50 protein-coding genes and 9 pseudogenes (2 of these 59 cut by a window edge) are annotated in these 57,671 nt (G+C 39.5%); 15 read left to right on the top strand and 44 right to left on the bottom strand.

The genetic code is table 11. The annotated features are described in order from the left end of the window. Positions 1–658, top strand: partial view of a TonB-dependent receptor plug domain-containing protein gene (locus P4S65_RS12035; RefSeq protein ID WP_337120243.1) — the 3' portion only. 1,913 nt of this gene lie to the left of the window's left edge; 658 of the gene's 2,571 nt are visible here — the last part of the coding sequence; the start codon falls outside the window, past its left edge; its stop codon occupies positions 656–658. A gap of 81 nt (positions 659–739) precedes the next feature. On the opposite strand, the gene P4S65_RS12030 is transcribed toward P4S65_RS12035, so the two are convergent. The 3 genes and pseudogenes from P4S65_RS12030 to P4S65_RS12020 form a co-directional block, all read right to left on the bottom strand. Continuing rightward, positions 740–1,798: a branched-chain amino acid aminotransferase gene (locus tag P4S65_RS12030; protein WP_337120242.1), complete on the bottom strand. Its 1,059-nt coding sequence runs from the start codon at positions 1,796–1,798 to the stop codon at positions 740–742. A gap of 149 nt (positions 1,799–1,947) precedes the next feature. Next, positions 1,948–3,000 (bottom strand): fatty acid desaturase family protein, encoded by a 1,053-nt coding sequence (locus P4S65_RS12025; RefSeq protein ID WP_337120241.1) that lies wholly within the window; start codon positions 2,998–3,000, stop codon positions 1,948–1,950. Beyond that, positions 2,997–4,039 (bottom strand): annotated as a pseudogene (locus tag P4S65_RS12020) (flavin reductase family protein). Before P4S65_RS12020 ends, P4S65_RS12025 begins: the two are co-directional and overlap by 4 nt. A gap of 268 nt (positions 4,040–4,307) precedes the next feature. Here P4S65_RS12020 and P4S65_RS12015 point away from each other — a divergent pair. The 3 genes from P4S65_RS12015 (at position 4,308) to P4S65_RS12005 (ending at position 7,214) form a co-directional block, all read left to right on the top strand. Further along, the gene (locus P4S65_RS12015) at positions 4,308–5,483 is read left to right on the top strand and encodes a PQQ-dependent sugar dehydrogenase (RefSeq protein ID WP_337120240.1); all 1,176 of its coding nucleotides are present in this window, start codon (positions 4,308–4,310) and stop codon (positions 5,481–5,483) included. A gap of 164 nt (positions 5,484–5,647) precedes the next feature. Continuing rightward, a complete protein-coding gene (locus tag P4S65_RS12010; protein WP_007375469.1) occupies positions 5,648–5,827 on the top strand; it encodes a DUF6435 family protein in 180 nt (59 codons plus the stop codon). 604 nt (positions 5,828–6,431) lie between these two features. Then, positions 6,432–7,214, top strand: coding sequence for a DUF2971 domain-containing protein (locus P4S65_RS12005; protein WP_337120239.1), 783 nt, complete (start codon positions 6,432–6,434; stop codon positions 7,212–7,214). A gap of 68 nt (positions 7,215–7,282) precedes the next feature. On the opposite strand, the gene P4S65_RS21925 is transcribed toward P4S65_RS12005, so the two are convergent. Together P4S65_RS21925 and P4S65_RS21920 are read right to left on the bottom strand one after the other, a co-directional pair. After that, complete coding sequence (locus tag P4S65_RS21925; RefSeq protein ID WP_442961880.1) at positions 7,283–7,705, bottom strand: group II intron maturase-specific domain-containing protein; 423 nt, start codon at positions 7,703–7,705, stop codon at positions 7,283–7,285. Between the two features lie 24 nt (positions 7,706–7,729). Continuing rightward, positions 7,730–8,152 (bottom strand): annotated as a pseudogene (locus tag P4S65_RS21920) (reverse transcriptase domain-containing protein); the annotation flags it as partial. 170 nt (positions 8,153–8,322) lie between these two features. Between P4S65_RS21920 and P4S65_RS11995 the strand changes: the two are divergent. Continuing rightward, positions 8,323–9,297 (top strand): transposase, encoded by a 975-nt coding sequence (locus P4S65_RS11995; protein ID WP_337120238.1) that lies wholly within the window; start codon positions 8,323–8,325, stop codon positions 9,295–9,297. A gap of 214 nt (positions 9,298–9,511) precedes the next feature. Here the strand turns inward: P4S65_RS11995 and P4S65_RS11990 are convergent. Continuing rightward, positions 9,512–9,718 (bottom strand): annotated as a pseudogene (locus P4S65_RS11990) (IS110 family transposase); the annotation flags it as partial. 345 nt (positions 9,719–10,063) lie between these two features. On the opposite strand from P4S65_RS11990, the gene P4S65_RS11985 reads away from it, so the two are divergent. After that, the gene (locus P4S65_RS11985) at positions 10,064–10,447 is read left to right on the top strand and encodes a DUF6678 family protein (RefSeq protein ID WP_337120237.1); all 384 of its coding nucleotides are present in this window, start codon (positions 10,064–10,066) and stop codon (positions 10,445–10,447) included. Positions 10,448–10,482: 35 nt separating this feature from the next. Here the strand turns inward: P4S65_RS11985 and P4S65_RS11980 are convergent, their stop codons facing one another. The 7 genes and pseudogenes from P4S65_RS11980 to P4S65_RS11950 form a co-directional block, all read right to left on the bottom strand. Then, positions 10,483–10,938, bottom strand: a complete 456-nt coding sequence (locus P4S65_RS11980; protein ID WP_337120236.1) for a GNAT family N-acetyltransferase — start codon at positions 10,936–10,938, stop codon at positions 10,483–10,485. Positions 10,939–11,006: 68 nt separating this feature from the next. After that, positions 11,007–11,599 (bottom strand): annotated as a pseudogene (locus tag P4S65_RS11975) (DUF2238 domain-containing protein). Between the two features lie 61 nt (positions 11,600–11,660). Beyond that, positions 11,661–12,452, bottom strand: a complete 792-nt coding sequence (locus P4S65_RS11970; RefSeq protein ID WP_337120235.1) for an SDR family oxidoreductase — start codon at positions 12,450–12,452, stop codon at positions 11,661–11,663. A gap of 59 nt (positions 12,453–12,511) precedes the next feature. Continuing rightward, positions 12,512–13,014: pseudogene (locus P4S65_RS11965) on the bottom strand (Mpo1 family 2-hydroxy fatty acid dioxygenase). Positions 13,015–13,098: 84 nt separating this feature from the next. Next, positions 13,099–13,506, bottom strand: a complete 408-nt coding sequence (locus tag P4S65_RS11960; RefSeq protein ID WP_337120234.1) for a hypothetical protein — start codon at positions 13,504–13,506, stop codon at positions 13,099–13,101. A gap of 70 nt (positions 13,507–13,576) precedes the next feature. After that, positions 13,577–14,250, bottom strand: a pseudogene (locus tag P4S65_RS11955) (Crp/Fnr family transcriptional regulator). 3 nt (positions 14,251–14,253) lie between these two features. Further along, complete coding sequence (locus P4S65_RS11950) at positions 14,254–14,907, bottom strand: hypothetical protein (RefSeq protein ID WP_096792898.1); 654 nt, start codon at positions 14,905–14,907, stop codon at positions 14,254–14,256. 689 nt (positions 14,908–15,596) lie between these two features. On the opposite strand from P4S65_RS11950, the gene P4S65_RS11945 reads away from it, so the two are divergent. The 3 genes from P4S65_RS11945 to P4S65_RS11935 all read left to right on the top strand — a co-directional run bounded on the left by P4S65_RS11945 (position 15,597) and on the right by P4S65_RS11935 (position 21,696). Continuing rightward, entirely contained in the window at positions 15,597–18,563 is a 2,967-nt protein-coding gene (locus P4S65_RS11945; RefSeq protein ID WP_337120233.1) for a TonB-dependent receptor, read from the top strand. Between the two features lie 102 nt (positions 18,564–18,665). Continuing rightward, positions 18,666–20,216, top strand: coding sequence for a tryptophan halogenase family protein (locus P4S65_RS11940; protein WP_337120232.1), 1,551 nt, complete (start codon positions 18,666–18,668; stop codon positions 20,214–20,216). Next, entirely contained in the window at positions 20,209–21,696 is a 1,488-nt protein-coding gene (locus P4S65_RS11935; protein WP_337120231.1) for a tryptophan halogenase family protein, read from the top strand. Before P4S65_RS11940 ends, P4S65_RS11935 begins: the two co-directional genes overlap by 8 nt. 66 nt (positions 21,697–21,762) lie before the next feature. On the opposite strand, the gene P4S65_RS11930 is transcribed toward P4S65_RS11935, so the two are convergent. Beyond that, the gene (locus tag P4S65_RS11930) at positions 21,763–24,342 is read right to left on the bottom strand and encodes a glycoside hydrolase family 3 protein (RefSeq protein WP_337120230.1); all 2,580 of its coding nucleotides are present in this window, start codon (positions 24,340–24,342) and stop codon (positions 21,763–21,765) included. Positions 24,343–24,581: 239 nt separating this feature from the next. Here P4S65_RS11930 and P4S65_RS11925 point away from each other — a divergent pair, with 239 nt between their 5' ends. The 3 genes and pseudogenes from P4S65_RS11925 to P4S65_RS11915 all read left to right on the top strand — a co-directional run bounded on the left by P4S65_RS11925 (position 24,582) and on the right by P4S65_RS11915 (position 28,544). Continuing rightward, positions 24,582–25,910 carry a GH1 family beta-glucosidase gene (locus P4S65_RS11925; protein ID WP_337120229.1) on the top strand — a complete coding sequence of 443 codons (1,329 nt, stop codon included), beginning with the start codon at positions 24,582–24,584 and terminating at the stop codon, positions 25,908–25,910. A gap of 32 nt (positions 25,911–25,942) precedes the next feature. Next, on the top strand, positions 25,943–27,469 hold the full coding sequence (locus P4S65_RS11920) for an MFS transporter (RefSeq protein WP_033038334.1): 1,527 nt from the start codon (positions 25,943–25,945) through the stop codon (positions 27,467–27,469). A gap of 74 nt (positions 27,470–27,543) precedes the next feature. Beyond that, positions 27,544–28,544, top strand: a pseudogene (locus P4S65_RS11915) (LacI family DNA-binding transcriptional regulator). Positions 28,545–28,563: 19 nt separating this feature from the next. On the opposite strand, the gene P4S65_RS11910 reads toward P4S65_RS11915, so the two are convergent. Continuing rightward, positions 28,564–29,508 carry a LysR family transcriptional regulator gene (locus tag P4S65_RS11910; protein ID WP_337120228.1) on the bottom strand — a complete coding sequence of 315 codons (945 nt, stop codon included), beginning with the start codon at positions 29,506–29,508 and terminating at the stop codon, positions 28,564–28,566. Between the two features lie 149 nt (positions 29,509–29,657). Here P4S65_RS11910 and P4S65_RS11905 point away from each other — a divergent pair, with 149 nt between their 5' ends. Continuing rightward, a complete protein-coding gene (locus P4S65_RS11905) occupies positions 29,658–30,605 on the top strand; it encodes a sodium-dependent bicarbonate transport family permease (RefSeq protein WP_337120227.1) in 948 nt (315 codons plus the stop codon). Between the two features lie 110 nt (positions 30,606–30,715). Here P4S65_RS11905 and P4S65_RS11900 read toward each other — a convergent pair whose 3' ends face one another. The 11 genes and pseudogenes from P4S65_RS11900 to P4S65_RS11850 all read right to left on the bottom strand — a co-directional run. Continuing rightward, on the bottom strand, positions 30,716–31,231 hold the full coding sequence (locus P4S65_RS11900; RefSeq protein ID WP_306725272.1) for a M23 family metallopeptidase: 516 nt from the start codon (positions 31,229–31,231) through the stop codon (positions 30,716–30,718). 77 nt (positions 31,232–31,308) lie between these two features. Further along, positions 31,309–31,575 carry a YrhK family protein gene (locus P4S65_RS11895; protein ID WP_007375491.1) on the bottom strand — a complete coding sequence of 89 codons (267 nt, stop codon included), beginning with the start codon at positions 31,573–31,575 and terminating at the stop codon, positions 31,309–31,311. A 152-nt stretch (positions 31,576–31,727) separates the two neighbouring features. Continuing rightward, positions 31,728–33,068: an SPFH domain-containing protein gene (locus tag P4S65_RS11890; RefSeq protein ID WP_182755567.1), complete on the bottom strand. Its 1,341-nt coding sequence runs from the start codon at positions 33,066–33,068 to the stop codon at positions 31,728–31,730. Beyond that, entirely contained in the window at positions 33,061–33,399 is a 339-nt protein-coding gene (locus P4S65_RS11885) for a hypothetical protein (RefSeq protein ID WP_007375493.1), read from the bottom strand. Before P4S65_RS11885 ends, P4S65_RS11890 begins: the two co-directional genes overlap by 8 nt. Before the next feature lie 185 nt (positions 33,400–33,584). Beyond that, the gene (locus P4S65_RS11880; RefSeq protein WP_337120226.1) at positions 33,585–33,824 is read right to left on the bottom strand and encodes a hypothetical protein; all 240 of its coding nucleotides are present in this window, start codon (positions 33,822–33,824) and stop codon (positions 33,585–33,587) included. Between the two features lie 162 nt (positions 33,825–33,986). Then, entirely contained in the window at positions 33,987–34,433 is a 447-nt protein-coding gene (locus tag P4S65_RS11875) for an HvfC/BufC N-terminal domain-containing protein (protein ID WP_337120225.1), read from the bottom strand. Between the two features lie 23 nt (positions 34,434–34,456). Next, complete coding sequence (bufB, locus tag P4S65_RS11870) at positions 34,457–35,350, bottom strand: MNIO family bufferin maturase (protein WP_337120753.1); 894 nt, start codon at positions 35,348–35,350, stop codon at positions 34,457–34,459. Positions 35,351–35,472: 122 nt separating this feature from the next. Then, the gene (locus P4S65_RS11865; RefSeq protein WP_337120224.1) at positions 35,473–37,602 is read right to left on the bottom strand and encodes a ferritin-like domain-containing protein; all 2,130 of its coding nucleotides are present in this window, start codon (positions 37,600–37,602) and stop codon (positions 35,473–35,475) included. Positions 37,603–37,956: 354 nt separating this feature from the next. Next, on the bottom strand, positions 37,957–39,468 hold the full coding sequence (locus P4S65_RS11860; protein ID WP_337120223.1) for a hypothetical protein: 1,512 nt from the start codon (positions 39,466–39,468) through the stop codon (positions 37,957–37,959). 736 nt (positions 39,469–40,204) lie between these two features. Then, complete coding sequence (locus P4S65_RS11855; protein WP_096792885.1) at positions 40,205–40,612, bottom strand: hypothetical protein; 408 nt, start codon at positions 40,610–40,612, stop codon at positions 40,205–40,207. A gap of 348 nt (positions 40,613–40,960) precedes the next feature. After that, a pseudogene (locus P4S65_RS11850) lies at positions 40,961–41,341 on the bottom strand (alpha/beta fold hydrolase); the annotation flags it as partial. Between the two features lie 146 nt (positions 41,342–41,487). On the opposite strand from P4S65_RS11850, the gene P4S65_RS11845 reads away from it, so the two are divergent. Further along, positions 41,488–42,087 (top strand): hypothetical protein, encoded by a 600-nt coding sequence (locus tag P4S65_RS11845; protein ID WP_149604853.1) that lies wholly within the window; start codon positions 41,488–41,490, stop codon positions 42,085–42,087. A gap of 382 nt (positions 42,088–42,469) precedes the next feature. Here the strand turns inward: P4S65_RS11845 and P4S65_RS11840 are convergent, their stop codons facing one another. From P4S65_RS11840 to P4S65_RS11820, 5 genes are all read right to left on the bottom strand, one after another. Further along, positions 42,470–42,877, bottom strand: a complete 408-nt coding sequence (locus tag P4S65_RS11840) for a hypothetical protein (protein ID WP_306725264.1) — start codon at positions 42,875–42,877, stop codon at positions 42,470–42,472. 468 nt (positions 42,878–43,345) lie between these two features. Next, a complete protein-coding gene (locus tag P4S65_RS11835; protein WP_337120222.1) occupies positions 43,346–44,596 on the bottom strand; it encodes a cation:proton antiporter in 1,251 nt (416 codons plus the stop codon). Positions 44,597–44,755: 159 nt separating this feature from the next. Further along, positions 44,756–45,163 carry a hypothetical protein gene (locus P4S65_RS11830; RefSeq protein ID WP_096792882.1) on the bottom strand — a complete coding sequence of 136 codons (408 nt, stop codon included), beginning with the start codon at positions 45,161–45,163 and terminating at the stop codon, positions 44,756–44,758. Between the two features lie 188 nt (positions 45,164–45,351). After that, positions 45,352–46,164 carry an alpha/beta fold hydrolase gene (locus P4S65_RS11825; protein WP_096792881.1) on the bottom strand — a complete coding sequence of 271 codons (813 nt, stop codon included), beginning with the start codon at positions 46,162–46,164 and terminating at the stop codon, positions 45,352–45,354. A 71-nt stretch (positions 46,165–46,235) separates the two neighbouring features. Next, on the bottom strand, positions 46,236–48,080 hold the full coding sequence (locus P4S65_RS11820) for a hypothetical protein (protein WP_007378126.1): 1,845 nt from the start codon (positions 48,078–48,080) through the stop codon (positions 46,236–46,238). 450 nt (positions 48,081–48,530) lie between these two features. On the opposite strand from P4S65_RS11820, the gene P4S65_RS11815 reads away from it, so the two are divergent. Then, positions 48,531–49,292: a hypothetical protein gene (locus P4S65_RS11815; protein ID WP_337120221.1), complete on the top strand. Its 762-nt coding sequence runs from the start codon at positions 48,531–48,533 to the stop codon at positions 49,290–49,292. 63 nt (positions 49,293–49,355) lie between these two features. On the opposite strand, the gene P4S65_RS11810 is transcribed toward P4S65_RS11815, so the two are convergent. From P4S65_RS11810 to P4S65_RS11750, 13 genes and pseudogenes are all read right to left on the bottom strand, one after another. Then, positions 49,356–50,309, bottom strand: coding sequence for a hypothetical protein (locus P4S65_RS11810; protein ID WP_337120220.1), 954 nt, complete (start codon positions 50,307–50,309; stop codon positions 49,356–49,358). Continuing rightward, positions 50,282–50,985: pseudogene (locus P4S65_RS11805) on the bottom strand (hypothetical protein). Before P4S65_RS11805 ends, P4S65_RS11810 begins: the two are co-directional and overlap by 28 nt. Beyond that, on the bottom strand, positions 50,982–51,467 hold the full coding sequence (locus tag P4S65_RS11800; protein WP_008135615.1) for a baseplate complex protein: 486 nt from the start codon (positions 51,465–51,467) through the stop codon (positions 50,982–50,984). The pseudogene P4S65_RS11805 and the gene P4S65_RS11800 overlap by 4 nt, the downstream one beginning before the upstream one ends. Further along, complete coding sequence (locus tag P4S65_RS11795; RefSeq protein ID WP_337120219.1) at positions 51,464–51,784, bottom strand: hypothetical protein; 321 nt, start codon at positions 51,782–51,784, stop codon at positions 51,464–51,466. The genes P4S65_RS11800 and P4S65_RS11795 overlap by 4 nt, the downstream gene beginning before the upstream one ends. A gap of 38 nt (positions 51,785–51,822) precedes the next feature. Then, positions 51,823–52,008, bottom strand: coding sequence for a hypothetical protein (locus P4S65_RS11790; protein WP_337120218.1), 186 nt, complete (start codon positions 52,006–52,008; stop codon positions 51,823–51,825). Continuing rightward, a complete protein-coding gene (locus tag P4S65_RS11785) occupies positions 52,001–52,276 on the bottom strand; it encodes a hypothetical protein (RefSeq protein WP_033040804.1) in 276 nt (91 codons plus the stop codon). The genes P4S65_RS11790 and P4S65_RS11785 overlap by 8 nt, the downstream gene beginning before the upstream one ends. Positions 52,277–52,348: 72 nt before the next feature. Then, entirely contained in the window at positions 52,349–53,335 is a 987-nt protein-coding gene (locus tag P4S65_RS11780; RefSeq protein ID WP_337120217.1) for an SUMF1/EgtB/PvdO family nonheme iron enzyme, read from the bottom strand. Positions 53,336–53,463: 128 nt separating this feature from the next. Next, entirely contained in the window at positions 53,464–53,601 is a 138-nt protein-coding gene (locus P4S65_RS11775; protein WP_337120216.1) for a hypothetical protein, read from the bottom strand. Then, a complete protein-coding gene (locus P4S65_RS11770; RefSeq protein ID WP_337120215.1) occupies positions 53,598–54,173 on the bottom strand; it encodes a phage tail-collar fiber domain-containing protein in 576 nt (191 codons plus the stop codon). The genes P4S65_RS11775 and P4S65_RS11770 overlap by 4 nt, the downstream gene beginning before the upstream one ends. Further along, positions 54,170–54,973 (bottom strand): hypothetical protein, encoded by an 804-nt coding sequence (locus P4S65_RS11765; RefSeq protein WP_337120214.1) that lies wholly within the window; start codon positions 54,971–54,973, stop codon positions 54,170–54,172. The genes P4S65_RS11770 and P4S65_RS11765 overlap by 4 nt, the downstream gene beginning before the upstream one ends. Then, a complete protein-coding gene (locus tag P4S65_RS11760) occupies positions 54,966–56,114 on the bottom strand; it encodes a baseplate J/gp47 family protein (RefSeq protein WP_337120213.1) in 1,149 nt (382 codons plus the stop codon). The genes P4S65_RS11765 and P4S65_RS11760 overlap by 8 nt, the downstream gene beginning before the upstream one ends. After that, entirely contained in the window at positions 56,104–56,433 is a 330-nt protein-coding gene (locus tag P4S65_RS11755; protein ID WP_007378137.1) for a DUF2590 family protein, read from the bottom strand. The genes P4S65_RS11760 and P4S65_RS11755 overlap by 11 nt, the downstream gene beginning before the upstream one ends. Continuing rightward, on the bottom strand, positions 56,433–57,671 hold the 3' portion of the coding sequence (locus P4S65_RS11750) for a phage tail tape measure protein (RefSeq protein WP_337120212.1). It continues 1,443 nt past the right edge of the window; 1,239 of the gene's 2,682 nt are visible here — the last part of the coding sequence; its start codon lies beyond the right edge, outside the window; the stop codon is at positions 56,433–56,435. The genes P4S65_RS11755 and P4S65_RS11750 overlap by 1 nt, the downstream gene beginning before the upstream one ends.

Here is a 57,671-nt window from a genome sequence, read left to right as displayed (position 1 = left end):
ATTAATTGATGACCGCATTGTGCTATCAAACAACTTATCGGGCGCTGCTATTGAGCAACTTCTTGAAGGCACAGGCGCTAACCAAGGTCGTTTTTTCTTAAACGCAATTGACAGTAAAACGCGCGGTGTTGATGTTGTAGCTTCTTATAATGTACCAACCGATGGTTACGGCGATTTAGCCTTTAACCTAGGTTATAACTACGGCAAAAATGAAGTAACAAATATTATTGACCCACCAGCAGCTCTGCAAGGTGCTGGGTTCGATCAAGACAACTTATTCTCTGGTAACGAACTACGTCGTTTTGAAGTAAGTACACCGCGTAATAAATACAATTTAAGTGCAACATGGAATATGGATCAATGGCGCACCACGCTTAGAACAACGCGTTACGGTGAAACACAAGACCCTTCAGATAACCCAGAACGTAACGAAGTGCTTAAACCTAAATGGATAACTGACTTAGATGTGGCCTACTCGCTTACTAGCAACGTATCGCTGAGCTTAGGGGCTAATAACATTTTTGATATTTACCCAGACGCAACCCGTGAAAATGTTGACGATTTAACAACCTTCTCGCGTTTATTTGCTTACTCTAGCTTCTCAGCGTATGGATTTAACGGACGCTACGTGTACGGTAAAATAGAAATGAAGTTTTAATAAGCACAGCTTAAAGTAACCAAACACACAAAAGCCACCGATTAGGTGGCTTTTTAATGCGAGTTGCTATTAAATCTATAATTAAATTTTAGTTAACCAGCCGTGTTTGTCTTCACTTTTACCCCATTGAATATCGTTCAATGCTTGGCGAAGTCGCGCAGTCGTTGGGCCTGGCTCGCCAGTACCTACTTTGTATTCTTTATCTTTATGAATAAACGTACCCACGGCAGTTAGTACAGCGGCAGTGCCCGAAAGCGCCGCTTCAGTACCTGGTTTAGCAGCACGCTCTAGTAGCTCAGTAACGCTAAAGTTACGCTCGCTTACCGTCATACCTAAATCTTTGGCTATGGTTAAAATACTATTACGCGTTACACCATGTAAAAACGTGCTATCAAGCGCTTTAGTAATAATTTCGTTGCCATCAATTAAAATAAAGTTAGCAGCACCGGTTTCTTGAACGTCGCCACCTGGGCAAAATAAAATTTGATCTGCTTGGTACTTAGTTCGTGCAGCACTAATAGGTGCTAGAGCACTGGCGTAGTTACCACCACTTTTTACCATACCCATGTGCGGCGCGCAGCGCATGCCATCTTCTTCAAGCAGTACACGCAGTGCAGTTGCACCACCGGCAAAGTAATCACCTACTGGCGATAGTAACGTATATAAAAGCGAGCTCATTGATGGCGCAGCTGCTTTACCAATTGCCGCCTCAGTACCAATATGAGTTGGGCGAATATACATAGAGCCCGGTGGTAATGGCGTTTCATCTGCGTATTCGCGCATAATATCGATAATCATCGTTTTCAGCATATCACTGTCAAAACTCGGTAAGCTTAATAGCGCTGAGCTTTGTTGCATGCGTGCAATGTTTGCATCCATTCTAAAAAGATAAACAGAACCATCTTCATGGCGAAAGGCTTTTAAGCCTTCAAAACATGTACTTGAATAATGAAGAACGTGCGCACCAGCATGAAGTTCAAGTTTATCGGAAGGGACAATTGAGCTTTCGCTCCATTTATTATCAGAAAAACGAGCTTGAATCATCTGCGGCATAAACACGGTACCAAATGCGGCCATTTTAATCTCTCTTGTGTGGTCTATTTTCCTCCATTGTATGACAATCACCCGCCATTTAACCATAGCTAAAGTAAGGCTTTTTTAATTAACTATAAGAAATTTTTGCAAGTGCTGTTTACTAATCAACCGCATTGGGTGCTATAAACAAAAAAATCGGCTAATGCAGTTGCAGCTAATGCAGTTGCACTAGCCGATTCTTAAAGGTAAATAATTTACTTGAACGAATACCTAATAATACGTTTTAACACCGAGGTATACTGTTTAAAAAAGCTACCTGTATGGTAATCAATGCCGTGTTTTTTCAAAACGGCTTGTACTTGAGGTGCAACTTCTTGATAGCGCGAAGACGGCATATCAGGAAATAAGTGATGCTCTATTTGGCAGCTCAAATGCCCCGTTAAAACATGAAACCAATGCGACCCTTTAATATTAGACGAGCCCAGTACTTGGCGATAATACCACTGCCCTTGCGTTTCGTTTACGCAGTCTTCTTGTTTAAAAGTTTGCGTTTCTTCAGTAAAGTGTCCACAAAATATTATGGTCGACGTCCATAAATTACGGATTAAGTTTGCTACTAAATTACCCGCCAATACCCATAAAAATAAAGGCCCTGCAAGTAACGGAAATATCGCATAATCTTTAATTAACTGGCGAGCGCCTTTACTAAAAAAGCGATGCTTTAATGTAGAGTGTGAAACAAGCCCTTCGCGGTTTTCTTTCTTTTTACCAATAAAAACACGCTCTGCAGCCAACTCGTGATATGACACGCCCCACTGAAATAACACACTTAAATTAATATACGTAATAAACTGCCATACATTTTTTAAACGCCAATTAAAATCGTCGCTCAGGCGTAATAATCCATAGCCAAAGTCTCTGTCTTTACCAATAATATTAGTATAAGTATGGTGCTCAAAATTATGAATACGGTGCCAACTTTGCCCATCGCACGCTATGTCCCATTCATAATGTTGTGAGTTAAGTTGCTTGTCGTTCATCCAATCGTATTGACCATGCATTACATTGTGGCCAATTTCCATATTGTCTAAAATTTTAGCAAGCGCTAATAGCAACACACCTGCAACCCACAATAATGGTTGAATAAAACCAAGCATTAGCAAAATTCGCCCGCCCCATTCACACACTCGCTGTTTGCGCACAACAGAGCGAATATAGTCAGCATCTTGTTGGCCAACTTTGCCAAGGGTGTCCATTTTAATGGCATCTAGCTCGCTTGCGAGCATGTCATAGTTAATGTTTTTCATAATTGTAACTCCAAATCACTAACAGGTTGGCTTACGCAAAGTTGTATTAATTGCTCGCCGTTGTCACTCAATTCACCTGTTTTTAAATTACGTACCACGCCTGACTTTTTAATACATTGGCATTGATGGCAAATACCAATACCGCAACCGCGTTTAACGGGTAGCTTTTTTCTTCAAACTGAGTCAGTAAAACATCGTTGCCCGATACAATATAGGCACTGGCGTTAATTTTTACATTAAATTGGCTATCGTCGTTTAAGCTTGGTAGCGCTAAACCAAATGCTTCTTGGTAATAATTTAGCTTATGTGTTTTAGCAAAATCGCTCACCGTTTGCATAAATGCTGCAGGGCCACAGCAGTAAATGTCTGGGTTTTCCCACGGCTTAATATTGCTGGTTATATCGCTTGATTGCTCACGCGTTAATAATAAAAACGAAAAATGCTCAAATTGCGTTGCCAACTCACTTAGCTCATCAACACATTGATGCTCAGTGGCTTTTGCGTAATACACCAACGATACTTTTTGCGTAGTTTGGCTTAAGTAATCATCAAGCATAGCCAGCATAGGTGTTATACCCGAGCCGCCGGCAATAAAAGTGGCTGGCGTGTGTGTGTTTTTAAATACAAAGTCGCCGCTTGGCGCAGAAATATTGCACCACAACCCCGCTTTTAATGCACTGCTGAGTAAGCCTGTAAAGCGCCCTTGCGTATTTGTTTTGATTAGTAAACGCACCAAACCTGTATTTTTAAATTGCTTAGCGCTTGAAGCCACGGTAAAAACGCGTGTTAATAATCGCCCATTAATTTCAAGCGTTAAACTTATATGCTGCCCTGACGTATGCGCCTGCCATTGTTTGCTTGGCTTAAGTTGCACACTTAAAAAACCGCCATCAAGCACAGCGGTACTAACTACTTGCGCTCTAAACTGCCCTGCACGCCACGCAGGTTTAAACACCTGCATTACGGGCTCTATGTAGCCTGCAAAACTTTGATGGTGTAAAAACCACTTTGAAAATTGGTTTAATACTTGAGTCATCATGGTTAAATCTCTATCAAATATTAATTACTTTGAACTTACACGTGTACGCTCAAACTTCAGCGCACAAGTGTACGCTCAAATTTTAAGTTTTCAACCCCAATAGAGTAATTATTCAATTTTTTATTAGCACTAATTGCTAAAACAATTTCCTGAGAAGAGGTAATTTTATAAAAATAGAAGTGTGTGTTTTTCATTCAACTCAACGCTTAACAAATTCATTTATGCCATATTAAGGTTATGTAAGATTGGATTAATTTTGGAAGCCATAATGATAAATTTAAGGTCACATAACATTCACCCTAAACTAATAAGTGCAGGCTTAACCGTTGCTATGTTTGCTATTAATGCACCCGCAAATGCAAAAAGCGATTACGTAAAAAACTATAAACAGCTCAATACTTTATCGCTTAGCGTTAACGCAGTAACAGCGGCAGAAGGTGTGGTTATACCTTGGGCTATTGAGCCTTTAGCTAATGGTGATTTACTAATATCTGAGCGCAGCGGAGCGTTATTTTTATTACCTAAAAATACCACTACGTTAACTAAGGTTTCAGGGCTGCCCGACATTGACGCTAATGGCCAAGGTGGGTTGCTTGATTTATCACTACACACCGATAGTAAGCAAAACCAATGGCTGTACTTTAGTTACTCAAGTAGTGAGGGCAAAGAAAGCGGAAGTAACACCGCCTTAATGCGCGCCGAGCTAAGTAGCGATCATACGCAGTTGTCTGATCAGCAATTGCTATACAAAGGTGAGCATAATAGTACCAAAGGCCAGCACTACGGCAGCCGTATTGTGTTTGATAATGAAGGTTATGTTTATTTTTCAATTGGCGATCGCGGCTCGCGCGACATAAACCCGCAAGATCTCACCCGGGACGGCGGTAAAATTTATCGCTTACACGAAGATGGTAATATCCCAAGCGACAATCCGTTTGTTAAACAAAAAGATGCAAAACATGCAGCATGGTCTTATGGGCACCGTAATCCACAGGGCATGTGGTTTGATAATCAAAATAATATTTTATGGTCTCACGAACACGGACCACGCGGTGGCGATGAACTTAATATAATAAAAAAAGGCGCTAACTACGGATGGCCTTTAGTAAGCTATGGCGTTAACTACAGCGGTACCAAGTTTACCGACCTTAAAGAAAAAGACGGCATGCAATCGCCCGTATTACATTGGACCCCTTCAATTGCCCCTTCCGATATGTTGTATGTAACGAGTGATAAATACCCAAAGCTTAAAGGTAAGCTATTACTTGCCTCAATGAAATTTGCATTTATTAGCGCACTGGAGCTCTCAAAAGGTAAGGTTATTAAGCAATATAAAATACTCGATGGAATTGGCAGAGTACGCAGCTTAGCCCAAGGCAGCGATGGTTTTATTTATCTAGGTATTGATGGTCAAGGTATTAAACGCCTGGAGCCAGAAACGTAAACATTAGCACTAGAACCAGAACTAGCACACAGTACGTTAATAATTACACCGTGTTTACTTTGCGCTTTAAAAGCGCAAGTAAACATTTTCACCAAACAAAGAACTATTAAGCCCATTAATGCGTACACTAATTACATATAATTTAATAAAGTAAGAGAATACTAATGTTTTCATTTTTAAAGCCTGACCCCGTAAAAAAACTGCGTAAAGAATACGACGTAAAACTAGAGCAAGGCATGCAGGCACAAAGAAAAGGCGACATTAAAAGCTTCGCCATGTTAAGTGCAGAAGCCGAAAAAATCTGGAGTGAAATAGAAACTCTAGAGGCTAAAAAAGCCAAATAATACCAATCGTATTAAGTTATTAGACATATATAGCGACGGATAAATAGAGTGATAACAAGGCATAAATTTCGACATGTAGTTGTTCTACATGAGAAATTTATAACGCCGTTAACGCTTTATTTAGCACGCTAGAAAGGCTAAATATTTAAGTCGATTGGTATAAACATCGTGTCTGCCCTGTTTTAAAAGAAGGAAGACGCGTTTAGTAAATAATTTATGACCTCGTTTTTTACAGCTTCCACCATCCACAAATCACCTTTTATAATATGCTTACACAAACAAGTGCACTTAAAGCGGTTACTTACGTTATCGCTGGCGTTTTTTAGTGAATATTAAATGATTTACAATCGGATTTGGTTTTCATTTTAAATACTTAATTGCTGCATTTATATACCGCGCTGGAGCTTTTCCTCATAAGTCTAAAAATGAGGACGTTTTCCTCTTTTTTGCATATTATTAAAAGAACAGCCCGACTTAAAGTTTAATACTCGCAATGTGTTACAGGATTTGTTATTAATATTAAAAATAATTAAGAGGACATACATTGCTCATAAAAAGAGGAAAGTGTCCTCTGATAAAGCTGTTATATCAATAGGCCAATATCATGGATGTGTTGTATAAATACTCTCCGATTTACAACCCTGAAAAATTAAACGAAGAGTACTCAATAATTAATTTATTGAGTAATCAAGCAACATTTTCCACTAGAAAGAATTTCAATGATCCGTTTGATTCTAAAATTGATTTTATCAAGCCAAGCAGAACTGAACTCAAAAACATTCATTCGCAGCTTAAAGGAAAACTTAAGCATGAGTTCAAACAATTTTTTATTGGAATTGATGGCAAAGATAATATTGAACGTTTTTATGAAATAGCCAATAAAAAATTCGATGAGTACTTATTCTTCTGCCTGACTTCTAAGCCTGATAGTAATTTGATGTGGTCTCATTACGCTAACTCCCATAAGGGATTTTGTCTAGAGTGGGATGCTAGTAAGTTAAATGCTGAGAAAGCTATATATCAGAATAACATAGCTAGTTTCGAGTTATTGGATGTAATAAAAAACAACTTTGGTTTAAGTTTGCATACAGAGAAACAATCAGCTTTAAATATATGGAAAGCTCTTAAAGTGAAACTCAATGAGTGGAAATATGAGGACGAATATCGAATTCAATGTGGGAAGGGAATGGAACACTTAATCATTGAGCGTAATTCAAAGTTTGCGTTGGTTTCATATGAGCCAGAGATTATTAAATCAATAATATTTGGCTGTAGAATGGATCCTAAAACGATTCAATATATTGATGAGCGTTTACCCGAACGTATTGTAAGGAAATATGCTGTAGCTGGAAAAAGCAAAATCGTGATTAAGCAAAAATTGATATAATCGGGTAGCCGGAGGTCTCTAACCTCCAGCCCCCACACCACCCATCATGCGGGTCCGCAATGGGCGGTTCATCTCCCGTAATGAATATTGATCCAAATATCTCTCAATGACACTAAACCTTGTGACGCTAAGTAATCATTGCCTAGCGCAATGTTAATTCCTTTTGTTTTTGAGCTTCGACAAGGGCCTTTACTGGTGATACCACAGGCTATGGCGAGTCGTTCGCTAACACCCAGTTTTATTAAACTGCGTACTTTGGTGCGTGGTTTACGCCATTGCCGCCAGTAGCACATTTTTATCCTACGGCGGATCCAATGATCTAAATCCATCGTTAGCTGATAAGCGTTGGCTATTAGGTAATAGTGTCCCCAGCCACGTAAATACTGCGTGAGTTTATGAATTTGTAGGGTCATTGAGATCCCCCAGTTGCGGTTAGTGAGTTCTCTTACATTTGCTTTAAATTTCTTTAGCGCCTGTTCGTGGATCTGCACTTGAGCGTAACGGAAGGTAAACCCAAGAAATTTCGAGCCTGATACGGGACCGACTCGACTTTTCGATTCATTCACTTTGAGTTTTAATCGGTTAGTGATAAACGCAGTAATGTCCCGTTGGATTATGAGCCCTTCACTTTTCGTTTTTACTAAAATGATTATGTCATCAGCATAACGTGCAAACTTAAGGTGTTTGTAGGTTAGCTTCTTATCTAATTCATCGAGTAAAATGTTGGAAAGCAAAGGGGATAATGGCCCACCTTGAGGGACTCCTTTGGTTGACTCAAACCACAGACCTGTTTCGCGTTCTGCTACCCCTGCTCGGAGGTATTTACCGAGTAGGCGCATGAGTGCTTTGTCTTTGATTTTACGAGCAACACGATTCATCAGCATGTCATGGTTTACTTCATCAAAGAACTTAGACAAGTCAATATCAACTGCTGTTTTATAACCTTGTTTAAGGAATTATAGTGACACCCATCCTAAATTTTGCACTTTTCGAAGTTAGAGGCTAGCCTTTATTTAGGACGGGAATTATAGTGACACCCATCCTAAATTTTGCACTTTTCGAAGTTAGAGGCTAGCCTTTATTTAGTGCAAAAAAAGCAGGGTGTCACATGGCAATTGCAAGAAAGCGTCAAGTAAGTTTGGTTGATACAAAATATTATCACTGTATTTCGCGTTGCGTGCGCCGTGCATTTTTATGTGGTGAAGACCACTTTACAGGTCAATCTTACGAGCACCGCAGAGGCTGGGTTGAAGATAAACTGCTTGAGCTAGCTAAGGTATTTTGTATTGATGTATGTGCTTATGCCGTTATGAGTAACCACACTCATTTAGTGCTGTATGTTGATGATAAAAAAGTGAATCGATTAAATGATAAAGCGATTATTATCCGCTGGCATAAACTCTGTAAAGGCACTGTACTTACGCAAAAATACATACAGAGTGAAAAGCTAAGTAAAGCTGAGCTTATCTTTTTCAATCAAACGGTAAAGGAATATCGAGAACGCCTATCAAGTATTAGCTGGTTTATGCGGTTGTTAAATGAAGATATTGCGCGCAGAGCAAATAAAGAAGATAACTGCACAGGACGGTTCTGGGAAGGCAGATTTACATCACAAGCATTACTAGATGAAGCAGCACTTGCCGCTTGTATGGCGTATGTCGATTTAAACCCAATTAGAGCTAAAATGGCTAACACGCCTGAGGAATCAGACCACACCAGCGTTAAACAGCGACTAACATATGCAAAAGAAGGTAAACAACCAAAACAACTCCTTCGCTTTGCAGGCATGCCACGTCAGATAATGCCAAAAGGACTCCCGTTTGAGCTTAAATCGTACCTTGAACTTGTTGAATTAACAGGGCGTTGTATACGAGAGGATAAACGCGGTTATATTAAAAGTACACACTTACCCTTACTCGAAAGAGTTAATATTTCCCCCGAAAACTGGTTAAAGCTTACAACCCAATTTACGCGCGTATTTCATGGCGCAGTTGGCAGGCCAGCCTCACAAACAAGTTATTGTGAAAACTTAAAGCGAAAGCGGCGAGCGAATATCAGTAACTGCGAAAAGCTACTGGCATAAAATTTAAACTACTCAGTAAAACTATTCAGTAATAAATCACAACTGCATCATGCAGTTATTACGATGCCTGTAATTTAGGTTTAAGTGTGATAATGAGTTATTTTATGGATAAAAAGTAAGTAACCGAGTAATAAAAGATAAATTCTTAACCTAAAAAGTGAGCCTAGCCTAGATTGACTTTATTTTTTCGGAGTGGCTGTCTAGTTTAATCTGTGTGACCGTAAGACGAAAATACTCTTCCCCAGTAGTGGGAAGAATAACAGGCTTCCATAACGACGCGGCACGGTGGGGTATTTGCCAAGAATGCGTTGAGTTTAGCTCTGTTTAAGCGTTTATTGCATTCTCTTTTATGGTTAGAATTGAAGCCAGCGACTTGGAATACATTTTTTGCCAAATCAATTGATAATGTGCTAATTTTCATGGTGGACGTTCCCTTTAACTGAATGTGAGTTATAACCAGTTTGGCGCATTGACGCCGTTTTGGGGAGCGTCCATCTCATCACCCATCCTAAATTTTATTGTTCATAATATAGAAAAGCTGCAAAACACGATGCATTGATGAGGGAAGGCCTTTTAACCTCAATAAAGCCACTCACCCCCCGTAATCTCTTCAATAACGTCAATTAAAACAATACCAAACCAGCTATTTATATTCTGCGTAAAAACACGGTAATTAATTGAACCAAAATAGGAACTCAGCTATGGTCTATTTATCAATAAAAATAAATAAAAAACGAGTTAATCTACAGACTCGTTAGGTATACACATGAGTCTTCTGCCAATGGCTGATGCAGTGTCCGATGAAAAGGACGTGAAGCAAGCTAAAAGGATTATTGCTGAAAAGCAATTAGTTGGTGCTGCCAACAACACAAAATGGAATAAACTCATCTCGGAAATGCGAGAACTACCCAATCCACCTTGCTACCGAACTAAGGTAGTTAATGGTTACATATCAGGTTGGGATAGCGAATGGTATTATCACTTACCGTTCCCACTACTTTGTGTTGAGTGGATTGATATTGAATTAACAGATAATGCCTTATCTCTAGTGAGTAGTATTGGATTCGAGTTCGAAAAAACTGAATCAACAATCAGGATTTGGGGTTACTTTCCAAAGTGTTACGAGAGCTTTGGTGAAAAGTATACCTAACAAGCAATAAACAGGAACATTGCTCTTCCCCTCGCTTAATAGACCTCACTATTATTTACCTCATACACATTTTCAGAATTTATTTGCATTAGCAGTGCTGGCTTATCTATTGGCTTAAACCCATATTGCGCGTACAGACTATGCGCATCAGAAGTTGCTAATAAAAAGCGCCTGAGCCCTTGCAGCTCAGGGTGCTCCACTATCGTTTTAATAAGTAACTTACTCAGCCCATTACCTTGCAAGTGCGGGGCAATAAATACATCTGCTAAATAGGCAAAGGTTGCTTTATCGGTCACTACTCGGGCAAATCCAACTTGTTCGTTATGAGCGCTGTAAACACCAAAGCACATTGAGTTATCAATAGCCGATTGCATCACGCTTTTAGGAATGCCTTTGGCCCAATAGCTATTAGCAATAAAGTTATAAATAACGTTAAAGTTAAGTTTGCTTTTGTCTGTGCTAATTGAGTAGTTACTAATTTTTTCGGTCATACGTTAGTAGTCTTTTTTACCAATTTTTTATAAACATTCTTATAGAAAGTCTTTAACGTTCCTATAGCCTATAAATAATCTTTAACGTTTTTAAGCTGTTTGTCGTGTACTCTTGAAAGCACTAACAATGAGCAAATAGCCCCAAATAACGCCAGTCCCATATCTGATTGGGTATCCCACACGTAACCTTGCGTGCCTAAAAATGCTTCTGCGTTTTCGCCGCTTAACACTGCAACCCACCACTCGATTAATTCGTAAAAGGCGCTAAATGCTAAACATACCGAAATAACAAAAGTGATTAACCAGCCTCGACCATTTACTACTTTTTTGCGCAGTAAAATTTCGCGCGCTAGTAGTGCAGGTACAAAGCCTTGAAAAAAGTGCCCTACTTTGTCGTAGTTATTACGCTCGCTACCAAATAGGTTATCGAAAAAGGGACTTCGGCGTAGGTGTAATGCCCGCCAATCATCAGCACTATGCAATGCGCTAAAATAAATGTATATAAAATAGGGGTAAGTTTAAAGTGGCTATAGGTACTTGCTAGCAGCACTAAACCAATAATTGCGGGGATAACTTCAAGCAGCCATGTAAATTGATCTTTTGGATTAATACCAGACCAAATTAATACAATAAAAAACAGGCTCAGCCATAAATACTTCATTTAGAATCCTTTTCTAAATTGATCAAATTTACGGCATTTTACGCCTTTGAAATAAACGACGCTACCTATAGTTTGTTTTTGCTGTAATGCGATTAAACAAAGTAGGAAAAAAGCGCTTAATTGTAGGCGCCCAACCACTTAAACCTTTGCCAATAATCACTTCGTCTTTTTTATTACTAATGGCACGAATCATTTTTGTAGCAGCTACGCTTACATCCATCCCATTTTCTATCGATTCTTCTGGTTTATTTTGAGCTATTCCCTGCTCGTTTAATGAGTTATGCGCAATTGCTGTTTTAATAGAGCCTGGGCAAATTGTTAAGCAATGAATGTTATGTTGTGCTACTTCTGCACGTAGGCAATCCATAAAACCAACCACTGCATATTTAGAACCCGAATAACCCGTTCTAAATTTTGAACCTACTTTACCCGCCACACTACTAATAGACACAATTGAGCCACTGCGCCTTGCCACCATAGTAGGTAGTACGGCTTTAGTCAGTGCAATTAAGCCAAAGTAATTAACCTCCATTAATTGGCGGTACACGTTAAAGTCGTTTTCTAAAAATAAGCTACGCTGCGATACGCCGCCGTTATTAATTAAAATATCTATTACAGGAAGCTCGCTCATGTTTGCTGTTATTGTACTCAGTACATGCTCTGGCTGGGCTAAGTCCAGCGGCACAACTAAGTGCCCTTCGCCTTTAAGCGTTGCTTTTAAATCGTTTAGTTTATCTACATTGCGCGCCGATAAAATAACGCGCGCGCCAAGCTCGGCAAATTGTATAGCAAGCTCTTTACCAATACCTGATGATGCGCCGGTGATCCACACGGTTTTATTATTATATTGCATGCGTTATCTGCCTTTTATTATTATTTATTAAGTTTTATTAAGGTACTTAGAAAAGTATTTTACGCCTTTGTAGGACCAGCTATCGCGTTTACTTCATCTTCTAATGTTTTGTAAAAACCCATTAAAAATAGTAGTTCAACAGTTACGTACAAAGGGCCAATAATTAAACCCATTAGGTCATCTACAAACGCTGGTTTTTTACCTTCGTAATAGTGCCCAATAAACTGCAGTACCCAACCAAATACAAACACACTTAGGCCAATACTCAACCAAGGCCAAAACGACATTGCCGCAATGGGCTGAGCAGCAACAAGGAGTAAAGTGAATATCACGGCCATAATAAAGCCAAGCGAAAAGCTCAGCATAAAATAATAAACAACCGACGCTAATACAAAAAGTTGTGCGCCATCAATTACTACACTACCAAGGGGATTTGAATACGCGCTAGTAAACACAACGCTGCAAATACAATGAGCGGAATACCAATAAAGTGCGTTAGTACATTACGTTTAGAACGATGATACAAACCATATTTACCAAGTTGCTGTTGAAGTGTTTTCATTGTTTTGCCTTTATTTTTATATTTAAAACTTACTTTAGCAAAAGTAGACACAACAACAATGTCAGGTATCCGACACTTTGTAAATTAAACAAATGCAGAAATTATTTTACCCGGCTCATGCTCACCTTGCATATCAATTCGCTCGCGCCCTTGTTGATACTCTTGATCGATCATTTTTTGAAGTTCCTCAATTTTATCAGCAATTGCGTCAGGGTCTGCGCCCTCACCTTGTAGCTCTTTAGTGAGTTCTTCTATTGCCGCTTTTAGCTCGTCTATCTTGTCTTTATTTACACCTAAGCGCTGATAAACCAGCGCTTCTTGCGCGCTTTCTAAAAATGTTTGCTCTTGAGGGCCTGAGCTTATGCCTTTAACTTCACTTGTTTTTTCATTAGGGAGGACATTAGTTGCCGTAACTTCGCTCGGGCTTGCCGCTTTAGTTATACTCGATGAGTTATAGTTACTATATTGATTTTTAAAGGTTATTGTTGTCATTAGCTCAAATCCATTGTTGTATTACATTATCTTTAGCAATTTTGGTTCCAACTAAAAATACCCAGCCTATTTAAGCTTGTGCAGCACAGGCCTGTAACTTTTGTTTATCTATAATAGTAATACGTTGATACCCCAAGCTAATAGCTTGTAGGCTAACAAGTTGTTGCAGTATTTGATTAATAGTTTGGCGCGTTAGGTAGGTCATATCAGCAAGTTGCTGCTGAGATAAAACAAGCGGTGTTAAATGCTCTGTGTGTTCACTCAACATTAAAAGCCGATTACATACTTTTTGCTCAGCGCTTAATAACGCTTGATCTTCCATTGAGGTAAACATTAGGCGTAATTTTTGCGCCAGTAATAAACCAAACTCTTGCCAATATTGTGGTTGTTCATTTAAAAGCTGTTCAAGCGCGCGTTGGGGTACGTAAAAAGCACAACATCGGTTTGTGCGTACACATCGTGAGTGCGCAGGCCGCCATCAAACAAGGTGACTTCGCCAAACCAAAGTGACGTATCTACAAAACTCAATACGGCTTCTTTGCCTTCGTTACTTACGCCACTAATACGTACCACGCCGCTAAGTACGGCATAAATTCCATCGTGCTTATCACCTCGCAAAAATAATGATTGCTGGGCTTTTAGCGTGAGCGTTTTGCCTTGCGTTAATAAAAAGCTTTTTAAATAAGGGCTGCGGTTTTTAAACCAGTGTCCTTGTTCAATCACCTTTTGCTGTTGTGGAGTCATTATTTACTGCATTTTCTTATTAAAAGGTCGCCTTTCACTGACCAGCTTTTTTGGTAAATTTAAATCAGTTGCTATAACAAAGTCATCATAAGGATCGTTACCTGAAAAAAGCTCAGTTATTAGCGTTTTATTTTTATAAACATTAACGGTTACACCACTGCCCATGCCGCCTGAGTTAATAATATAATAATGATACTCGCCATTACTAAAAAATAAAATACTCTCGCCAATACGCCCTACTTGCCTGTAGTAACTACCAAATGGTGCACTTGGTGTAGCTTCTTTTTCAAGCCCTATGTCATTAATTCGACCAAATCGATAGCTCAATGATGAGTCGTCTTTAGCAACACAAATAGAAAGTACGTTATCAGTAGGCTCAAGTTTATAAGCAATATCTTCACTTGGATTACGCAGCACTTTTTGCATCTTAGCGTTTATATAAGCGGTTTCATTCATTTTACAATGTGTTGCAACTAGCCCTAGTACTAACACTGGATCCTCAACGTTAGTAAATTGTTCTTGTTGTTTTGAATCTGAAGATGGTTTTACTAAATCCTCTAAGTGGGCTTTTTTCTGCGAAGACGAAATGTGATCATCACACCCAAATAGTACTAATAAGAAAAAAGAATAAAAGCTCGCTAAAAATTTATTGCGCATAAAAAATCCATCTATGAGAGAACCTTTAAAATAGCGATAAAACTAGCGACTCGCAACTCCCTTATGCGTAATACTTTATAAGTTTATGCTTAAACCATATTCTGCAAAAACTACATTACTTTTTAGTGATTTATTTAACGATTTTTTAAACAATTGTTGGTTTTTTAATAACCTATTCATAAAGTGAAATAGAACCGCCGCTTGATGCCTTTTCATCAATTGCGTTTTACATAATCACTACATCGGCATTTTCGCTAAGTTAGCAAATGTACCTATTTTTTGTTGAGTGACCAACGGCCAATTTATTAATTTTAGCTAGTATTAAAAGCTGATTTAAACACCTTATAAAAGTGTGTAAATAACTAAATTAATCAATAATTAGTTTTCTTATAATAAAATGTTGTTACACCACCATTTCAAATGGTTTTTTATAACCACCTGTAATTTATAATTTAAATAATATCAAATCCAATAAACATACATTTTAAAAACAATTTAGTCTCATTTTATTAAAACAATAGTTGACCCTATACAAAATTTAAACTAGCATTTCTGGAAGCGCTTCCACAAAGCCTAGTTAAACAGACCTTTCTGGAAGCGCTTCCATACATTTGACAATGTTTATAACTACACAATAACAGCCCCATACAAGCTGTTAATAATAATGATAAAAGCGCGAGGGAAACCGAATGTCCAACCATATTGTAAGAAAAACAAAGATAGCCACTAGCCTATCTCTGATTTTAGGCGCATCAATCTCTTTACCTGTATATGCACAAGAAGCAAATACAGATGTTGAAGTAATTCAAGTTACTGGTTTTAAAAGCAGTATTAAAGAGTCGACTCGTTTAAAACGCGACGCCGCTGGTGTTGTAGATGCTATATCAGCTGAAGATATTGGTAAATTCCCCGATACCAACTTAGCCGAGTCGCTACAGCGTATTACAGGTGTGTCGATTGATCGTTCAAATGGTGAAGGTTCTAAAGTAACGGTTCGTGGTTTTGGCCCCGACTACAATATGGTAACCCTAAACGGGCGTACAATGCCGGCAGCATCTTTACCTGCAGGCGGCGGTACACCCAGCTCTCGTGCATTTGACTTTGCAAACTTAGCGTCTGATAGCGTTAAATCGGTTGAAGTATATAAAACTGGTAAAGCAAGTATTGCATCAGGTGGTATTGGCGCAACAATTAATATTAATACCGCTCGCCCACTCGACAATCCAGGCTTTGTTTCAAGCATTGGCGTAAAGGCATTACACGACTCAACAAACCGCGTTGGTGATGACATAACACCAGAGCTTTCGGGCTTAATTAGCTGGACCGACAGTGAAGCTAAATTTGGTGCCTCGTTAACTGCAAGTATGCAACAGCGCGATAGCTCATCAACAGGTGCATTTGTAAATCAATGGAATACATCAGCTTTTGACGGCACAATCCCACAAGCTGCAGACGATATTGTTTTAACTAATACACCCGCCGTTGGCCAGCTTTATTCAATGCCATCAGATTTGCGCTACACCATTGCCGACAGAGAACGTACTCGTACAAACGCGCAATTAACGCTGCAGTACAGCCCTATGGACGATTTAACAGCCACGCTGGATTACACATATTCTAAGCAAGATTTATTCGAAGCCCGTGCTGAACAATCAATTTGGATGGATAACTACAAAAGCGCGCTAACATTTGACGATAACACGGTAAAAACTCCTATTTATTACCGAGAAGAACGTCGCGATCAGCAAACACGCGACTTAGGTTTAGCGTTTCAAGAGTTAAACCAAGTTAACCAAAACGACTCTATTGGTTTAAACATTGAGTACTACTTCAATTCAGAATTGAGCTTTATGTTTGATGCGCACAATTCAAAAGCCACTAGCAAACCAGATACACCTTACGGCAGCTGGGTAAACGCAGGCTTGGGTGCAAACGTAGTTAACGCACAAGAAGTTGATTTTAGCCGCGAACTTCCATCAATGAGTATCGATTTTGATGATTGCCGCCGAAACAACCTAAATTGTAATAACACATTAGATGCCTCTGATGTGGGTACGTCTATTTTAGATTCTAACTTTGCTCGCCAAGAGTCTGAAATTACAGAATTTAGGATCCATGGTAAATACGAAATTGAAAACGGTGCAATTGACTTTGGTATAGAGTCTCGCTCTATGGAAAGCCATTCACTGCAATCACTTACACGTAATACAATGGGTAACTGGGGTATAGAAAACCCAGGCGAACTACCTGATGGCTACCTAAACCCAACAAATTTTTTAGCTGAGTTTGACGACTACGATACATCGGGCTCGTTCAACCAAGGTTATACCGGCAGCGCATCGCAAATTGGTTACTGGGCGGGTGAAGAATATGGCTTTAACTTTGCAGCCGATGGCGCATTTGCAACAAACCGCACCATTGAAGAAGACATAACCGCTGCGTTTGTGCAATTTACTTACAACGGCTACATTGGCGATATGCCATACAACATTGTAATTGGCGCGCGCCAAGAGTCTACCGACATTACTTCAACGGCTAATATCGATTTACCTAACGCAGTAGCGTGGGAAGGTAATAACGACTTTAATGTTCGTTTTGGCTCAGCTAAAGAAGATTTCACGCTTAAATCTAGCTACGATCACTTTTTACCAAGCTTTGACTTTGACATAGAAGTAATTGAAAACGTAAAAGCGCGTTTTTCTTATAGCACAACAATTGCTCGCCCAACTTACGACAACTTAAGTTCAGCAGCGACTGTTGGTGTACCAGGTGCCCCTACTCTTTTAGCGGGTTCTTCACCAGCTACTGCGTCAACGGGTAATCCTGGTTTAGTGCCGCTTGAATCAGATAATATTGATGTATCGGCTGAGTGGTACTTTGCAGAAACAAGTTATGTGTCGGTAGGTTATTACACTAAAGATATCGAAAACTTTATTGGTTTAACACCCATGACGCAAAACTACTACGGATTACGCGATGCAACAGCGGGTCCTCGCGCTCAAGCTGCCATTGCTGAGCTAGAATCTCGCGGACTTGCTCTAACCGATTCAAACTTATTTCAAATGGTTGCCGCAACAGAAAATGGCGTTGATTTTGACTCTATGACTTACGAAGAGTTTGAAGCCGCTTACGATGTAATTGCTAACAGCGATGACCCATTACTAGAATTTACAGCGCAAGTACCTACCAACAATAAAAATGCCACTATTGATGGTTTCGAAATTGCCTTTCAGCACTTTTTTGGTGAAAGCGGCTTTGGTGTGCAAGCAAACTACACCACAGTTAATGGCGACATAGACTTTGATGTAAACGCTGACCCTACTACAACACAATTTGCATTAGTGGGTTTAAGCGATACAGCTAACTTTATAGCAATGTACGAAAACGATGATTTTCAGGCACGTATTGCTTACAACTGGCGTGATAAGTTTTTAAATAGCGCAGCTCGATACGTAAACGAGCCAGGCTTTACTGAAGAATATTATCAAATCGACTTTAATGTTGCGTACAACTACAGCGAACAACTATCGTTTTTTGTTGAAGGCCTTAATATTACTGAACAAAACAGCCGCGAACATGGCCGTACTTCAGTTCAATTGTGGAACCTACAACAGCTAGGTGCACGTTACAATATTGGTATGCGTTACAACTTCTAAAGGTAATACAAAGTAAAGCCGTTAGTTTTTACTAGCGGCTTTTTTGTATTTAAAACAGTATTAATGCTAGTTTAATTGTTATCAACTTTAGGGTGTTAACTCATGACCAAACCAATAACAAAAATAGTCGTTTTAGGTGGTGGTACTGCCGGCTGGCTAAGCGCAGGCTTATTAGCCGCCGAACACCCGCACCTTAATGTAACGTTAGTGGAGTCGGCAAATGTGCCTATATTGGGTGTGGGCGAAGGTACATGGCCGTCAATGCGTAATACGCTACAGCGCATTGGCATTAAAGAAAGTGATTTTATAACCCAGTGCGACGCATCATTTAAGCAAGGTTCTAAATTTATAAATTGGCGCAACCTCAGCGAGGGAGAAAACTACTACCACCCTTTTATGAATCCACAAGGCTACGAGCACACTAATTTACACGCCAGCTGGCAACGTATTGCGCCTGATCAAAAATTTGCCGACGTTGTTAATATGCAAAGCTTTGTATGCCAAGCAGCACTTGCACCAAAGCAATTACAAACACCCGAATATGCAGCGGTCACCAACTATGGTTATCATTTAGATGCGGGTAAATTTGCTGAGTTTTTAAAAAATCACTGTGTTAAAAATCTAAACGTTACACATATTATTGACGATGTAACCGAGGTTATTAACGACGAACATGGCTATATTGCTTCATTAAAAACAAATAATAATGGCGATATAACAGGTGATTTATTTATAGATTGCTCAGGCTCTTGCGCTCGTTTAATTGGTGAGCATTTTAATAGTGAGTTTATAGCGCAAGATCATATTTTATTTAATAACAGCGCTGTTGCGGCGCAAATACCTAATGCACACATCAATCAACCAATTGCCTCTGCTACGCTATCTACAGCGCAAAGTAACGGCTGGATTTGGGATATAGCCCTGCCAACACGCCGTGGTACAGGTTATGTATTTAGTAGTAAATATCAAAGCGATGAAAGCGCAACAAATACACTAAAAAGCTACATAGCCAAAAGCAGCAGTGAGCAACAAGCTGAGCAACTTACCTACCGTGTATTAAAATTCAGCCCTGGTTACAGGCAAAAATTTTGGATTAAAAACTGTGTTGCCGTAGGTATGTCAGCTGGCTTTTTAGAGCCTCTTGAAGCGTCAGCACTTGCCATGGTTGAGCTTTCAATTAGCATGATAAGCGAGCAACTCCCGCAAAACCGCCCCCACATGAGCCAGCTTGAAACGCGTTTTAATGAGCGTTTTAGCACTCGTTGGCAGCGCGTTATTGAGTTTTTAAAACTTCATTATGTGCTAAGCGAGCGCGACGACACTCCTTATTGGCAAGATATTAGTAATTTAAATACCGCGCCCGAGCGCCTGCAAAACTTACTTAAACTTTGGCAATTTCAGCCCCCTAGCCGCTTTGATTTTATTGAAAACGAAGAAGTGTTTTCATCAAGCAGTTATCAATACGTTTTATATGGCATGGGCTTTAATACACAAACAGTATCTGCACAAAATACATTTAACGACCCACGTGCTGGGGATTACTATTATCAGCAAAATCGCGATAAAATAGCGCAGTGCTTAAATGGACTGCCAAGTAATCGCGCGCTTTTAAATCATCTTTTATCAAATAATGGGCAGCCACATAATGACTAAAACAAATGCTGTTAAAAACGTAGTAATTGCTGGAGGCGGCACCGCTGGTTGGATGGCCGCAGCAGCACTTGCTAAACTAGTTGGTAACAATATAAACATAACCCTTGTTGAATCTGACGATATTGGCACTGTAGGTGTTGGCGAAGCAACAATTCCGCCTATTCGTACATTTCATAAATTGCTGGGTATAAACGAGCAAGCATTTATGAAAGCCACTCAAGCAAGTTTTAAATTAGGTATTAGCTTTGAAAACTGGGGTGATGAAAACACGCATTATATTCACTCATTTGGCGCAACGGGCAAAGAATGTTGGGCGGGTGAATTTCATCACTTTTGGCTGCAAGGTAAAGCACTTGGAATAAACAACCCATTTGGCGATTACTGCTACGAGCTGCAAGCGGCTAAAGCCGGTAAATTTGCGTTTAATCAGCAAAACCCCATTAACTATGCTTACCATATGGATGCCACCCGTTACGCGCAGTTTTTGCGTGAATTTTCAGAGCCATTAGGTGTAACCCGCATTGAAGGTAAAATACAAAAAGTAGTAAAAAACACTAAAACGGGCCATATAGAATCACTTACTTTAAATAATGGCGAGCACATCAACGGCGACTTTTTTATTGATTGCACCGGCTTTAGAGGCTTATTAATAGAGCAAGCATTGCATACTGGCTACGAAGACTGGTCGCATTTACTACCGTGTAACAGCGCCATTGCCGTGCAAACAAAATCAACCAGCGATACCGTATTGCCACTTACCCGCTCTATTGCCCATAAAAGCGGCTGGCAATGGCGTATACCGCTGCAAAACCGTGTCGGCAACGGATTAGTTTATTGCAGCCAATATATGGATGACGAACAAGCCAAAGCGCTATTATTAAATAACATTGAGGGCGAGGCGCTTACAGAGCCACGTATTATTAAATTTAAAACAGGGCGTCGCTTAAAAGGCTGGAACAAAAACTGCTTAGCGCTTGGCCTTGCTAGCGGTTTTGTTGAACCACTTGAGTCCACCAGCATTCACTTAATTATGTCGGGTATTATTCGCTTTATGCGTTTATTTCCGTTTAATGGCATTACCAATCACGCAATTGACGAATACAACAAACAACTTAAAAGCGAAATTGAAAATATTCGCGACTTTATTGTGCTGCACTACAAAGTAACTAATCGCGATGACAGTGAGTTTTGGCAGCATTGTAGTGCCATGGAAGTGCCAAAAACACTTCAGCATAAAATTGATTTGTTTAAACAAACCGGCCGTGTATTTTTAGACGATGGCGACATTTTTAGAGTCGATTCGTGGGTGCAAGTTATGCTTGGCCAAGGTATTGAGCCTAATCAACATCACTTAATAGCCAGCATGATGAGCGACGAAGAACTCACCCGTTTTTTACACGGTATTAAGCAACAAATAGAGCAACGCGTCAGCCAATTACCGCCTCATCATGAATTTTTAAAACAGTATTGCCCAGCATAAATATCCTCTTTAAAAAAAGCCCTTATTACTAAGGGCTTTGAGACAACACACAACAACTTTTACGTTTTACTCTTCACACTTAACCACGGCGCTTTTAGCGCCTTGTGGTTCAAAGCTAATATCTGCAACTGAAACGCTAAGCTCTCCTGCCGTTTTAATAATAAAAGGGCTGGTTACTCTGGCAAAATCAACGCCCTTTTTAGCAAAACACGTTAAATCTATACTCATGGTTTGCCATGTATTTAAAGTAGCATTTTCAAGCTCACGGGTAATATTAAGCTCGCCGCCACAGCCTTGTTCGCACTTCATTGCAAGGTATGTTTCTGAGCTAGGTATTTGGTTTACTTTATAGCTAAAGCTAAGGGCTGAATTTGCTTCACTGTAGGCCACTTTGTCTTCAGTAAAGTTACTATTAATTTCGATATAGCTGGCTGCAGTGCCATCAAAATTAAATTGCATCGCATCTTCTTGAATCGCTTTGTCTTCAGTGCGATAAGTAATGCTGCCAAGCTTTACACTGTTACTTGCTACTTGGTGCTGCTCGCTGTTTGAATTTAAAAACAAACGCCACGGTGTTCTAAAGCTGCCATTAAATATAGATAACGGCGCAAGGTTACTAATATCAACACCTGAGTCTTCATTTAGATTATTGCCAAGCGTACTTTCATCTTTATACGTTAAGCCAAAGCCATAGGGTAATAATGGCGAGTAATCAGCATCGCCCTTATTTACTGCGGTTTGAAGTGGCGATTTAGGCCACGAGAAAGACAATTTACCTTTAAAGTCATACTGTACCTTCCCATTTTCATCCGCTAATAAAACATCAGCAATGCCTTGTCCTTCAGTGCCAGGAAGCCATGCTGCTACAAATGCATCTGACGCGTTTAGCTCGCTGTTAACCCACATTGGTCTGCCTGATATAAACACCGACACCACCGCAATACCTTGCTGCTTTAATGTTTTTAATATTTTAAGAGAGCGTTTATTGTTACGTTCAAACTCAAGGTTGTCCTTATCGCCATGTCCTTCTGCGTACGGTTCTTCACCAAATACAACAATGGCTACATCGGGTTTGGTATTAAATTCACCCGTTGGGCTTAAAATAGCGTTACCGCCAGCAGCCTCTATTTGTGTTTTTAGCCCCGCATAAACAGACGTTGCCCCAGGGAAATCTGCATTTTGATTATTAGTTCCCTGCCACGTAATGCTCCAACCGCCCGATTGCTTGCCTATGTTGTCGGCCGCATCGCCCGCAATAAGTATGTTGCTTGATGGGTTAAGCGGTAATAAATGGTTGTTGTTTTTAAGCAGTACTAACGACTCTTGTACCGCTTGGCGGGCAATATCGCGATGTACTGGCGCACCTATTAGCTCTAATTTACCTGAATATTTTCGATTTGCAGGGCTTGGTTTATCAAATAAACCTGCACGTAATTTAACGCGTAAAATACGCGCTACGGCGTCATCTATTCGCGCCATTGTTATTGTGCCCGCTTTTACTTGTTTAATTGTATTTTCATAAAGTGGTTTCCATGCACCCGTTGGCACCATAAAAATATCAAGCCCCGCATTAACAGCCTGCGGACAACTTTCATTTGTACAGCCTGCAACTTGTCCGTGTCCGTTCCAATCTCCTACAACAAAGCCATCAAAACCCATTTTTGTTTTTAATACATCGGTAAGTAGGTATTTATTGCCGTGATTTTTTTTACCATTCCAGCTATTAAACGATGCCATAACCGACTGACTACCTGCGGTTAGGCCGCCAATATAACCTTGCGCATGAATGTTATATAACACCTCTTCGCTATCAATGTTATCGCCTTGATCGTCACCATCTACAGTGCCGCCATCGCCTAAAAAATGCTTAACAGTACTAATTACGCGTTTATCACTTAAAAAGTCCTCATCGGCTCTACCTTGCAATCCGTTTACAATTGCGGCTGAATACTCACGTACAATTGCAGGGTCTTCTGAGTAGCCTTCGTACGTTCTGCCCCATCGGTCGTCGCGCACAACCGCAACTGTTGGTGCAAATACCCAATCTATCCCTGTTGCCATTACTTCTATTGCCGTAGCTGCTGCAATTTGCTCAATTAATGCAGGATTATTTGCTGCACCTAAACCAATATTGTGCGGAAATAACGTCGCGCCAATCACATTATTATGGCCATGTACGGCATCGGTGCCCCACATAGTTGGAATTTTACTGCCATCAATTGAGTCATCAACCGATGCCTGATACATACTCTCAGCAAGTGTTATCCAATCGGCAGGCGTTGCATGCTTATTAGCATTCGGGAACGAGCCACCGCCATTTAAATACGAACCAAAGCCATATTTGCGCATATCTTCAACACTAATATCGCGGATTTCAGGTTGGATCATCTGCGCTACTTTTTGCTCAAGCGTCATTGTTTTTAAATATTGTTCAATCGTATTTTCAATTTCAGGCGTTTTCATTACTTTGCTTTTAAGCGTTGGCCAAAGTGATAAATCACCTTGTTCATGCTCAGCCTTTTTGGCTACGGCGCCTTGGCTATTATTTGCGTTAATCTCTTGTTTATTACACCCACTTAAAACGCACAATCCTCCTATTAAAATAGGGAGCATGTGTAACCTGTTAGTGTTTAAGCTTTTTTTCATTTTTATAGCCCTGTGTTGTGTCAGTGTGATTTTGTGAGCGCCTATTTGTTATTTAAATTTAACTATTGACCTGTTTAACAATAGCCACTAACCTAAATATGGAAGCGCTTCCTTAAAGTTATTAAATACCATACTTAGTGATTAATCAAATTAAATATGGAAGCGCTTCCAATAATGAATTTAATATACGCTCTATACAAAGCAAACTTTACCAAAAAAGAAGCAGAGGTTTTCTCTTAATGAAACAATTATCTTTACCTAGTGGCTCACCACTTTTAGCCAAAAATTTTACTTATGGTGTAGCTACGGCCTCATTTCAAATTGAAGGCGGCGCAGCTGATCGCTTGCCATGTATTTGGGATACCTTTTGCAGTAAAGAAGGCAAAATAGTCGATAATTCAAATGGCAATGTAGCCTGCGAGCACTACACTCGCTGGAAAGACGATATAAACTTAATTGAATCATTAGGTGTAGACGCTTATAGACTTTCGATTTCGTGGCCGCGCGTAATGACTAAAAGCGGTCACTTAAACCCGACAGGCGTTAAGTTTTATACCGACATTTTAGATGAATTAAAACGCCGTAACATTAAAGCTTTTGTAACGCTATACCACTGGGATTTACCACAACATATTGAAGATGAAGGCGGTTGGCTAAACCGTAACACCGCTTACGAATTTGCACATTACACAGATTTAATTACCAAAGCATTTGGGGAACGTGTGCACTCTTACGCCACCTTAAACGAGCCTTTTTGCAGCTCTTACTTAGGTTACGAAATAGGCGTACATGCGCCTGGCATAGTAGGTTGCGAATTTGGTCGCAAAGCCGCGCACCACTTATTACTGGGTCACGGTTTGGCTATGCAAGTACTTGCTAAAAATAGCCCAAATACACTAAACGGTATTGTACTTAACTTTACGCCTTGTTACTCAGTTACCCATAGTGAAGACGATTTAAAAGCCACTGCATTTGCTGATGACTATATAAACCAATGGTACATGCAGCCTGTAATGCAAGGTAAATACCCTGATATTATTAAGCAATTACCTAACGCCCACCGCCCAGATATTTTAGATGGCGACATGGAAATAATTGCTCAACCGCTGGATTATTTAGGGGTTAACTTTTATACCCGCATGCATTATCAAGCAAGCGAAACCGACTTTTACCATGAGCTGCCACATAAAGCGCCAATGACCGATATAGGCTGGGAAATTTATCCTAAAGCGCTGACAGAATTACTTGTATCGTTAAACGAAAAATACACCCTACCGCCTATTTATATTACCGAAAACGGCGCAGCCATGGCTGACGAATTTAAAGACGGTGAAGTAGAAGACAACGACCGTATTGAATATTACCACGAACATTTAAATGCCCTACATAACGCAACCAAGCAAGGCGTAAAAGTAGATGGTTACTTTGCGTGGAGCCTAATGGATAACTTTGAATGGGCAGAAGGATATTTAAAGCGTTTTGGAATAGTACACGTAGACTACAACACACAAAAACGAACTGTTAAAGCCAGCGGTAAAGCGTACAGTAACCTAATAACTAGCCGATAATTTATCGGCTTATAACAATAAGAACACACACTGTGAACAAACTCCCTTTATACGAAAAAGTCGGTTACGCCATGGGCGATGCCGGCGCTAACTTAGTATGGCGCGGCGCGCTTGCTTATTTAGCGGTGTTTTACACCGATACATTTGGCATATCGGCAGCCGCCGCTGCCATGTTGTTTTTGGTGGTAAGGCTGTCTGATGGCGTAACCGATATTATTATGGGTATGATTGCCGACAGAACGCAGTCGCGCTTTGGTAAATTTCGCCCGTGGATACTCTACTCCGCACCATTTTTGGGCTTGTTTATGGTGTTGTGTTTTACTACACCCGACTTTAGCACCACCAATAAACTTATTTATGCCTACGTAACTTACATAGGTTTAACGCTTGCTTACACAGTAAGTAACGTGCCCTACTCGGCACTTATGGGCGTTATGACACCAGACGATACAGAACGCACAAAGCTCTCTGGTTTTAGGTTTGCAGGTGCGTTTACTGGTGGCTTATTGGTTATGGGTTTTTTACCTGAGCTAGTGGCATTTTTTGGTGGCGGCGACAACGCCAAAGGCTATCAGCTTACTATGTACTTATTTGCCAGCTTACTTATTATTTTAATGATTATAACGTTTGCTACCACCAAAGAGCGTGTAACACCGCACGCCTCAAATGAAGGGAATTTAAAATCAGAGTTGTTTGATTTAACCAAAAGCCTGCCATTTATAATCCTACCTTTGCTTGCTACCACCCTGTTTTTTTATTACCGCGATTTATACAGCGGCGTATTTTTTGCCCTTGTTATGGCTGCAATGACATTCGTTATTAAAAAACTACTCAATAAAGATAAGCAAAGTTTAACGGGATCACAGCGCGATATGGTTGATCTTCTGACCAATAAACCTTGGTTGGTGTTACTCGGCATTGGTTTTTTAACCATGATGTTTAATGGCATAAAATACGGTGTAATTGCGTACTACTTTAAGTACCACGTAGCCAATGAACTTATGGCTGGGCAATACTTTATTGCCTTGTTGGTTGTATCTATATTAGGCGCACTTGCCACGGGTAAACTGGCCGAAATTATGGGTAAACGAAACCTATTTATAGCATCATTAATGCTAAGCGGCATACTCACTACTGCATTTTACTGGGTGCCTAGCGATAACCTGGTCGCTGTATTTACCTTTGGTTGCGCTGCTGAATTTTTTGCCGCGATGATGCCAACATTATTTTTTAGTATGCTTGGCGATTCAGCCGATTATTCAGAGTGGAAAAACAAACGCCGCGCTACTGGCCTTATTTATTCTGCGGGTACATTTGTGCAAAAAACCGGTGGTGGTTTTGCAGGTGCTTTAGTATTAGTGGTACTTGCAGGCTACGGCTATAACGGCATGGATGAGCTAACAATTACGCAAGCCCTACCTGGTATGCAGCTACTTATGAGCTGGATACCTGCCGCATTTGCTTTTTTAGGCGCCGCATTGATGCTTATTTATCCACTAACTTCAGCGATGACGCAAAAAATAACAGAAGACTTAGCAATTAGACGCAGTAATGTGTAAATTAACTTTTAATGACCCTTCGCACTTTATATTTTATAAAGCGCGATTAAAAACACATATAAGCTAGGACATCAATGGCGACAATTTATCAAGTATCAGAAATGGCAGGTGTGTCTTTATCAACTGTTTCAAGGGTACTTAACGACAACGACTACGTAAGCAAAAAAACTAAAAAAAGGTATTAGAAGCAATGAAAGAGCTAGGCTATCAGCCAAGTTCTATTGCTCGCTCTTTGGCGTCTAGCACTACAAACAGCGTCGGTATTTTAGTTTCTGAGTTGGATGGTCCGTTTTTTGGTCAAATGATGTCAGCCATTGAAGAGCACCTTCGTATTGCGGGTAAACACGTTATTATTACGCCTGGGCACAGTGACGAGAAAAAAGAAAAAAGCGGTTTTGAATTTTTAATAGGCCGTAATTGCGACGCTATTATTGCCCACGTAGAAGCGGTATCAAACGAGTATCTAATTGAGTTAAGTAAAGGCAAAACCCCTATTTACTTAATGAGCCGCTACGTTAAAGAAATTGAAGAAAACTGCATTAGCCTCGACAACGTAATGGGCGGCTACTTAGCCACTAAAGCCATGATCAACAAAGGTCATAAAAACATTGCGTACATAGCAGGCCCACAGTTTAAAGAAGATGCGTCAAATCGTTTAAAAGGTCACAAACAGGCATTAGCAGAATACAACCTAACCTTTGACGAAAAGCTATTTTACATAGGCGACTTTAAAGAAACCGGCGGCAGCGACGGCTTAAGGCATTTTATTCAAAACAAAGCGCAAATAACCGCCCTTGTATGTGCCAATGACGAAATGGCATCGGGTGCCATGAAATACGCCCGCGAACACGGTTTTAACCTACCAAAAGATTTAGCCATTATTGGGTTCGATAACGTAATTTTTACCAATTACCTCTACCCAACACTGACTACAATAGATAACCCAGTTCCCGAAATGGGCCGAGCTGCGGCTAACTTAGTACTTAAAGATATTTATAAAAAGAGCGGCATAACAGTAAAGCACGTGTTTCAGCCAAAGCTTATTTTAAGAGACTCAACACCGGATATTAATTAACTTTAAACCTAATTTAAATCTAGTTTAAATCTAAGTTATGTAACTCATTGCGCACCCACTGCGTATCTAAATATTGCTCTACGTGCTGCTGCGCAAACTTTAAAAAGTTACGTGCAGCATGCGATATGTGCCTATCTGTTCGCATTACAAAATACCAATGACTCGCCAGATGTGCATTGGTTACGTTTAAAATTTTAAAACTAGTATCGTCTGTTGCAAGTACATGGCGTGATAAAACCGCAATGCCCATCCCCGATGCAACCGCGACGCGTATTGCTTCATTACTCGCCATTTGCACGCTATCGCTCAGCACTAACCCTCGGCTTTGTAACTCGCTTTCAAATAACATACGTGTTGCTGAGCCATTTTCTCGTAGTAAAAAACGATACTGCATTAAATCAGTTAATTTAACGGCTTTTACATGAGCTAACGGGTGGTTTAGCGGCACTATAAATTCCAGTGGATTATGCAAAAAACGCGCAGCTTGTGCGTGTTCAAGCGACGGCGGGTGGCTAAATACATAAATGTCGTCCTCTCCTCGCTCAAACCTATCAAGTACCTCAGCCCTGTTACCTATTTCAAGCGGGAGCTCAACATGGGGATGTAAATTACTATAAGGTCCAAGTAGTTTTGGTAAAATATATTGCGCCGTATTAACCATTGCAATTTTACAACGGCCGCGCGATCCACCATTAAGCTCGGTTAAAAAATCTTGATAGTCTTCAAAATGTCCAAACACCTGTTGGCATATTTTAAACAGTTCAAGTCCTGCATCGGTCACATGTAGCTTTTGCTGTTGTATAAGAAGTAGTGGCTCGCCTACCGCTTCTTGCAGTCGCTTTATTTGTAGCGATACCGTTGGCTGTGTTAGATGTAAACGCCTTGCGGTTTCGCTTATTGAACCCGTTTTAACCACGCTCATAAATACTTCAAGCAACCTAAACGATATATGCCGTAAATCCATACCTACCTCATAATGTACCTAATAATAGTTATCTAATAAGCAACCCATAGATAAACACCTATAACTAACTCGTATTTATTTTATTATTTACTATACAAAGTTTTATCTACAATAGCGCTACTTAATTTACCAACTAGTAAGGAAAGCCAGTGCCAGATATTGTTGTTATGTTTTTTATTTTAGGATTAGTAGCGGGTATTTTACGCTCTGATTTGGCCATTCCAAAAGCCACCTACGACACATTAAGCTTATTGCTTATGTTAACTATCGGCTTAAAAGGCGGTATGGTGCTGCACGGTAACTTAAGCTGGCAACTACTGCCCGAAATGGGATCGGTTATGCTCCTTGGTGCACTTATACCCCTTATGCTTTACCTTATTTTAAAATACGTGATTAAACTCTCTGTTGCTAATAGCGCCAGCATTGCCGCACATTACGGCTCAGTGAGTGCTGGTACATTTGCTGTTGCGCTCGCCTATGCCGAGTCGGCTAAATTAGTAGTAGGTGCAGAAGTAACATTGTATTTAGTGATGCTAGAACTCCCTGCAATTATTGTTGGTTTATTGCTTTACCGAAAGCTTGATAAAGAAAACGGCCAAAATAATGAGCTGTCGTTAAAAGCCCTTTGGCACGAAACTCTCACGAACAAAAGTGTGATTTTACTCGTTGGCGGTGTAGTAATAGGTATGATGTACGGCACGGTGCAAGGCAGCCAGGTAACTAGTCTTTTAACCAGTAGCTTTAAAGTTGTACTTGCATTATTTTTACTAGAAATGGGTTTAGTCGCCGCGCAAACTCTACGCCCTATCCCTTGGAAGCATTGGAAACTAGCGGTATTTGCTATCGTCACCCCGCTATTTTTAGGCACGATTGGCACAGCAGTAGGCACACTTTTAAATTTAGAATTAGGCTCGGTAGTTATTTTAGGCAGCTTAGTAGCCAGCGCCTCATACATAGCCGCACCCGCTGCAATAAAGGCGGCAATCCCTAAAGCCGATATTGGTCTTGCTATGCTGAGTTCACTCGGTGTAACTTTCCCGTTTAATGTGATTGTTGGTATTGGTTTATACCACCAGCTCGCAGTAGCAATGCAGTAAACGAAAAATCAGTATTAACAATTAAAATTTATTACTTTGAAGCTGTTAAGCCCATTTTATACGGGATTAACAGCTAAATTTAAAAGGTCATTTTATAGTAAATACAATGGTCACTTAATCGTTAATTTTTTATGTGGGCTCAAAAAAAACATCTTTTTCCACCCTTGATTTTGCGTTGTAAAAAGCCACGGCATGGGCACTAACGATAAAATAGAATAATGCACATGAGGCTGTTTCCCTGCGGCATTTCCAGTATCGCCCAGTAAACCAATTTGACTGTTTATGCTTACCACATCACCTGTACTTACCGAGTAGTCATTTAAATGCGCAAAATAATGTATACGCCATTTAGGCCCAAGTACTGCAACCGCTTTACCACCTCGGGTTAGCTCACCTGCAAATATAACAACACCGCTTGTTGAGGCAACTACGGGGGTATTTTTTGTGCCAAAAATATCAATTCCTTTGTGCACACCCGACCTACCCCAAGGCTCGTACCAAAACGTGTTATGGTTCCAATCTTTACTTGTGGCACCTTGTACCGGAATCATTATTTTTTCGGGAATTAGCAAGCCTATAATTAATAAAGTAGCTATTCCAATTGCAATCCACTTAAGTGCTTTCAATGCTCTATCCTTGATATTTAAATAACTTATACAGGTAAATTATTAGTTATATTAACTGAACTCATCATGAGTCATATTTATGGTGTTTTATTTGAATGAAACACCCGACTAACATGTACTAAGCTGATCAACTTCAAAACAGGTTTGATAAGTAATTGAGCACTGCCCGCTATAAACAGCCATGTGCCACTTTCTATTAGTGAGTCATTTAAAAAGAAAAAACTGCCAATTAAAAACCACACAGCAATCAAAAAATCGTTAAACGCTCCCAGCGCTTCATATCGTCGCTGAATGGTAATATGCTCTTGCCCTAAATCTAAAATAAATTGATTACTGGAATCTATAAGTACTGCTCACTCTTTTATTTCATAATTTAAAAAGCTTGTTTTCACAAGCTAAGCCGCGCCATACAATAACAAAATTTACGCAATAAAAAACGCTGGCCAATGCAAATCAGCCAACGTTTTTATTGTTTGTGCAATACTTAACTAATCGTTTATTTTTTCTCTTTTTCTAAACGCTTTTTAAGACTCAATGCTGCATCGGCGGCTAATAAGCGCATAAACTCAGATCCATTGCTTTGCTCACCTTGGCCTGCGCCTATTACAATTTCAGGCACTAAACGGCTATTACCTAAGCTTGTAAATAAAGCAGTTTGAATTTTAACCTCTGCTTTTAGCGTTTCATCAAATACATACTTTGGATCAAGTGCAGCAGACTTAGCTCTTAAACGAGCCTCAGCTAAAACATCCATACCTAATGCTTCTAAACGTTGTTGCTTTAAAATCTCTTCTTGCTCTTTTGCAAGCTCCGCTTTTACAGCCACTCGTTGCTGCGCAGAAATAATGGCATTTGCCTTAATTCGTTCAGCATCAATTTGCTCTTTAATTTTTAGCTTTTCAGATTCAGCACGTTGCTTAGCAATTGCTTGTTCACCTAAAGCCACTTCAGTACGTGCTTGTTGCTCAGCTTTTTTAAGGTTTTGACGCGCTAGTGCTTCATCAGCAGCTGCTTGCTTTTGGGCTTCAAGGCGAGCATTTACTTTGCTCTCATAATCAATATCAATAATGCTGGCATCAACGACTGTAATACCATATGCGCCTAAAATAGGAGCGTTGCGTAGCGAATTACCTTCATCGTCCATTTTAATATTAATAGTGACACGCTGCTGTTTACTTAAATTACCTAAATCGTCAGATTTATCGCGCTCACCGGTACTAATAATTTGTTCAGTAACAAAAATACCGTTGGTTAATTGATCAGCAAAATCTTGGCTTAATTGACCATTACCACCAGAGTAATGTTGCTCTACCGACATCATACGCGCCGATGCTTTTACGTTTTCTGTAGTTGCACGCATCAATAAATTAGATATTAATGTTTCTTGTGAACCAAACTCTTCGTGGATTTTAAGTAAACCACGTAGAGCACCCGACTCAGCTGCTGGTACATTACCTGGTAACCTAAAACGCGATACACCGCGTGCGCCGCCCGTTGTGGTATCTAAAAATCGAATTGGTATTAACGGCACAATTGCGCTTGCTGTTGCACCGGCATCGCCCGTAAAATTAATCGAAATTACTTTTTTATAAGCTGATGTACTACCAAACGCTTTTAAGTATGGGCCTGCTTGATTTATTACGGTTAAGTTACCTGTAAAAGCCGATTGATGTACTAAACGCTCATCAGCTTCATTCCACGAAACAACTTGCGATGTAAGCGTTGCAATTACCGCTAGTACAACAACAATTGATGACACTATAATTACATTACGACGACCAAATCGACTCATAAATGAGTCACTTTTTACTGCTGGGACTGCTTTTTCGCTATCCATTTTTATTACTCTCCATGTTTAATTTCTTTTTAACAAAGTAAATAATTTCCTGTTCACTCAAATGTGCGCAAAAGCTACCAGAGCGATGTAACTCAACAAATGTTGCAAGGATTTCTTCTTTACCTTTAGCTGTTTTATCTTGGTTTTCTTGTGTTTGATTTTTTTCTGTTAGTTGAGTGATTAAATCATCCACTATCGTGTCTTTATCAAACAGTACGTTGTATTCCTTGGATTTTCTTACTCGACTTTTATTTATATTGCTGTAAATTACATAAAGCGCAACGCATAAAATAATAACAAGTAAACTTAACCCTATAATGTAAAAAATCATAAGCTCTACTTAAATTAGTTTAAATACTTAACGAGCAATAACAATTGTAAACATTGCTATACAAATGTTAAGCCGATAATTTTACAGTAATGCTAGGTAAAAAACAGATTAAAAAGTGTTTAATAAATAAAATAGAGTTTAAGCTGTAATTTAAAAGCCGGAATAAAGTGATATTTTTGATTATATTAATAAGTTACTTTAAGTAATCCATGCACAGTAGCGTTGGGCAGCCAGAACAATAAACGCGCTAATAAATCACCTTTATCTAAACCAGTGACTTTTGACGTAATTTCAATACAATTTGATAAAAGAGGCTCTTGCTCACACACTTTTAAAAATTCAAACTGCCAAGATTCAAGCGCTAATGTACTTAATTTATAATTAATACGAGACAAAGCGACAAAATTTAATTTTGCTACAGGCATATCATATCCATCATGTAATTGGAGCTTTTCCATCAATGGTATAATTGGGTAAGCTAATTCAACTAAACGTAAACAAGGAGGTGTTTTTACAGTAAGCTTTTGTTGTAGTATCGAAAAAATCTAATACAGCGAGTTCATCTTGCTCTCCTTCAAATCCTTTAGCTAATGATACCTCCGCCTGCGCTCGCTCAACACGAGAAATTTCAGCCGGCAAAGAAAAAAGGCTTCCTCCTCAGAGCTATATTTACCTTCTGGGCGAGTACTTTGAAGAAACAGTGAAAATCCAGCACCTAAGTCATACAAGCTTGGCTTTTCCGAGGGAAGAGTAACAATGTATGCTTTTGCAAAATCTGCAAAAACTGTTTCCCCCATAAAGCTCTCAAGAGTTGGATATTCAGATTTTAAGCATTCAACTAAGCGCATAACATACCCTGCAGCATATATGTTTAAGCGGCGAAAAAATGTTGATCTTTCTTTACCTTCGGTTAATAACTCCCAAGATAAATCAGTATGTGCAGAAGCTTGCATCACTTTTTCTCTAAGATCGCCACGTACAACTAACATCGTCATCATCCATTCTTGTGTTTTCTTCAGCGTTACTTCATTCATACTTTAATCTAACCATATGTTATTTAACGGACTATTGGAGTAGAGAGTGCTATTGTGTCATTCATTGTACTAAAAATATTATCTGTGCTTGGCATGACACCTCTAAGAACTGAACGCGCTTTATTCAATTCAGTCACTAACGTAGGAAAGTCAGGTATATTGGCATCCCATTCTAATAAAGTAGCAATATTACCGCCAGCAAGTGACTGAGCCAGTCGATATAAATACCACACTTTTTCAGGCACGGGTCTGTCATGCGTATCAATAAGGCAGTCCCCCATTAATGTGGGTCCTGCTAGGTGTATCTGCACAATGTGATCATGAGGGAGATTTTTAATAAATGTTTCAGGGTCATAACCATGATTATAAGATGACACATAAACATTATTTACATCTAGCAACAGTCCGCAGCCAGTTTGATTAACTAGTTCTGTTAAAAAGTCCCATTCAGTAAAAGTATTTTGTTGAAATTCTAAGTAACTAGAAGGGTTTTCAAGTATTAATGGGCGTTGTAACAAATCTTGCACATAATGAATTCTTGAAACCACATGCTGAAAACTTTCCTTAGTTAGTGGCATAGGTAAAAGATCGTGACTATTAACACCCATTGTACCTGTCCAACAAAGGTGATCTGAAATCCATTCAGGTTCGATTTCATGAGCAAGTTTTTTTAGCTTTTCAAGGTATACCTGATTTAAGGGATCTGTACTGCCAATGTTCATTGACACACCGTGCATTACAATCGGTTTTTTTGCACGGACTTCTTCTAATACGTGACGAGCATAGCCATAATTATCAATAAAATTTTCACTAATTATTTCAAACCAATCAATCCCCCAGTCTTTTTCATTCATGAGATAAGGGAAATGCTGTGTTCTTAATCCAACCCCAAATCCCAATGGCTCTAAATTAAGCATATTTTTCGTCAAAATGTTGGTCCTTATAAATGAGTAAAGCCCCCATAAAGGAGCCTTACGGTTTATAGCTGTGTAATGGTGCACTGAATTGATTACACTAATTTTGCTATTGAAAAAATCGCTTAAGTTGAAGGCGGTAATACCAAACGAATATCAGATGGTGCCGGCGATGAAGGAATATGAATGGATTTATTATGGCCACTACCTTGCACTTTCACCAAACCTTTTGCAGCACAGTAGCTGCGCCATGCAACATCGTAAACAGCTTCACCTTGGTGATAAGGCATAGAGTTTTTTTCAACAACAGTAGGAGGTAACATATCTCTTGCAACTAATTCTGGCCATTGTATTTCTTGTGCATGAAAGTGTGGGGCTTCACCAAATTTATATAACTGCATTTCATAATTAGCATCACTTTGTGCAGGGTAAAGTTGTGATGCTGAAATAGGCACAGCGCAACCTCCCAAACTGCCACATAAATTATCTGCTGGCGCGCTTTTTAATCCTGCTGCCGCAGAACTACCGCAATTACCGCCACCCGTTGCGCTTTGCACAAAGCCACAACCACCTTGTGTCTTACACTCGTTCGACCCTTTACAGCTGTGATACGCCAATTTATCAGCACACACATTCTTATCATCACCACTACTTTCATCTATCGCCATACCTTGACACGCATGATACAACTGTTGTTTTGTTTGATTTTCAATGCCTGTAACTAGATCAGGACAACGGCCCGTAACAGCCCAACAAATAGAAACACGATCTCCAGAGCCACCCATCGCAGGCGAAGGAAATTGTGACTTAGGATCAGCCCAATATTTGTTCAGTGATGTTGTAATTCCTTTAATGGTACCAACAGCAGAAGAGCTAAAAATAGTAAACGTATTATCTATTTCTGCTGGTGAACCTAATCGATTTAAAGCCGCTGCAATATCGGATGTTTTAGGTAGGTGAGGTGCACCATCAATACCTAGCATTGCATCATTCCAAGGTTTATCTGGGTTATTTTCATGCCATACATCCCAGGTAATATAATCATCTTTAGCTATTAAGCTTTTAACTTCGTCGAATAGTTCAAAATGATCTTTCCCCCCATTATCAAAGCGCGCTTGAGCAGAGCCTGATGCAGCCGCTGTAGGATTACCTTGATCATCATACCCTGGGTAATCTTTAATTAAGCCCTCTTTACTCGGCTGAAACTTAGATTGCACGCTACTGAGCATACCCGCTTTTTTTGTTTGAGCTTTCTCAAACGAAACCGCCCAAGGCTCGGTTATCCAACGCTCTATAATCGTTTTAACCACATCATCACCTTCACCTTGGTCAGTAATAGCATTAATATTATTGATGAGCTGTAGTTTTACGTTATTCAAATCTTGAGTTGTACATTCTATTTCAGTTTTAATACCTGGATACTGCTTAGCTTCTCTCGGTGGGGTATTATTAAATTGATCTCGCTGTAAGCCATTGTCTTTTGCAGGTGAAATTAAGTGCGATAGTAAATGACTACCATCGGAATAAGTAATCTCTAAGTAATCCCAATAACACAAGTACATATGACCAATAGAGCCAAATAATGGTAAATCAGTTTCTCCCATACTCGGTGTAAACCAATTAAATGGCGCTGATTCAAAATACTTCGTTCCCACATCGCCGTTTTTCCGCTTTACTGGAGGGTTAAATAACATCTCATGTCCACGCTCAGCTTTTTCTTCAATCGCTAAAAAAAGATCGACCTGCGCCTCATTCATTGCCCTCAGCTCTACTGTTAACTTACTTAAATCAGGATCTTTGCCCTTCCAGTCTGTAAAATCTAAGATATGCGGTATTAATGTTGAATTTGCTTTATAACAATGCCAACCATAATCGTCGCTTTGTAATGCTTTACTTGTAAAAATAGGCGTGACACCTATCGTGCTAGCCATATTAGAAGCTAACTGTAGATGCAACATCTCTTCAATAAAAACGCTGTATACCTTATTAAACACATTTTCATTGGTTGTTAGTGGTTTTTCCTTAGTTGCGGCCGTTGCACCAGAGCCTGGCCACCAGCGCCCAGTGTAAAGTTTACTCCCGGCACTGTTAATTTGATGCATTCCCTTTATAGAATAAAGCGATACCATATAAATCGGAATAGTGAAAAGCTCAACATTTATAGCAGCTTGAGCTATTGCTTTTACGCACGCTAAATCGGCTTTGAGGTGACTAATGTTACGGTTTTTAAGTTTAGTTATTGCTTCTTGCTGCATTGTAGTTTTCTCCTAGATATTAATACCCCGAACACCTTAAAAACTTAAACACGGATCATTTAAGTATTTTTAAATATGTTCCTTCTAAAATACTTTAGCGTACGGGATAAAATCTTACTATTACACCAATATTACATGCGTTACAGCTGAGATTAAAACCACATAACCAAATGATTTATAAGGACATTTAGTTAAAAGCAAAAACCACGGTAGGTATTAACCTAACGTGGTTTTTAATGTTGAACATTTTGTCGTTTTATCCAAAGCGCTGAAAATAGCCGCTTGAGATAGATTTATTATCCAGAGTTCAGGTTAATTAGCATAAATAATTAACATTCATACTTTAAGGAGAAACTATTCGCATGGCCCCCAATCAACACCGTTTTCACCGCATTCATACAGCGTTGTTCCATCTTCTCGGCGAGTCTCTCTAAACCATTGCCCTTCAATTGTTTTAATAATACGTACGTTGTCTGTGGTTTTGTATTTACGCCAAAAGCTAGCATCAATAGATGTTTCGTCATCAAACTTATAGGGCATAGCAGCGAGTACAGTAACTAAATCTTGAGTGTCTAAATCAGCAGCTTTGTCTTTAACATTTACCCAATCAGATAATGTTTGAAAGTCGGCATTTTCCTCTCTAAAGGCAAAGTCAGTTTGGTAAAACGATCCCGACTCAGTATAGCTAATGCTAAAACCTCGCTCGAACGGTGTATCTAAATTAGAACTAACGCATTCATCCGCTGTTGGGAAGTTAACCGACGGGCTTGTATTATCAACGCTGTAACGCACATTACTTTTCTCAAAACTAACGTTCTCAATACTAGAGCATCGGTAAGTACGATCGACGTTAATGTATACATCATCTCTAACTCTTAATTTTCCATTTAACGACTCTTCGCCCCAAGGCGTATCTATTGATTGAAGTTGAGTTAAAATAAAATCAATTTTATCGAGTTCGTCTGTATTTTTAAGCTTTACTTGCTCATGAAAAAACTCAGTGCCCGCAAAAATAACTTTGTCGCGGTACCATGCATTTTCAAACCCATACTCTGCATCTTTTGCTGTGTCTTGGTAAATCACTGCTCTTACTTCTTCTGCATCAGGAAACTGAGCATCTAGCTCTTGCTTGAATTTATAGGCCGCTTTTAACCCCTTAACAATTGCTTGTGCTCTGTCGTAAGCGTCGCTGTCGTTAGTAGCGATAAAATCTGAGTAAATTTGTTCCGTCGACAAATTATAATGCGCAACCAAGTTTTGCATTACATTTGTTATTTCGCTTTGAAGGTTTGCAAGTAGCTCAATATTTTCCTTAAGTGCATCACAACTTAAATTATTGTTACCACTTTTTTGTAATTGAAGGCTCAACTGCTCCCAAATAACGGTTGTTAAAGGGGATATATTTCGAATATCTTCATCAGTCAAAGCTTCAATTGAGGGCGGAAATGACATTTGATACGCTTGTGTCACCTCTCCTAAATCCTCGTCAATTGCGCCAACAGGTACATCAACATACATAGTTGAATACGGCACACACAGCGCCTGCTCTTCTGTAAAATTAAAACTATAATTACCCGATTCTTCAGAGACTACAGAAGGTTCTGTTTGCTCGTCAAAAATACCATCGCCATCAATATCTAGCCATACTATTGCACCAGATACATAGCCATCAATAACCTTTCCAGTAAGAGAGATGGTGTTAACTTCTACTGGGTCTACCTTCACGGGGTCTGCATTGACTACTACAGACTCTGCAACGGGCTCTGCAACGGGCTCTGCAACGCTCGCTTTATCATCGCCGCCACATCCAACAAGGCCTAGCGTAAACGCTAATGAAATAGCTAACTGACTTTTTTTAAAAAACATACAAAGACTTCCTTTTTTGTACTTTAATTATTATTAAAAATCATATTGTTATAAATTAAATGAATTATTTTTATAAAAAATAAGTAATACCAATCTGCTTATATATGAGATCTATTTAACGTTAAGAAAATCACGCTAGAACTAGGCAAAAATTTTTTATCTAGTTGTTCTAAATAAAAAATTTTTAACGACGTTATAGTGCAATGTAGCTCAAAGATTTATGCAGATTGGTATAAATTTAAACAACAGAAATTTATTGAGTTTTTATGGGGGGATGGCAACAAGTTAACATGCCCTGTACCTATATCATTACATGGAATGTTAATTTAAGCACTTATATTTGTTAATTAACCTAAACCCTGGTTAATATATTTACTAAGGAATTGAATTATAATGATATTTAAGCTTTTTTCTCTAGCCAGAAATTCTCAGTGGAAACAAGACGAATTTACGCTTCAATAGCTGGCCTATTGCAAGTAAATTCAACGCAGTTAGCGCTGAAAATAGCTGCTCGAGATAGATTTACTATCCAGAGTTCAGATTAATTAAGCACAACTAGAAGGAGCTGTTACTTTCTAATTCAGGCTATATGTACCTAAAGTTAGAGGTTTGCATAGTAGGTGGTTTTTGTAAACGAATGTGTTTTAAATGCAAAACCCCACATTAAGTACTACCTAACGTGGGGTTTTGTTATTCTCGAAAACGTAACAGCCCATCAATGGCTATAAAGTTATTATTAAAGAGCAAGCTCTTCTTTAGCACGAGATAAGTTGTGCGATACCATTGTGCTGTTAGATAATTTTGATGCTTCGTATAAATCAGCAAGTGCAGCAGTGTCATTATGCGCTTTTAAACGTGCAACACCACGGTTGCTTAATGCGAATGACGTAAGTTGGCGAACTTTAAATTTAGGGCCATCTGCGTCTTTTAAAAGTGCGATTGCTTTAGTACAAATTGCTTCAGCTTGTGCATAATTTTTTGACTTAACATTCAGTGCGCAGTTGTTAAATGATTGCTCAAGTGGCTGTGGCGCTGTCGCAGTTTCAATAACCATTAATTTGTAATCACTTGCATCAGCTACTGCAGCAGCTGAACATGTAAGTAGTGAGCTAAGAGCGATAGTTTTGATAAGTGTAAGTTTCATGGTCGTAGTCCTGTTATGCCAATTGTTTAAATTAGTGAGCGTTTTTAGCCTCAAGAAAATAGCTTAATAACAAGGAAAAAATTATGAAATATAGTCGTTCTATATAAGTAATTTTTAACGCAGTTAGTGAGTTATTTAATTCGCTAAAATGATCATGTTTTAATAAAATTGGTATTAGTTAGCCGTGCTTGTTGCCGACAACTGAACTTTAGTGAATTACCACAAAAACGACAAACGATTAAAACAAACCTAATAAGTGAATAAATCTAATCTATAGACTTTAGTCTAATGCCAAACTACTAATTTACGGCAATTGGTATTTATACAATCAGCAACCAAACCAACACCTTATTTAGTACGTTCAAGCAACTTAACTACTTGGGCTACAACCATTTCTGGCTCATCATTTTGCGGGTAGTGATAGCTTTTATTTGTTATTACTATTTCACCTTGAGGAAATGCATTAGCCCACTTTGAGTGTAAGTCGCCCCACATTTCACGCGCTTTGTCGGTAAAAAATAATACAGATGGCTTTTTGTACTTTTTAACTGAGGCAATTACTGTCAAGGGTATGTCAGCAATTTGTGGATAATCAGGTAGTGGACGTTTTGACCAAAAATCTAAATACTGATTCGACATTCCATTTTTCATATCGTCGAGCTTTATAGCTGCAATTTCTTTTTCAGCGCTTGGTAAATCAATCGAGCGGATAATAACTACATCGTGCTCTTATATGCAAAAATCGATTTAATATAGTTAAAAATTTAGCCTCAAATTAATGCGCCACCCACTTTACAAAAAATAAACAATTCGATAACATAAAGGCTTGTTTTCTATACAGGTACGTAACTATGAAATTTTTAACTTCAACAACTATGTCTTTATTGTTCGCATTGCCATTTTTGGCATCTGCTGCTGGTGATAAAAAAGTAAAATGTGAAACAACAACAAATCAATTAGAATACTATTACGGATTAGCAAGTTGTAGTACATTTGATGGTCATTTTTTGAGTGAATATGTTTCTAAAAGTTATAGCCAATGGTATACAATAATTCAGGACAAATATGATAATGGTTCATGGAAAAACTACCGTTGTAGTAGTAACTTGCCTAATTCTGCATACGAAACAATATCAAATGAATCCTGTCAATATACTCCAAAAGCAAGTATCAACCGACATTATGTAGAAGAAAGTTACGATAGCAGAACAGATACCACATACTATGCTGCAGGGGTTATAGTTGCTCAATTTACATTTAGCGATAGAGATGGCGAGGTTCAAAAAGTAGAGAAATGGGTAAATGGCCAAAGTACAACCAAAAGTCATGTTGATATTACATCAGCCTCTGAAGTTAAATTAAAAGTAACTGATAACGATGGCAATGTAACAGAAACATCAACTACAGTTTACCCGCCTATGATGCAAACATGCTCTCGCGGAGGCCAACTCATCTTATGTGAAGGTAATTTTTAATTATTGTCTTTAACGTTTTCTCTGGTCATTACTGACACGTAAAGCCTGAGCTTAAGTCAGGCTTTACGTAATTTTAATATTTTCCAATATGGTTTCAAAAAATTGTACCCACTGTTCATAAATCATCACGGGTTTTGTGGGGCTTCTCATTATTTTCTACCTTCGTGAATATAGTTTATCCTATCTTATAAACCAGCAATCTTCTGTATAATCTGATTTATCTAGCACATTCATTATATAACCACTCTAACTTAGGCATCATTCAATCTCGTACGATAAACCAAAAAACACAAAAAAGCCCATATTAGGCGCTAACCTATTATGGGCTTTTTTACTCTCGCTATCTATATCATGCTTTTAATAAGCACTTTATAAAAAGACCTTATAGAGATAATTCTTCTTTAGCACGAGTTAAGTTGTGCGATACCATTGTGCTGTTAGATAATTTTGATGCTTCATATAAATCAGCAAGTGCAGCAGTGTCATTATTCGCTTTTAAACGTGCAACACCACGGTTGCTTAATGCGAATGACGTAAGTTGGCGAACTTTAAATCTAGGGCCATCTGCGTCTTTTAAAAGCGCGATTGCTTTAGTACAAATTGCTTCAGCTTGCGCATAATTTTTTGACTTAACATTCAGTGCACAGCTGTTAAATGATTGCTCAAGTGGCTGTGGCGCTGTTGCAGTTTCAATAACCATTAATTTGTAATCACTTGCATCAGCTACTGCAGCAGCTGAACATGTAAGTAGTGAGCTAAGAGCGATAGTTTTGATAAGTGTAAGTTTCATGGTCGTAGTCCTGTTGGTTAAGCCGTGCTTGTTGCCGACAACTGAACTTTAGTGAATTACCACAAAAACGACAAACGATTAAAACAAACCTAATAAGTGAAGAAAATTAACCTATAGACCTTAGTCTAATACGGTTAGCATTTTTCTATATATTTAAGTAGCTTACGCACCAACCCTTGTGTCTGAAATAGCTATCTTGCGTTTTAGAACGTATATAATTATTTATGCTTTTATTTAGTCCGTTTTATTTTAAGCATCTTGCCTTAGCGTAATTGAATAACAATCAAAAAAATTTATACATTTAATCACATGCAATACTAAGTCACGTATTTATAATTTCGACTCTAGTAACTTTTCATCATTAATGAATTAACTGTTTTGAAACACACACTTCCCTTTTTGTTTTTATAAGAGGTAATAAAAAGCGTGTGAAATACAGCTATTTCACACGCTTTTAAAAAATTATATTTAACGGATAGTTTTGGCTACTTTACCAATACTCAAACCCTGAATTAAAACAGAAAACACCACAACCGCATAAGTGAGAGCTAATAAAATATCGCGCTCGTTCCCATCAGGTAATTGCAATACCAGTGCAACCGAAATACCACCACGCAAGCCACCCCAGGTTAAAACTTTCCATGCGCCAGATGGCAACTCTAATTGCTTATTAAATGTAGTGGTTGTTATACCCACAACGATTAAACGTGCGAGTAAGGCGATTAAAATTGTTAACCCACCAGCAATAAATAAATTACTCGAAAATGCAATCATGACGACTTCAAGCCCTATGAGTACAAATAAAATGGCATTTAAAATTTCGTCAATTAGCTCCCAAAACAAATCAACGTAATGGCGTGTTTTGTCGCTCATAGCCATACTACGGCCATGATTGCCCACCATTAACCCTATCATTACCATTGCAAGTGGGCCCGACAAATGCCAATGGCTTGCCAGTGCATAGCCACCAATAACGCCCGCTAAAGTAAGTAGTACTTCTTCTTGATAACTATCAATACTTTTGAGTAAGTAATATAAAATACCACCTAATACCAAACCAAAAACAATACCGCCACCCGCTTCAACCGCCAGCGTGTGCGCTACATAATAGGTTGTAGGAATATCACCACTTGATAAAACACCCAATAAAAGCACAAAAATAACCACGCCAATACCATCGTTAAATAACGATTCACCCGCAATCACGGTTTCAATACTTTTAGGCGCACCCGCAGATTGTAAAATTCCCATTACCGCAATAGGATCGGTTGGCGAAATTAATGCACCAAACAGTAAACACCAAATAAACGCTAAATCAAAACCAAGCAAAGGAAGTACTAAATAAAGCGCGCCAGCAATAATAACCGTTGATAGCAACGTACCCACACAGGCTAAAATGCCTATTGGCAATTTATAGCGCCTTAAATCGCTAACATTTACGTGCAGCGCCCCAGCAAAAAGCAGCATAGAGAGCATGCCATCAAGCAAAACTTCAGTAAAATCTAACTGATCGAGCAAGCTCACTTCGTAATCTATAAGATCATCAAACCCTAAAAAGCTCAAAAATATAGCCGCAATAGAAACCACCATCGAAATAACCATTACACCAATGGTTATTGGCAAGCCAATAAAACGGTGATTCACATAGGTGAGTAACGCCGTAATTGATAAAAATATCGCGCCAATTTCAAATATGGTTAAGCTGCTTGTAAGTTCCATTTTTATTAATCCGTAATATTAAATTAGTTATTATTTAGTAAGTCCGTAAACTTGTGTTGTTAAAACACAAAAAAGCCATGTTAGGAGTAAACCTAACATGGCTTTTTTGTACTGTCGCTATTTTATATCATGCTTTAGTAAGCACTTTATTAATAAATCTTATAATGAAAGATCTTCTTTAGCGCGAGATAAGTTGTGCGATACCATTGTGCTGTTAGATAATTTTGATGCTTCATATAAATCAGCAAGTGCAGCAGTGTCGTTGTTCGCTTTTAAACGTGCAACACCACGATTGCTTAATGCAAACGATGTAAGTTGGCGTACTTTAAATTTAGGGCCATCTGCGTCTTTTAAAAGCGCGATTGCTTGTGTACAAATTGTTTCAGCTTCTGCATAATTTTTTGACTTAACATTCAGTGCACAGCTGTTAAATGATTGCTCAAGTGGCTGTGGCGCTGTTGCAGTTTCAATAACCATTAATTTGTAATCACTTTGCTCAGCCATTGCAGCAGCTGAACATGTAAGTAGTGAGCTAAGAGCGATAGTTTTGATAAGAGTAAGTTTCATGATTATTGTCCTGTTAAGTTAGCCGTGCTTGTTGCCGACAACTGAACTTTAGAGAATTAACACAAAAACGACAAACGATTAAAACAAACCTAATAAGTGAATAAATCTAATCTATAGACTTTAGTCTAATGCCAAATTACTAATTTACGACAATTGATATTTATAAAAACAACCAACGAAACTTAAACTTATTGAGTGCGTTCTAGTAACTTAACTATTTGGGCTACAACCATTTCTGGCTCGTCATTTTGCGGGTAGTGATAGCTCTTATTCGTTATTACTATTTCACCTCGAGGAAAGGCATTAGCCCACTTTGAATGTAAGTCGCCCCACATTTCACGTGCTTTGTCGGTAAAAAATAATACCGATGGACTTTTATATTTTTTAACTGAGGCTATAACAGTTACTGGTATATCAGCAATTTGTGGATAATCTGGTAGCGGGCGTTTTGCCCAAAAATCTAAATACTGATTCGACATTCCATTTTTCATATCGTCGAGCTTTATTGCTGCAATTTCTTTTTCAGCGCGTGACAAATCAATCCCGCGCATAATATCTACATCGTGTTCTGATCCAGGCTCAATCAACATCAACGCTTTAACCTGATTAGGGTATGTTGCAGCAAATACACGCGCAATATAAGCACCATAAGAGTGCGCAACATACACAACAGGCTCTTTTATTTTTAGTACTTGAAGAAGTAACAAAGCCTCAGCTGCATATTCCTCAGAGCTATAATTTTTCTTTATTTGTGCAGAGCCGCCATTACCAATACGAGAATACCGTATAACTCTAGCGTGTTGAATTAGGGATTCAAAAACCGGTTCCCAATCACTTAAACCAGCAGAGCCGCCCGCTTCAAGTAAAATAGTATGTTTACCTTTACCAGCTAGCTCGTATTCAACGTCAAAGCCATTTAATTGAACTTTAGCCAGTCCAGCTAAAGCGCTAGTAGATATGAAAAGTGAGTAGAGTAATGTTATTTTTAACTTTAATTTCATTGTATTAGGTAGATCTTTCTTTTATTAAATTAACTGATTTTTTAAGTTAGTACATGCCTTTAGTATCTGCCTTAGATATTCTTGGCTATTAACTCTGCTTTCAGCAAACCACCTTTAGTAAGTAACTTAGGAGCGAAACTTGGGTTACGTTTAGATTTGTAAGCATCAAGTATTAACTTAAGACCATGCGCTTCTAGCAATGAGATATTTACTTCAGTATCCATTTCGGCGGACTCAATAAAATCATCTGAAAAGCTGGGCGCGATTATCAACACTTGTGCAACTCGTTTACCCTGGTTTTCTGCGCGAGTTACATAGGCTTTTACTTGCCGCGACGTTGTTGAATATTTGGCGAAATCTCCATTTTTACAGGTTTTTGCTTCACCTATAATTATGTCGTTATCACTTAGTGAAATTACGATATCTGCTTTATCTTTAGCAGTATTTAAATCTTTACGAAGGTCTTCGTCGATATTTAGCTCTAGTAGTTCAAAAATTGCTTTTGTGACTTCTTCAAACTTAACACCAATATCAGCTTCTGTTACATCTGCACCAACTTCCCTAAGAGTATTGATATCACGACGCGCTAATGCGTCGTAATTTTCAATTAGTTTATCGGTCGCATTAGCAAAGCTTTCTAAAATAGCAAAACGCGCATTACCACGTTTAGATAGCCCCATACTATCTCGAACTTCTCTTACTTCATCATTTGAAAGTAAATATAAAATATCATGAGGTGTGATACTCAAGGCACGTAATTTTTCAGTATCTATTATTTCATTAGCTTCAAGCTCAAATGCTTCTTTAAGCACTACTTGCATTGTTGGAAAATGTTCTTCTAATGTTTTTAGAAGCTGCTTAAATCCACTAGCGCTGAGGGAATCAAACTCCTTTTCTGTTGCACCTGATAGCGATGATAGTATTAAACTAATACGCTCATCTAAAGTAGTGCCAAGTTTTTCAGTGTCAATTTCTAAGTCTTGAATTAACTGTTTTAAGCGCTCTTTACGTTGATTTTGATTATCTTCAAGACTGTGGATATCATCTGATAGTAATCTAGCTGCGCTAAGTCCTGAATGAATAATTGTTTGAATCTTATCAGTTCGGCTTACGCCTCTTATTTTACGACCATGCGCTTTAAGTGCATTTGAAAGCTCAGCGTCAGTAAGAGTTCTGAGGATTCTTAATATATATTTATCGGCTAAATCTTTCCCTTGAATTTCATTAAGTAAAGTTACTATTTCATCTGGAATGAACACTTCTTGGCGTTTTTTACTTATAAACAATAACCCCATATCCCTCAGGCTATTTAAAGCATCCAGCACTCCATTTTTAGGAATAACATCGACTAAATGCTCTACAGCAGCGCATTCATCTGTTGTTAAATTCAACTCATCTGCAAGCACATTCAGAATGCTGCGCTCATCGTCAGTTACTTTAGCATCGCGATTATTCTTTTCATCATTAAAGTATGCTTCTTTCATGCACGCATGATAAATTTTCAAGGCGCGATTTCTTTCTAAAATACTTTCAGCTGAATTTTGTTGGATATAATCTTTAAGCTCTTTTGAGAGCCTTGATAACTCAGCCCACTCTTTCTCATAAAGCGATTCAATCCAGCTAATTCGAGCAACTCCATTCCCGTCACGGCTCAAAATATTAACTAGCAAGTTGAGTTGTGCTGTACTCATTAATATTTGATCTTTTACAGAGCATTTAAAAAAATCTCTGACGGTATGGAATAATTGGGTAATTTCGCTACCAGACGCATTTTTAATTTGACCGTCAATATTGTCTATTGTTTTAGCTAGTTTTTTATTATTCTTAGCAGCATCAGAACAAAGGCGGTCGAGACATGAAATAAATTTAGATTTTTCGACTTGGTTAACAATTGATAAAACTTGATTGAGTTTCATTTTTACAGAGTCCTTTCATATAATATAGTTACAAATGTAACAGTTAATTTTATTTGCAGCAATAAAGCCCACTTTTAAATTACTTAATTAAGTATAGGTAAGCTCTAGCCCTCAAAATTCAAAATATCTAACTAACACCTCATTTATCAGACAAACCTATAAACTCCCTCGCCCATATGCCATAATCTAAATAATTCATTATTTTAGTAACTTGGCACGTATTTAGGCGCTTTAAAGTTAACTACTCAGGGTTTTCAGCATGGCATATCAAGAGCAAAATCAAGCAACAATCTATTGGCACTACTATACGAAAAAAAACTTAAACACCTAATATTAAAAGGTATATTAATTACTAAAAATAAGTTTATACACATTTTTATACACACCTTGTAATCAATAGTAAAACTTCATTACAAAGAAGCTACCACCGAGACTTACATCAAAGATTTGATGAATGAGATTCCTAAAAATAATTTTATAAACAATAACTTGTATCCAACTAAAAAAAACAATAATAAAGGTACACTAAAAAAGGAAAGAGCAATGATAAAGTATAAAGTAAATGTGGATAATCAAGAATTTAACGTAACATTGAAGAGTAATAATTCAGATAAAGTAAAACGTCAAAGAGCACAGCTTGAGTCAATTGGACGTTTTTTAAAAAAGCACCCTACTTTATTCCTTACAATAGTGAGTGGATATATATCGATAAGCGGCTTAGCTACACTCTGGATGATTTTTAATAAGGAGAACATAAACCTTTTTGATTACGCCTCAATTTCTGATTTTTTCTTTGGTTTTTTTGCAATAAACCTTGGGCCATTAACTGTGTTAGCAGCTATTGTATTTATCACTATAGCTACGGTTTCCTACTACCATCAACATTGGGTAATGTATTGGCCTATAGTTGTTAGTTATTTAGTATTTGCTCCTATTACAGCACCTTATTTCTTGTACGAATCATATACACAGTGTCCTTCAAAATTTGATAAATACGATGTTGAATACCGGATGCCAGGACTTACACCAGAACCAAACATCACATTAATAGCTAGCCTGTCTAATTATAAAATATTCAAAAAAGGGTATACTAATTATGATACTCCTAGTGCGGATTGTTATATTCCGAAGTCTACTGAAAAAGGTAGAACAAGCGTGATAGCAATAAATGATGGGGCAATAGCCTCAATGAAATTTCACCCAAAGTTCTAGCGGTTCTGTTACTTTTAAAACTAAGTAATCTGTCAACTATTTGAGATTTTTATTATTAACTTACTACTCTACTATTGGCTTTAATATACTTTTCAAATCACTTGCTGTTGATTTGTGGCCTGTAAATTCGCCTTGTGTAATTGGTGGCCCTGCTCCCTGATCTTTATGGCCGTGGGTTTCTAAACTTTGATTTATGTCTTTTACTAGGCTTATTAAATCAAGGAGAACTTGAGCCACGTTTACTGAGCTGTCACCCAACCAAACTGTTTTTCCTTCGACCTTTGCTAGTTCGGTGGCTTTGGCGTGGAGGGTTTTTAGTGTGGTTAGGTTCATGTTTTCGGTGGCTTTAATATCTACCTGCTTTTTACTGCCTAGCAATAACCCTTCAAGTGCAATTATTAAGGCTTTTTCGCCGACCACGGTTTTTAATGCGCCCATGACTTCGTTGATTTGATTACCATCTATTTTTGCAATGTCGTGGCTGTCTATGCTGCAGGTGCGTTGGTGATAGTTTTGTTCGCTTTTGCGTGCTGCTGTTTTGCTCGTGTCGCTGGTTTGGGTTATGTCGCCGTCGGTTGTGGTGTGCCAGTTGCCGTCACGGCCTTGTATCTTGCTGCGGCTATTTTGCTGTAGCGTAACATCGGTGCGTTTGTGCTCGGGCACTAAACTTTGCCATGGTAATAAACTGGTGATGACGGGATGGCTGTTTAGGCCATCGATGTATTGTATTAAACACTGCATGCCTGGCATTGGTTCGTTCAACAAACCGTGATCGGATGCTTGCCCTGTGCCGAGTGTTACTTGCTCAAATACAGGCACGATTAATGGCTCATTTGTGAGCGGGTTTAATAGCTGTACGTCGGCCGCTTTTAGTGGCCTAAACGCGGTGCTGATTGCTGCGGCGTCACTTGGTAGGTCGTATATTTTTTCGATACGTGCAAGTTGCGGCAGGTGTTTACGTTCGCTTAGTTCTGGGAAGTAGCGCTGTATTAGGCGTTTAATGGCTTGTTTGACCATCGTATGTGCATCCTGTCGTTGATTAGGGTTGTTTCGGTTATGTGCCGGCCGTTTATTTGTATGCCTGGTCTTAATTTTGGAATGGCTATTAGCTCGCCGGTGGTTGAGCTTTGGGCTGTTATTGTATGCTCTGGAAAATCGTTTATTGCTGCAAGCAGCCAGCGGGAGTCGTGCCAACTACCGACAAATATTTTGCCATCGGGGCGTTGTTGAAATATAAAATCACTAATGCCCCATGCTTTGCCTATTTGCTTTAGCGCTTCAATACCTGTGCCGCTATGGTAAAACGCGGGTATCGTTTTATTTAAATAGCTGGCGTTTTCAGGTGTCACAAATTCAACACCGAGCTTTGCCAATTCATCAAGCACCGCTTTGATTGTTGCATGGCGAACTGCAAGGGGGCAGTGAAACTTAATGCGCCGAGTAATTCGCGACAAGTTAAATACCAACGGCCGTTTGCCTGGTGTTTTGATTCGATAACGCCGAGAAAATACGGGACCATATTATCTAGTGTGTAACCTAAATGCAGTTCGACTAATCCGCTTGGCACTTCCTCTGTCACTATTTCAAACTTTGCACGACCAGTGCTGGCTATATCAAGTTGTACGCTTTTAGTAACGATGCTCGTTACTGGTTTACCTCCAATGGTTAGCGTATCGGATAGGCGGGTACTCATGGCCCCTCCACTGCAGCAAATTTACTTTGTACATCGTTATTTGAAGTGACCGCTTGTGACTGTGCATTTTGGTTTGCTGTACCATCTAGCTGTTGTTGCTCACGCTCTGATACGGACTGTACTTCAATAAGTTTAAAGGTGATTTGCCATGCGCGCTTTTCTTCAAGCTCTACTGCCTTTACCTCGCCATCAAATTTGGCTTTACGTATTTTATAGGCCTCTGCTAATGCATTATTAATTGTGTAAATAATACGGGCGCCGTTTTCATCAAGTGCTTTCGCTTTGCTAATAAGTAATGCTAAAGCCCCCTCTTCATTGAGCGGTATTTTAGTGCTCACAGTTAACATGCCAGGCTTAACACCTTGATCGCTAATGAGCGCAAAACTTCCCATGCCTGACATATCGCCGCCGGCTAATTTAATACCAGCATTGACCCGCGTTTCATACCCGGGGATATTCCAGCCATCTAACGATATGCTCATAACACCTCTTTAATATGATTAAGCTCGCTTGGTTCGCCAACAAATAAACACATCGCCCAATAGTTATGCTCATTGCCTTTGCTAGCAACTGAGTCAGCTAGCTGCTTTGCTGTGCCGGCTGTTATTAATTGCATATCGACCCCGCTACTTTGAGCAGTAAATTGCGCCTGATTTAGTCGCTCGTCGCGTGCTGTTTTTAGCTCAACGGTTTGAGTCAATGCATCGTCAATGGTGTTTATTAATTGCTTGCCACTGTCGTTTACAGTAGCAATTTCGTCCGCTATTTGTTGCTCACGTATTGGCGTTAAGTTTTGCAATGTGTTTATTTGCCATTCGATACTTTGGCCGTCATAGGTTACGAGCTGAGCTTGCTAGCCAGTGCGGCAGGGTCATTTGCGCTAACAGATAAGAGCAGCGCGCTATATTGTGCTGGCTTATCTGTGCGTGAGCCGTCTTTTATTGCCGATGCAAGTAACTGCGCGCCCATTTGCATTGAGCAAGGGGCGGCTGTTTGGTGATAACAAAGCGCAACGTTATGCATTTTCAGGCAATGGGTAACGGGCTTTTATTTCAGCTACTTTATCTTGCCACTTTTGATGTGACTCAGCTGTGCTATCAAATTGTGACTCCATAAATAACGGATCAGATTCTGCTTTGTATGCAGCTTGGCGTTTTGCTGTATTTTGGCTCAGTTCATAGTGCTGCTGATTTAAAACCGATTCGATTTGCTCTGCATCCATGCCTAAGTTTTGCATGTACACACCCGTTGTATTGCTGTGGCTTACGCCTTTATATATGTATGAAAACATAGTTGTTCCTTTTAATATTTTGATAAGCGCGATATAAAATCGCGCATGCGCGAGTTCAATTTTAATAATCAATTACGCAAAGAAAGCGGGACGAAAACCGATGCTACTAATAGCCGATGTCCGCGCATTACTCAAACCAAGAGCCCCTAGCCCTGCACCGGAACCATTGAGCCAAAGTCCACCACGTAATGGAAATCTATTACCGTAGTTTCTACAATAGATTGCCCCCGATACTGTTGTAGTTGATTCTGATTCAATCAATAACCTGCGTAAAACCTCCGCTTTTTGATAAGTCTCTGATTTTATAATTGCGGCAAAGTGGCTATTGTCTAGGTATGGATTATTACTATTATCATCGCCTAGCGGGCCATTTCTGTTTGTGATTCGGCTATTTAATATTGGAGAGCCTGCATTAACAGTACCTCCCGTGTTATCTACAGGTGAATCAAAATAAGCTGCATGCCTAATCCAATTCTCTTCTACAATTTCTGGGTTGTTATCTAACGTAGTGATCACTTGGCCTTCACTTAGCATCATTTGATCTAGCCACTCCCACACGTTACCTACTAGGTCTTGAATGCCCCACTCTGTGTGGTCGTGCGACCATGTTGCTGGGCCTTTACCTGTGTCAGTTCTGGCAAGTCCTGATGTATCTCCGGGTAAACCATTATCTGACCGACGAGCTGTTTCTAATTTGTTTTCATGGCTTCGGCCATAATTTGTGTTACCGCGCGGCACAGTGTCGTTAGCTAGTGACCATAGCGCGATTGCTGCCCATTCATGGATGCTCATCATATGCCAGCCTTCACCTTTGTTGTTACACAGTGCTTTTGCTACATCATAATTAACTGATGTACGTGGTTGCACACCACCAATTACGCTACAGCCGCCATTGGCGCCTGATGATGCTAGGTATTTTGCAATTAGCACTTCGCCCATTTGCTCGCCGTTGCGTTGGAACATGGTTGGCGTGCCTGTGCCTAGCATTAAGTCAACGCCCAAACGATCAAGAATGGCTTGGTTAATGTCTTCGTAGTTAAAGCGCGGGATACGCACCATTACATTTGGGTTTCCCTGATCATCAATTACTATAGTGTTACGCCCACCTGATGCATCTTCAATTGCTTTTCGATAGCCGGCTGATGCAACGATTGCTAGCTCTGCTGAATTTTCAGCTACTTGCTTGTCTAACTCGTTTTTTTACCTGCGTAATCGCTGGCTAGTTGCGCTGTTTTATTATCGATTTCTGCAGCTTTGCTTTCTATCGCCGTGACTACGCGGTCTGCCGCGCTTACAATTTCATTTATTTGGTCAATACTCATCATAGTTCCTTAGTAAATACGGTAAAATCTGACATTAAGAAAAAATTACGCAACGTGCGGTACATGTTGTTTACCTGCGCGGTTGCTGTTGTGGTTGACAATGCGTTTAGCGCATCAATTTGTGGGCTGTAATCAAACATCCACGATTGTGCAGGAATGGTGATCCGCGCTAATGCCGCAGCCGCTGCAAACTTCAATACAAACGAGCGGTTGTGTACATTGTTTACGCCCTGGCGCTTGCGCTGTAATGGCAAGTAATCAATGGCTAGCAATGTACCGTCTTGTGTTACCAACCCAATCCAGTTGTAGTCGAAGTCGCCTATCTCTTGCTCTAACACAACAGCCCAAGCAACCGTGTTTGAGTCAACATAACCAGACACATCAATATTGCGACGGTGCACAATTTGTAAATTACTGGGCATTTTTTCGTTTGGGTTGCGCTCTGCGCTTTCGTTTAGATTAGGAATGTTTGCTAACACTAATTCTTTAACATCGAGCCCTGTGTTTTGCAGCGCGCGGGTTGTGATGTAACTTTTGCCGGCGTTAGTCATAATGCCGGTGATCGCTTGGGTCATAGTGGCTCCTTGGCGATACTTACACCGCCCTCTTTACTTAAAAATCCATAGTGATGATGTACGGCAATAACATGCTGTACATCGGTGGTGATTGCTTGGGGATGTGTATTACTTACAAGGTTGTCACACCCTAGAAATTGATACAGCTGCTCGAATGGCAATACGTGTTTTACATCGTGCGTAACTGCATACAGTGGCGCTTCGCAGCTTTCATTTTGCAAATCAGTAAAACCATAACTGAATTGTTGCTGCGCTTTATTTTGTGCCGCTAAATGCAGTGGGTGATCAATATGGCAGCTATCCCACTGCACATGCGTTAATCCTAAGCTCAGCGACACATCCGCTTTATTATGCACAGTTAATTCGTAGCGTCGGCATGTGCGGCCGTAGAGCTGTATTAGCTCAGGGAGTAAATCTGTATTACCTGCAAGCGTTGAGTCAGACATATCAATGGCAATAATGTCCCAATCTCGCCCATCAATACGCTCACGCACATTGAGCACTTCTAACCCTAAGCGGTCGAAAATACTTCTTACGGATGCCATTTCACCGGCGTCAATAGTATTAACTAATGCATGCTGTACGCGTTTTCTGTATAGCTCTATGGGTTCATCATCTAGTCGGGTAGTTAGCCGCTCCCATGCTAGGAACCCTAATACAGGCTCTTCATTTTTTAACTCGTCTTTTTGGTTCACTGCCCACATAACATAGTCGCGCGATTGCTCCCAGTAGCCTGTGGCCGCTTTTACAAGTTTTTCGGCGTAGCCTTTGTTTAACCAGGTGGCGATTTCTTTAGCCATTTGCCACCTCGTTAACGGTTAATGATGTAAGTACCGGTAACCAGTTGGCGGCGGTTATGTCGTCAATATCAAACTTGATTGACTGCAGCTCACTAAATTGTTCATGGCACTGTGTTATTAATTGACTAATGCTGAACACAGTTTGATGCGTTACGCGTGTGGGTGCATACGCTGCATTTTGACGAAATGCGGCTTGTATAAACGTGGTTAAGTCGTCTTGAATAGCGTGGCTGTTGTCATGTAACTTATAGGTTGCGGTGATATCAAACCCGTTGGTTGCCATAGCGTAAACCATAAAGTCATCCCCTAAACCATGGTGGCCTGCGGTACGAATATGTTGGTTAATGGCACTCAATAGAGCTGTTGGTACAGGGCCAACATCTAAGTAAATATACGCATCAGCCGTGCCTGGTCCACGTGGTGCATTGGTTAGTATTTCAATGTTATCTATTGGTACAGCAAAGCTAGCAATAATTTGTTTGTAAACAGCATTGATATGCCAGCGGGAAGCAGTACCAAATACGTTACGAATGCGTCGGCGATAATGCTCAGTGTCTTCGTCATCAGAGCCTGGCTTAATTAACCAATCATCATTGTTGGTTACGGTGACCCCTTCTTGTTGCTCAGTAAAGTATCGGTAAGCCTCTGCGGGTAAATTATAAGCTGCACCGGTTTCATAGGCTTCAGCCAATGCATACGCAGTGCGTTGCCCTTGTTCAAAATACACATCCTGTAAAAGTATAAGCTTATACACTTTATCGCCTAGCACATCGGTTACCACTGCGGTTCCTGCCACAATGGAACTTTCGCCCTCGTCGCTTTCGCGTGTAAACGTTAATAATCCCTGTGCTTTTACGCCCGCTTGAATAAACACATTACGTGCAGGGCCATGGCGTTCAATCAGTGCAACTCGGCTTGCTGTCATAATGAATAAGTCAGGCATTAGCTGCGTTGCTAGCCAATTAAACAGCTGCACGACTGGCTTTGTTAGCAACGCTTCAACGGTTCGCCAAAATGGGCCAAAGGGTGAATTGTTGGCAACTTGTATGTTTTGCTCTTTTAACTGTGCTTGCCACTGCGCTTGCGCTGTTTGCTCATCCATTGGCAAACCTGCATTTTGCATTAGGGTTTTAAAGTCCACTTTGTAGGCTCCCGTATTGGCGCGTTTGCGCGGTGATACTTAATGTGCCGTCGTCATTTCGGTACACTTTTATAGTGCCAGGCTTAATCCGATTGTCTTGCTCGGTTAGTAATTCGAGCTCGGTTAAAATGGGCGCAATGCCGTTTTTATTGCGCAGGCCAATCAGCTTTATGAGTAAACCGCTTTCTAAAATTCGATGTTTTATATCTTGCGCCACTACATTAGACTTACTTAATGTGCTGGGTGTTAGCGAGTCATTAAGTACAAAATCATTATCCTCAACGGCTAAATCTATGTGCAGTGCAATATCAAAGTTCATCAGCTTGCTAGCTCCATCATTTGTTCAAAGCTTTGCGCTAAGTCGTCAGATTTAATCGTTAAGTTGTCTATGTGCACACGCTTGCTGTTATCGCTCTCGCTTGAACTGCTCTGGCTGGTGCTGCTCGTTAGGCTTTGTAAAAACGCTGATTTTTGTACTTTGGCTTTATAACTATTCGTGTGTTGTTGCTCAGTATTTAACTGCTCAACGCTGTACGCGTTCGCTGTGTTAGTAATTGCCTGATCTGTTTTGACCATTGGCAATCGTTGTAATGGCGCTGCACCTTGATTAAAGCGGGCGAGTTGTTCATATTTTTGACTATAAACAGGTGAATTGGCCGCGTTAGTAAAATAATTAGCTGTGCGTGTATTGCCATTTTCTATCGCTGATTGTGTTACGAACTGTGTTGATTGTGCATTGTGGCCAACATCGTTATGTGTAGATGGGCTGCTTTGTAATACTGAGTTAGTCGCGCTGTTATTAATGTTGCCCGTTGTTGAATAAGCAGCATCGCTTGCAACCATGGTTACTGCGCTGGTTTGTGCCAAAACCTTATTTGTTTGGTTTGTAGCAATACTACTTTGTAATGCTGGGTTAACTACACTATGCGTTGTTGCGCTTGCAAAATAAGCAGCATCGTTTGCTGAAGCATTGTTATTAATAGCGGTGTTTACAGGCGCGATATTGGTTAATCTATTCGCCACAGTTGAACTTACATAGCGGTTATTTAATGTGTTCGTTTGTGCCAACGCGCTATTTGTTTGCTCAATGGCATTACTGCTCTGTAATGTTGAGTTAATAGCATTATTAGTTTGACCTTTGTTTAACTGCGTTCGACTCAAATACGTAACATCATTCACTGCACCATAGTTAGTGCTGGCTTTATTGCCTGGTACTTGGGCGGCTTTGTTGATCACAGCTTGGCCGTAGTCGCGGCTGAACGCTTGATCTGCATTTTGCATGACTAAATTGCTAGGCTGCGCACGGTTAATGTTTTCGTGTGTTGAGGTCGCTTCTGTTTTTATTTTTGCCTCGGTATCGTGAATCAGACCGAGCTTTTCGAGCACCCATTTTACGCTATCAATCACCCCATTAAAGGCCGCTTTAACACTATCAAACACCGCCATTAATACTTTTCCCCATGCGGTATTTTGAAACGCAGCCACTAAATCATCCCAGTAATAGATAAGCGCACCAACCGCCGCGATGAGCGCAATAACACCCGCCACTACCCACGT

It is taken from the genome of Pseudoalteromonas sp. B131b (assembly GCF_037162545.1).
Taxonomy (GTDB): Bacteria; Pseudomonadota; Gammaproteobacteria; order Enterobacterales; family Alteromonadaceae; genus Pseudoalteromonas; species Pseudoalteromonas fuliginea.
The sequence above is the reverse complement of the archived record's forward strand: the minus strand, read 5'-3'. Positions and strand labels throughout refer to the sequence as shown.

Coding starts and splice junctions, on each gene's coding strand:
- P4S65_RS12030 (WP_337120242.1), bottom strand. CDS start 1,798: ATGGTTAAATGGCGGGTGATTGTCATACAATGGAGGAAAATAGACCAC.
- P4S65_RS12025 (WP_337120241.1), bottom strand. CDS start 3,000: ATGAAAAACATTAACTATGACATGCTCGCAAGCGAGCTAGATGCCATT.
- P4S65_RS12015 (WP_337120240.1), top strand. CDS start 4,308: ATGATAAATTTAAGGTCACATAACATTCACCCTAAACTAATAAGTGCA.
- P4S65_RS12010 (WP_007375469.1), top strand. CDS start 5,648: ATGTTTTCATTTTTAAAGCCTGACCCCGTAAAAAAACTGCGTAAAGAA.
- P4S65_RS12005 (WP_337120239.1), top strand. CDS start 6,432: ATGGATGTGTTGTATAAATACTCTCCGATTTACAACCCTGAAAAATTA.
- P4S65_RS11995 (WP_337120238.1), top strand. CDS start 8,323: ATGGCAATTGCAAGAAAGCGTCAAGTAAGTTTGGTTGATACAAAATAT.
- P4S65_RS11985 (WP_337120237.1), top strand. CDS start 10,064: ATGAGTCTTCTGCCAATGGCTGATGCAGTGTCCGATGAAAAGGACGTG.
- P4S65_RS11980 (WP_337120236.1), bottom strand. CDS start 10,938: ATGACCGAAAAAATTAGTAACTACTCAATTAGCACAGACAAAAGCAAA.
- P4S65_RS11970 (WP_337120235.1), bottom strand. CDS start 12,452: ATGCAATATAATAATAAAACCGTGTGGATCACCGGCGCATCATCAGGT.
- P4S65_RS11960 (WP_337120234.1), bottom strand. CDS start 13,506: ATGACAACAATAACCTTTAAAAATCAATATAGTAACTATAACTCATCG.
- P4S65_RS11950 (WP_096792898.1), bottom strand. CDS start 14,907: ATGCGCAATAAATTTTTAGCGAGCTTTTATTCTTTTTTCTTATTAGTA.
- P4S65_RS11945 (WP_337120233.1), top strand. CDS start 15,597: ATGTCCAACCATATTGTAAGAAAAACAAAGATAGCCACTAGCCTATCT.
- P4S65_RS11940 (WP_337120232.1), top strand. CDS start 18,666: ATGACCAAACCAATAACAAAAATAGTCGTTTTAGGTGGTGGTACTGCC.
- P4S65_RS11935 (WP_337120231.1), top strand. CDS start 20,209: ATGACTAAAACAAATGCTGTTAAAAACGTAGTAATTGCTGGAGGCGGC.
- P4S65_RS11930 (WP_337120230.1), bottom strand. CDS start 24,342: ATGAAAAAAAGCTTAAACACTAACAGGTTACACATGCTCCCTATTTTA.
- P4S65_RS11925 (WP_337120229.1), top strand. CDS start 24,582: ATGAAACAATTATCTTTACCTAGTGGCTCACCACTTTTAGCCAAAAAT.
- P4S65_RS11910 (WP_337120228.1), bottom strand. CDS start 29,508: ATGGATTTACGGCATATATCGTTTAGGTTGCTTGAAGTATTTATGAGC.
- P4S65_RS11890 (WP_182755567.1), bottom strand. CDS start 33,068: ATGGATAGCGAAAAAGCAGTCCCAGCAGTAAAAAGTGACTCATTTATG.
- P4S65_RS11885 (WP_007375493.1), bottom strand. CDS start 33,399: ATGATTTTTTACATTATAGGGTTAAGTTTACTTGTTATTATTTTATGC.
- P4S65_RS11880 (WP_337120226.1), bottom strand. CDS start 33,824: ATGCCTGTAGCAAAATTAAATTTTGTCGCTTTGTCTCGTATTAATTAT.
- P4S65_RS11875 (WP_337120225.1), bottom strand. CDS start 34,433: ATGAATGAAGTAACGCTGAAGAAAACACAAGAATGGATGATGACGATG.
- bufB (WP_337120753.1), bottom strand. CDS start 35,350: ATGCTTAATTTAGAGCCATTGGGATTTGGGGTTGGATTAAGAACACAG.
- P4S65_RS11865 (WP_337120224.1), bottom strand. CDS start 37,602: ATGCAGCAAGAAGCAATAACTAAACTTAAAAACCGTAACATTAGTCAC.
- P4S65_RS11860 (WP_337120223.1), bottom strand. CDS start 39,468: ATGTTTTTTAAAAAAAGTCAGTTAGCTATTTCATTAGCGTTTACGCTA.
- P4S65_RS11855 (WP_096792885.1), bottom strand. CDS start 40,612: ATGAAACTTACACTTATCAAAACTATCGCTCTTAGCTCACTACTTACA.
- P4S65_RS11845 (WP_149604853.1), top strand. CDS start 41,488: ATGTCTTTATTGTTCGCATTGCCATTTTTGGCATCTGCTGCTGGTGAT.
- P4S65_RS11840 (WP_306725264.1), bottom strand. CDS start 42,877: ATGAAACTTACACTTATCAAAACTATCGCTCTTAGCTCACTACTTACA.
- P4S65_RS11835 (WP_337120222.1), bottom strand. CDS start 44,596: ATGGAACTTACAAGCAGCTTAACCATATTTGAAATTGGCGCGATATTT.
- P4S65_RS11830 (WP_096792882.1), bottom strand. CDS start 45,163: ATGAAACTTACTCTTATCAAAACTATCGCTCTTAGCTCACTACTTACA.
- P4S65_RS11825 (WP_096792881.1), bottom strand. CDS start 46,164: ATGAAATTAAAGTTAAAAATAACATTACTCTACTCACTTTTCATATCT.
- P4S65_RS11820 (WP_007378126.1), bottom strand. CDS start 48,080: ATGAAACTCAATCAAGTTTTATCAATTGTTAACCAAGTCGAAAAATCT.
- P4S65_RS11815 (WP_337120221.1), top strand. CDS start 48,531: ATGAATGAGATTCCTAAAAATAATTTTATAAACAATAACTTGTATCCA.
- P4S65_RS11810 (WP_337120220.1), bottom strand. CDS start 50,309: ATGGTCAAACAAGCCATTAAACGCCTAATACAGCGCTACTTCCCAGAA.
- P4S65_RS11800 (WP_008135615.1), bottom strand. CDS start 51,467: ATGAGCATATCGTTAGATGGCTGGAATATCCCCGGGTATGAAACGCGG.
- P4S65_RS11790 (WP_337120218.1), bottom strand. CDS start 52,008: ATGCATAACGTTGCGCTTTGTTATCACCAAACAGCCGCCCCTTGCTCA.
- P4S65_RS11785 (WP_033040804.1), bottom strand. CDS start 52,276: ATGTTTTCATACATATATAAAGGCGTAAGCCACAGCAATACAACGGGT.
- P4S65_RS11780 (WP_337120217.1), bottom strand. CDS start 53,335: ATGGTGCGTATCCCGCGCTTTAACTACGAAGACATTAACCAAGCCATT.
- P4S65_RS11775 (WP_337120216.1), bottom strand. CDS start 53,601: ATGATGAGTATTGACCAAATAAATGAAATTGTAAGCGCGGCAGACCGC.
- P4S65_RS11770 (WP_337120215.1), bottom strand. CDS start 54,173: ATGACCCAAGCGATCACCGGCATTATGACTAACGCCGGCAAAAGTTAC.
- P4S65_RS11765 (WP_337120214.1), bottom strand. CDS start 54,973: ATGGCTAAAGAAATCGCCACCTGGTTAAACAAAGGCTACGCCGAAAAA.
- P4S65_RS11755 (WP_007378137.1), bottom strand. CDS start 56,433: ATGAACTTTGATATTGCACTGCACATAGATTTAGCCGTTGAGGATAAT.